This window comes from Marinomonas ostreistagni (assembly GCF_016888445.1).
GTDB lineage: Bacteria > Pseudomonadota > Gammaproteobacteria > Pseudomonadales > Marinomonadaceae > Marinomonas > Marinomonas ostreistagni.
In genome coordinates this window covers 1-57,671 of record NZ_JAFEKF010000007.1, presented here as the reverse complement: position 1 = coordinate 57,671, position 57,671 = coordinate 1, and the positions used below count along the sequence as shown (strand labels likewise).

The window sequence follows — 57,671 nt, the reverse complement described above, 5'->3', positions numbered from 1 at the left end:
GCGGTTGCTGCAGGCAAAGCCGTGCATGTATTGGGCTTACTGTCAGCGGGTGGTGTACACAGTCACCATGAGCAGATCATGGCGATGTGTGAATTGGCCGCCAAGCGTGGCGCTAAAGCAGTCTACGTACATGGTTTTACTGATGGACGTGATACCGCGCCGCGCTCTGCCCATGAGCCCGTTGCACAGCTAGAGTCGAAGCTAAAAGAAATCGGCGTGGGTCGCATTGCGAGCCTAACAGGGCGCTACTTTGCCATGGATCGTGACAATCGTTGGGACCGTGTACAAAAGGCCTACGATGCGATTGTCTCAGGACAAGGGTTATACCAAGCCAGTCGTGCATTTGATGCCATCGACGATGCTTACGATCGTGATGAAAACGATGAGTTTTTATCTGCCACAGTGATCGGTGAAGCGGTCAAAGTTGAAGACGGTGATGCGGTGATTTTCGCTAACTTCCGTCCAGATCGTGCGCGCCAGTTAACGCGAGCCTTTACTGAGGCACAGTTTGATGGCTTTGAGCGCCAAGCGACGCCTGAACTAGCAGGCTTTGTTACTTTTACCGAATACGCGGCAGACATCAAAGCAGCCGTTGCCTTCCCACCAGAAGCCCTAAGCAATACATTGGGTGAAGTACTGGCAAAAACTGGCAAGCAACAATTGCGTATCGCAGAAACTGAGAAGTACGCTCACGTAACGTTCTTTTTCAATGGTGGTGAAGAAGCCGTATTTGAAGGCGAAGAGCGTGAGTTGATCCCGTCACCTGATGTCGCAACCTACGATCTTAAGCCAGAAATGAGTGCCCCTGAGGTAACTGATAAGCTGGTCGAAGTGATCGAAGCAGGTAAGTACGACACCATCATTTGTAACTTTGCCAACGGTGATATGGTCGGACACAGTGGTATCTTTGATGCGGCGGTCAAAGCGGTAGAGGCGGTCGACGAATGTCTTGGTCGCATTATGGCTGCATTGGAAGTCAATGGGGGACAGTGTCTGATTACTGCCGATCATGGTAATGTTGAACAAATGCTCAGCGATGATGGATCACAACCACTGACGTCTCATACATTAGAACCAGTGCCACTGATCATGGTGACACCTAATGCAGACTGGTCAATCCAAGAAGGTGCGTTGTGTGATATCGCGCCAACTTTGTTGGAAATGATGGGCATGGATATCCCTTCAGAAATGACGGGTCATAGCTTGTTGGTCAAAGCTTAAATAAGAAGGAATCCCTATGGGACTAAAAGCCTGTCTGCTGTTGATGATGGCATTGTTGTCCAGCGTAAGCTGGGCGGCAGAGCCACAAACCCCAGAAGAGGCGCGTGCACAAATCGAAGCCCTAAAAGACGACCTTAAAGAACTTAATGGTTGGCTTGAAGACCTGAAGGATGAGCGTTCTAGTGTGGAGCAACAACTAGAAGGTAAAGAGCAGGTCATCCAAGATTTGTCCAAGCGTATTCTTGAACTGCAGCAAAGCCTTAAACAGGGCGCCGCTCAGTTGGAGGATCTGCAAGTACAGCAACGCGATTTGCAGCGTAGCATTCAACAGCAAAATGCACAGATAGCCGCCCAATTACGGGCGGTTTATCGTTCTGGCAGTGAAGAAGGCTTACAGTACCTACTGAATGATCTCCCCGCTGATGAATCGATGCGCTTGATTCATTACAATCGTTATTTTTCTAATGCCCGCCAATCTTTGATTAATGGTTATGCTGCGCAAGCGAGTGAACTGAATTTAGTGGAAAAAAGTATCCGCAGCCAGCGCGCGCAGATGATTCAAGAGCAAGAAGAGTTAACCAAGCAGCAGCGTCGAGTGGAGCAAGAACAGGCGCAGCGTAAAAAATTATTAGCGAAAATTGAAACCGATTTAAGTTCCGGTGATCGAAAAGCTCAGCAGTTGCAAAAAGATCAAGCGCAAATGCAAGCGCTGCTTAAGCAGCTTGAGAAGGCGTTGGCAGATGTACGCATTCCTGACCAAGATACCCCGTTTGCTGCACAAAAAGGTAAGTTAATCCCGCCATTATCAAAGATTAGAGAGCTTTCTACTAATGCTCAGGTGAATCTAGGGGGCGTAACCTTAGCAGCTGATACTGGAGATGCGGTGCGTGCGGTACATCATGGCCGTGTGGTATTTGCTGATTGGATGCGTGGTTTTGGCTTCTTAATCATTCTCGACCACGGTGGTGGTTATATGTCTTTGTACGGCTACAACCAGAGTTTGCTTAAAGATGTCGGTGAATGGGTTAACGCCAACGATACTATTGCAACTGCAGGCAGTTCAGGTGGCCGTGCGATTCCGGCGTTATTCTTCGCGATTCGTCACAATGGTGAACCTATTGCCGCGCTTAGATGGCTAAGTAAAAGCTAGTCAGGCTCTTAATTTAAAAGGAATACAGTATGCTAGGTTTGAAGCGTTATATGGTGTTGGGCCTAGGGGTCGCACTGTCTCATACCGTTTGGGCAGCCCCAGAGCGTGAGCCTGCCACGGTCCCATTAAATGAAATTCAGACGTTTGTTGAGACCTTTGAAACCATTAGTGCAGGTTATGTCAAAGAGCTGGATGATCAAGCGATTTTAAATAAAGCGCTCAAGGGCATGGTGTCAGCACTGGATCCACACTCAGAGTATTTAACTGAGCAGGAAGTACAAGACTTTGATGAGCATACCTCTGGCCAATACGCTGGCATCGGCGTTGAAGTGGAGATGGTGGATAATAAGTTAACCGTGGTCTCCCCCGTCGATGATTCGCCGGCCGCTAAGGCGGGTATCAAAGCCGGTGACGTTATTATTCGCATCGATGATAAAGTGGTGTCGGGCATGAGCTTGCAAGAAGTTGTGACCCTGATGCGCGGTAAAGATGGCTCGAGCGTTAATTTGGATATTGACCGTGATGGCGAGATTAAAACCTTTGCGGTAAAGCGTGCTCAAATCGAAGACAACAGTGTGCGCTCAAAATGGCTTGGTAACGGCATCGCTTATGTACGTATTAGCCAGTTTTTAAGCAACTCCGATGAGCAGTTCCAAGAGCAAATTGATCAGCTTAAACAAGAAGCGGTGGTCAATGGCTTAATTCTAGATCTGCGTAATAACCCAGGTGGCGTGTTACAAAGTGCGGTCGCCATCGTGGATACCTTAGTCAGTGATGGTCTGATTGTGTATACCGACGGTCGTCATGAGTATTCTAAAAGTGAGTTTAGAGCGTCGAGCGAGACCACGTTGCTACCGGATGTTCCGTTGGTGGTGCTCGTCAATGAAGGCTCTGCTTCAGCATCAGAAGTCTTAGCGGGTGCGATTCAAGATCACCAGCGTGGCATGATCTTGGGTACCGAAACCTTTGGTAAAGGCTCAGTGCAGACCGTTGTACCGCTGACCACTGGCGCGGCAGTGAAATTGACCACGGCACTCTACTACACGCCAAATGGGCGCTCTATTCAAGCGCAAGGGATCATGCCAGATATGGTGATTCCGCAAGCGAAAGTGGAAGTTGAAAAGGGCGGTTTCTTTATTAAAGAAGCGGAGCTCAAAGGCCATCTAGGTAATGGCACTGGTGGTAAGGAACGTACCAGTTCCGATGTTAATAACACATTGAATGAACTGGCGGGCAGTGACTTCCAGTTGTTTCAAGCATTGTCTGTTTTACAGAGTATGCAGCAATTTTTGGTTCGATAATGCGACAACGAGCAATACACTCTTTTTGCGCCAGCCTTGTGCTGGCGTCTTTTTTAAGTGGCGCCCAAGCGTCTGACTTGCCTTCTGTGGAGCAAGCGGCAGAGGACTTCCCGTTTCCTGTGTTAGAGTCAGCGTCCCCTGAACAGGCACCACGCTACCCTTATTTATCTCCCGTGACGGACGATAAAATCGATTGGCCACCATTGTTTAAACAGCCAGAGCCAGTGCTCTCTGATGGGCCTAAGCGCGTACCAAGTCATCACGTATCAGAGATGGATCAGCTACCGCCCGTACCAGAAATCGCGATTGTGATTGATGATGTCGGCTACAACCGACGTGGTATGGAAGAAACCTTGGCGTTGCCGCTGCAGGTGGTGTTGGCCATTTTGCCAGAAACGCCGTACGCCAAAAAAGCGGCTCATAAGGCTTACTTGCAGCAGCGCGCAACGATCTTACATGCACCGATGGAGAATCAACGCGCTCTGAAACTAGGGCCCGGTGGTTTGTATCAATCCATGGATGAGCAAGCGTTCAAGCAAGCCCTGCGCACAGATCTTGATAATGTCCCCCATGTGCGTGGCGCTAATAATCATATGGGGAGTTTGCTGACCACGCGTCCAGACCATATGAACTGGGTGATGGACATTATGGCGGAGCGTTCACTGTTTTTTATCGACAGTTTGACCAGTGCTGACAGCGTGGCTTATCAGACAGCAAAAGAGCGTGGTGTTAAAACCCTGACGCGGGATGTGTTTTTAGACAATGTGCGTACTGACGAAGCGATCAATCAACAATTTGAACGCCTGCTAGCAAAGGCGCATAAGTATGGTCACGCGCTGGCGATTGGGCATCCTTACCCAGAAACCACAGCCTATCTAAAGCGTCGTTTGGCTGAGCCGCTGTCGGCGCAATTAGTCGAAGTTGAGCGCTTGTTAGAGTGAGCTTGCTAAGCGCGAAACTGCTTGCCAGTCATTAAGTCGAGTACCTGTGAAGGCTGCTCAGCAGTGCCCAGTGGAGCGTCATAAATAGCGTCTAGCTGGTCACTAAAGTAAGTCATTACTTCTTCTTTAGAGCGTGCTGGCTCAAGCCCTGCAGGGTTGGCAGAGGTTGAAACAAGTACACCGTTGTAGGCCATGCAAAGGGTTTGTACAGGCTCATGCTGGCTCAAACGAATCGCTACGCCTGAGTGCTGGCCGCGTACCCAGTCTGGGGTGATTAGGGTATCGGGTACCACCCAAGAAGTGGGGCGCTCGGTGACTTCGATCAGGCGTGTAAACGCAGGGTATTCTAAAATCTCGCGCCAAGGCTCTAAGTGCTGGGCGGCGCCTGCAACCAAGATAAGCCCTTTTTCTACAGGACGAGACTTGAGCGTTAAGATGCGTTCTACCGCCGCTTTATTAAACGGATCACAACCTAAGCCCCAAACCGCTTCGGTGGGGTAAGCCACTACACCGCCATCACGCAAGATCGCAGCGACTTCGGTCGCATCAGACGTAATCAGCATAAAGTATCTCCAATCAAAAATCGCTGGCAGTGTAGCGAGTTCGCCCAAAGACGGCCATAGGAGATATGGCCGTTTTGGAGGAATTAGGACATTTTTTCGATTTTGTCTTTAATTTCTGCCACTTTTTGCGAAACAACGCGTTCAAGGTGCTCAAGCTCTTGCAATAGCTCTTCTTTACTAGGCTGGCTATCATGCTCTTGGCCGAGTAATTGACTGAGCTCGTCGACGGCGCGCAACACCACCAATGAAGGTTCGCTGATTTCACGGTATTGCTGGGTGCCGCCATCGGCTAAAACCGTGCGGGTGGCACGTCCAAACTTGAATTTTTTGCTTTTCGACAGTAACGAGCCTTTTTCGCGACGGTAGTATATTTTGAGCACGTCAAAGCCACCTTCATAGCGCAAGGTGTATTTTTCGATGTTGTCGTAGCTGGTAATGCCCATGGACTCAAGAGTTAGATACATAGCAAATTCCTTCGATATAAGAGCGAGTTCTCATACCATTAGTAGGGCAAGGGTAGGGCAAAAGCAAGGGCAGAGCAGAAAAAACTCATGGCCGCGGTAACGCTTCGCAGCCATGAGCAGGGCGTCGTATTAATCGTCGTCGCTATCGAGGTTATCAATTCCCAATTCTTTGATCTTACGGGTTAGGGTATTGCGGCCCCAACCAAGTAATAATGAGGCATCACGGCGGCGCCCAGCGGTATGCTTAAGGGCGGTTTCGATCATGATGCGTTCGAACTTAGGTACTGCTTGTTCGAGAATGCCTTTTTGACCACTGGTGAGCGCACTGTCGACCCAGTTTTTTAGGGCGTCTTCCCACGAGCCAAATGGTTGCTCTGATGGCGGTGTGTTAATCAGCTCAGGCGGTAAGTCTTCTACTAATACTTCGCGCCCAGACGCCATGACAATCAGCCAACGACAGGTGTTCTCCAGCTGGCGCACGTTCCCCGGCCAATCCAAACGACTCATGTAATTTTCAGTGTCTTTGGTGAGTGTTTTGGGCTCCACATGCAACTCTTCAGCCGCTCGGCTTAAGAAGTGACGAGCAAGCTTGGGAATGTCTTCGCGGCGCTCGGCCAGTTTCGGTAAGTGGATACGGATGACATTCAAGCGGTGAAATAAGTCTTCTCGGAAGGCTCCCTTGGTAACGAGACCTTCTAGATCTTGGTGCGTGGCCGCAATAATACGCACGTCTACTTTCACGGGTGTGTGCCCTCCGACGCGATAAAATTCGCCATCGGCCAGTACGCGCAGCAAGCGTGTTTGCGTTTCGGCGGGCATGTCACCGATTTCATCAAGAAATAGGGTGCCGCCATTGGCTTGTTCAAAGCGCCCTCGGCGTTGTGTGTTGGCTCCTGTGAAAGCACCTTTTTCATGACCAAATAGCTCTGATTCAATTAGGTCATGTGGAATGGCTGCCATGTTTAACGCAATAAATGGATTGGCTGAGCGTGGGCTATGGCGGTGCAGGGCTTGTGCGACTAGCTCTTTACCAGTACCCGATTCACCATTAATTAATACCGTAATGTTAGAATTTGCTAAGCGGCCAATAGCACGAAAAACTTCCTGCATGGCTGGCGCTTCGCCGATGATTTCGGTCTGTGCCAGCGGCTCATCTAGCTCAACAATCGTCTCAGGCTTGGACTTGTTATGGTGCAAAATCGCCCGCTTAATCAAGCTGACCGCTTCTTCTACATCAAAAGGCTTTGGTAGATATTCGAACGCGCCGCCTTGGTAAGACGCTACCGCACTCTCAAGATCAGAGTGGGCCGTCATAATGATCACTGGGATGTAGGGATGCTCTTGCTGTAATTGACTAAGCAGCGTTAGACCGTCCATGCCAGGCATGCGGATATCGCTGATGATGACGGTCGGTTGCTCTTTACCGATCATGTTGGCTAGGGCTTCGGCCGACTCGAACAAGCGGCAGTTGATGCCTTCTTGCTCTAATGTTTTTTCGAGCACCCAACGGATTGAGCGATCATCGTCGACGATCCAAACAGTTTCTTGTTGTGACATGTGTTCCTCCTAGCCTGCTACCGACTGTTCGATCGGTATTAGGATGTTAAATTCTGTACATTGTGGTTGGCTGTTGCACTCAATGATGCCGTTATGTTGGTGAACGACGGATTGTGCAATGGATAAGCCAAGGCCAGTGCCATCGGCACGGCCGCTAACCATGGGGTAAAACAGTGTTTTTAAAAGGCTTTCTGGTATACCTGGACCGTTGTCGGTGATGCTGACACGGCATACTAAACGATGACGTTTGGCACCGATGGTGAATTGGCGCAAGGTACGTGTAGAGACGGTAATTTGTTTATCGTGATTGTCTTCTTGATTGAGCAATGCCTGCATGGCGTTGCGCATGACGTTTAGCACGGACTGAATCAGCTGATCTTCATCGCCGATTAAATCGGGAATGCTTGGGTCGTAATCACGAACTATTTTGATGTGCTCACCGGACTCAACGCTAATCAGTTGGTTGACCCGCTCGGTGACGCGGTGAATATTCACCGGTTGATATTGAGGTAATTGGCGCGGCCCGAGCAAACGATCCACCAGATCACGCAAGCGGTCGGATTCTTCGATGATGACTTGGGTGTAGTCTTTTAGGCCTTCATCATCAAATACGCGACTGATCAGTTGCGCGGCACCACGAATGCCACCCAATGGGTTTTTGATTTCGTGGGCTAAGCCGCGGACTAGTTCTTTACTGGTTTGGTGATTGGCAATCAGTTCGTCTTCCTGGGAGATGCGCTTCATGCGATCACGCGGGTGTAATTCAATCAGCAAACTATCGGTATTGTTTAAGGCGCCCATGACTGGTGTGACGTTGTAATCACAAAGCACTACCTTACCGGTGGTGAGTGTCACTTCGGCTTCACGTTTGGTAAAGGCATGACCAGATTGAATGGCAGCGACGAGCGCGGCACGGCTTTCATCGTCCTCGCTCAGGGCAGCACTTAAGTCCTGGCCATAAATTCGACGTCGACTGACCTCCAGCATCATCTCTGCAGAAGGGTTAAGGTATTCAATACAGAGCTCACGGTTGAGCTGTAAAACTGCAGTGGATAAATGGTCGATCAGTAAACTGTACACAAGACAGGCCTCTTGGTTCTTAGGTGTGACAGGATGTTTGCCAGAGATTGGCGCAACACTGCACAAACTTCGTTTAGTTGCTTTGCAAAAAGCGAACCAACATTGGGCAATTCGTGAGGCGACAATTTATCTAGGCTTTTCACATAGTTAGTACTTAAGCATGCTCCATTATGGTGCAAAATGGTATTTTTTGTCTTTTTTCGGCGCAAAAAAAAGCCCTAACTTAGGTCAGGACTTTTTTGTCTAAATATCGGCGTTTGCCTAATTAGCAGCTGTAGTAAAGGTCGAACTCAATTGGGTGAGTTGTCATGTTTACTTTTTCAACTTCTGCTTGCTTAAGTTCGATGTAAGCATCGATCATGTCGTCAGAGAATACGCCGCCTTCCGTTAGGAAAGAACGGTTAGCATCTAGGCAAGCAAGTGCTTCTTCAAGGCTGCTAGCAACAGTCGGGATCAATTTACCTTCTTCTGGTGGAAGATCGTAAAGGTCTTTATCTGCAGCATCGCCAGGGTGAATCTTGTTTTTGATACCGTCGATACCAGCCATTAGCATTGCTGCGAATGATAGGTATGGGTTCGCGGTTGGATCAGGGAAACGAGCTTCGATACGCTTACCTTTTGGTGATGAAACGTATGGGATACGGATAGAAGCAGAGCGGTTACGTGCAGAGTAAGCAAGCATAACTGGTGCTTCGAAGCCTGGTACAAGACGCTTGTAAGAGTTAGTTGAAGCGTTGGTGAACGCGTTCAAAGCTTTAGCGTGCTTGATGATACCACCGATGTAGTACAGTGCCATTTCAGATAGACCAGCGTACTGATCACCAGCGAATTGGTTTTCGCCACCTTTCCAGAAAGATTGGTGAACGTGCATGCCAGTACCGTTGTCACCAACGATTGGTTTAGGCATGAATGTAGCTGTTTTGCCGTAAGCGTGTGCAACGTTGTGTACACAGTACTTAAGGATTTGAACTTCGTCGGCTTTCTTAACTAGTGTGTTGAATTTAACACCGATTTCGTTTTGACCAGCAGTCGCAACTTCGTGGTGGTGTACTTCAACAGCAAGACCCATTGCTTCCATTGCGTTACACATAGCTGCACGGATTTCATGGTGAGAGTCAACTGGTGGTACTGGGAAGTAACCGCCTTTAACGCGTGGACGGTGACCAGTGTTGCCGCCTTCGAAAGACTTGTTAGAAGACCAAGCTGCTTCTTCAGAGTTGATTTCAACGCCACAGCCAGACATGTCTGCGTGCCATTTAACGTCGTCGAAGATAAAGAATTCTGGCTCTGGGCCGAAGAACGCAGTGTCACCTAGGCCAGTAGATTTTAGGAACTCTTCAGCGCGTAGTGCTACAGAGCGTGGGTCACGGTCGTAACCTTGCATTGTAGAAGGCTCGATGATGTTACAACGAACGATTACAGTCGCTTCTTCAGTGAAAGGGTCCATTACAGAAGCTTCGTCGTCAGGCAACATGATCATGTCAGACTCGTTGATGCCTTTCCAACCAGAGATAGAAGAACCGTCAAACATTTGACCGTTTTCGAAGAATTCTTCATCTACTTCTGAAGCAGGAATCGTAACGTGCTGCTCTTTACCTTTAAAGTCTGTGAAGCGAAGGTCAACCCAACGTACGTCGTACTCTGCGATCAAACCAAGAGTCTTGTTTGACATATTTGTTCTCCAATGTTGTCTAAACGAAATTTCTTTCGGAATTCAATGTTGCTTCAAGATGAAGCGTATATGCCGGATTACAAAGCATAAGTTGTGCCAGAATTTTGGGCGCTGTTAAAAGTCCTTTTAAATCAGTGTGTTGAGAGTTGGATGTGGCTTGGCGCCGCCAACGCTGCACACTAATGTGTCCATGAGAAATATATTGTGTATCAAAATGGTGCGATTTTCTCGGTATTTGTTTGGTTTTGGTGCAATTATTTGGGGTTGGCTTCAGTGCTGTATGCTTTATACTGTGCGCCCTTTCAAGTCACCTGTACGAAAAATACGCACCCAATGAAATTTATTGTTAAGTTCTTCCCTGAGATTACCATCAAGAGCCGCCCTGTACGCAAAGGCTTCGTTAAACAATTACGCCAAAATATTCGCTTAGTATTACGCGATCATGATGAAAATGTGACCGTCGCGGGTAATTGGGACTTTATCGAAGTCCTATCTGAGCGCGATGATCTGCGGGCGGAGTTTATCGAGTCATTGTCTTGTATTACCGGTATTGCCCATTTCCAATACGTGCGCGAGTTCGCGTTGACGGATTTAGATGGCATTGTGGATGAGGCTGTGAAGTCTTATGGGGATGCTCTTAAGGATGCGATCTTCGCGGTGCGTGTAAAGCGAGTCGGTAATCATGACTTTACCTCGGTTGAAGCAGAGCGCCATATTGGCGGTTCACTTAAAGCCCGTTGTGGTGCCTTAGCGGTGCGCCTGAAAAACCCAGAAGTATTAGTGCCGATCGATATTCGTGACAATCGTGTGTGGATGATTGAGCAACGCATTGAAGGGCTGGGTGGTTACCCATTAGGTTCGCAAGATTCAGTATTGTCTTTGATTTCAGGTGGTTATGACTCTACCGTGAGTTCCTTCTTAACCATGAGTCGTGGTCTGAAAACCCACTACTGCTTCTTTAACTTAGGCGGCGATGCCCATGAAATTGGTGTGAAGCAAGTATCTCATTTCTTATGGGAAAAGTACGGCTCAAAGCTAGGTGTGAAGTTCATTACTATTCCTTTTGAAGAGGTTGTTGGTGAAATTCTTAACAACGTCGATAACTCTGAAATGGGTGTGGTGCTAAAACGAATGATGTTACGTGCGGCCTCGCAAGTGATGGAAGGCGTCAGTGCCAAAGCCTTGGTGACCGGTGAAAGCGTGGCTCAAGTATCGAGCCAGACACTGGTTAACTTAAAAGTCATCGATCAAGTAACGGATGAGTTGGTGTTGCGCCCATTGGTAACAATGAATAAGCAAGAGATTATTGATAAAGCCAAAGAAATCGGCACAGCGCCGTTTGCGGCAAGCATGCCGGAGTTTTGTGGTGTGATCTCGGTGAAGCCAACCACGCGCGCCAAAATGCATCGTGTAGAGCGTGAGGAGTCGCGCTTTGATTTTGATGTATTAGAGCGTGCGGTTAATAGTGCTCAGGTCATGTCGATTCAGGATGTGGTAGCCGATGTAGAAAAGCAATACCAAGGCGAAGTGTCTATCGTGCGTATGCCGGTAGCGGATGAAATCATCATTGATATTCGCCATCCTGATGAAGCGGAGCGTAAGCCGATTAAAGTGGCGGGGCGCCAAGTTATTAATATTCCTTTCTTTACTTTGGGCACCAAATGGCCGGAATTAGATCAGGACGCCCAGTATTTACTGTACTGTGGTAAAGGGGTAATGAGTCGTATCCATGCTTCACATTTGATGTCGAAAGGGTATGCAAATGTAGGCGTTTACTTACCGTAACACTTTTTACAAAAGTTAACGTTTATATTGGTAATGTAATGAAATGTATCTAAAAGCCGTTTTGTAAGATTGGTTGATTATTAGGCAATTGATCTAGGTCAAAAAAGCCTAGTTTGTGCGCGATAGAATCTTGCCCTCACTTTCTCAACTATTGAGGGCAAGGACATGACATATACACAACAAGGAACCGAGCGGTTACTGGATAAGCATTCCAATATCTTATCTCTTACCCAGCTCGACAGTACAATTACCTATGTCAATCAAGAATTTGAAAACATCAGCGGTTATGAGTCAGAAGAGCTGCTTGATCATTACCATAATGTAATCCGCCATCCAGATATGCCGAAACTTGCGTTTCAAGATATGTGGCAGCATCTTGAGTCGGGGCAGTCGTGGATGGGGATTGTTAAAAATAACTGCAAGGATGGCAGTCATTATTGGGTTGATGCTTACGCTAGTCCGATCAAAAAAGACGGTAAAACCGTTGAATACCAATCTGTGCGCCGCGCGCCCGAGCCAGAAGTTAAAGCTCGCGCTCAAGCGCTCTATGACAGTATGCAGTCGAGTTCCAAACCGCACAGCAAACTGCCCCAAGCGCCTCGCTTGTCCTTCCTTCAAAAACAATGTCTTACGACCACGCTTATGGGGTTTCTGTCCGTACTGAGCATAACTGCCTTGCCAGCTTCTATGGCGATGCTCACTAATGGTGCACTGTTTGCCGTGTTGCTGTTATTGACCTGGTTTAACTATCGTCCCCTTAATGAAGCGGTGCGTCGTGCGCGAACCATTTCTGATTCCGCGCTGGCCGCCTATGTTTATACAGGACGTACCGATGAAGCTGGGATTATACGCTTAGCGTTTACGCGCTTGCGTGGTGAGACCGCTGCGGTACTTGGGCGGATCACAAACTTTTCCGAAATGCTGCGTGCGAAACAGAAGCATGTACACGATAGCGTGTTGGCCGGCGAGCAATCGCTGCATGGTTTGTCACAAGATTTTAGCTCCATCGAGCAAGCGACAGATGAAATGGTATCCGCGGTCGAGCAAGTCAGCCAAGCAACCCACGATGGCACCAAGGTTACCAAGCAAGCATCTGATGCGATGCAAGAGGGGCAAGAGGCCATCGCGACGGCACGCTCGAGTATGGACTCGGTACGCAATCACATTAAAGAAGCCAATCAAGAGTTGGCGAAGCTTAAAGAAGACAGTGCCGCAATCAGCTCCGTGGTAGAAGTGATTCAAGAAGTTGCCGAACAAACCAATTTATTGGCGCTTAATGCTGCTATCGAGGCGGCGCGAGCAGGTGAGCAAGGGCGTGGTTTTGCGGTAGTAGCAGACGAGGTACGTAGCTTGGCAACACGTACTTATCAATCGACGGAAGATATTATCAGTGCGATTGAGCGCGTTCAGATCGGTTCGAATAATGCCTATGGCAAGATGGAAATGGCCGTGGCAGCGGTTGAAGACAGCCATCAGCAGTCGATTAACGTCGATCATTCTGTTGCTAAGGTGCGTGAGGGGCTTAATCAAATCCATGAAAATGCCTTACAGACTGCTGCTGCGATGACTCAGCAAAGCGAGTCGGTACAGCAAATTAATAAGCGTATTGCCAGTGCGGTGACGGTCACCTCGACGATCGTCGAAACCTGTCGCGAGAATTCTAAAGCGTGTGATGAGATGAGTGTGCTATCGGAAAAGATGCGTGGATTGGCAACACAGTTTTGGACGCAAGTAACGGCACCGAAAAGCTAATTTCTAAAGCAATTTTTGGACCTGACTGCAGCACTTTTTTTGTATTTTTTGTGGATCTTAATAGGAAGTTCACAAAGATAAAGGTACAATTGCGCGAATTTTACTCCGAATGCAGAGCAAGAAGACTGACAGCATTCTGCTATCCCGCTTTGTCTGGGCGCTCTCATTCCCTGTCGCTAAATGCAGAGAAATATTAATGTCTATTGATATCAGTAAGTTACGTAACGTTGCCATCATCGCGCACGTTGACCATGGTAAAACAACGCTTGTTGACCAGCTACTAAGCCAGTCAGGCACGCTAGATCGTAAAGAGCTAGGCTCTGAGCGTATCATGGACTCAAACGACCAAGAGAAAGAGCGTGGTATTACCATCCTAGCGAAAAACACCGCTATTAAATGGAATGACTACCGCATCAACATCGTGGACACCCCTGGACACGCCGACTTCGGTGGTGAAGTAGAGCGTGTAATGTCGATGGTTGACTCTGTATTGCTATTGGTTGACGCAGTGGACGGCCCAATGCCGCAAACTCGCTTCGTAACGTCTAAAGCATTCGAGCGTGGCCTTAAGCCAATCGTTGTTATCAACAAGATTGATCGTCCTGGCTCACGTCCTGACTGGGTAATGGATCAAGTATTTGACCTGTTTGACTCTCTTGGTGCGACAGAAGAGCAGTTGGACTTCCCTGTGATCTACGCTTCAGCTCTTAACGGCTTATCTGGTAACGATCCAGAAGCGCTAGAAGACAGCATGGAACCACTATACCAAATGATCGTCGACAACGTGCCTGTGCCAGAAGTTGACCCAGAAGCACCGTTCCAAATGCAGGTTTCTGCCTTAGACTACGACAGCTACGTAGGCGTTATCGGTATCGGCCGTATCACGCGTGGTACTTTGTCACCAAACCAGCAAGTTGTGATCAAATCACGTGATGGTAAAGAGCGTAAGGGTCGTATCCTAAACGTTAAGGGCTACCATGGCCTACAACGTGTGGACACAGAGCAAGCGGCAGCGGGTGATATCGTATGTATTACAGGTATCGATGGTCTAGCGATCTCTGACACGCTATGTAACCCTGATTGTGTTGAAGCGCTACCAACGCTAACCGTTGATGAGCCAACAGTAAGCATGACATTCATGGTGAACGACTCACCATTTGCTGGTAAAGAAGGTAAGTTCGTTACTTCTCGTAACATTAAAGACCGTCTAGACCAAGAGCTTATCCACAACGTAGCACTTCGTGTAGTGCAAGGTGATTCTCCTGACAAATTCATCGTATCAGGCCGTGGTGAGCTGCACTTATCGGTATTGATCGAAAACATGCGTCGTGAAGGTTTTGAGCTAGGTGTATCTCGTCCTGAAGTAGTTCAGAAAGAAATTGATGGCGTTATCCAAGAGCCTTACGAGCAAGTGGTTATTGACGTAGAAGAGCAGCACCAAGGTGCGATCATGGAAGAGCTAGGCTTGCGTAAAGCTGAGCTAACTAACATGGAGCCAGACGGTAAAGGTCGTGTACGTCTTGAGTTCATCGTGCCTTCTCGTGGCTTGATCGGTTTCCGTGGTCTATTCCTAACGCTGACGTCTGGTTCAGGTATCATGACTTCTATCTTCGACCACTACGGTCCAGTGAAAGAAGGTGATATGTCTGGTCGTCAAAACGGTGTATTGATCAGTATGGTGAAAGGTAAGACATTGTCTTACGGCCTATTCAACCTTCAAGATCGTGGTCGTCTATTTAAAGGTCACGGCGAAGAAGTATACGAAGGTCAAATCATCGGTCTGCACTCACGTGCTAACGACCTAACGGTTAACCCGACGAAAGCGAAACAGCTGACCAACGTACGTGCTTCTGGTACGGACGAAGCGTTGACACTAACGCCACCTGTTCGCCACACACTTGAGCAAGCGCTTGAGTTTATCGAAGACGATGAGCTGGTAGAAGTAACACCAGAGAGCATCCGTCTACGTAAGAAATTGTTGACTGAAAACGAGCGTAAACGCGCAGGTCGCTAATACGTTATCGAGCAGCAGCAAATAGACCGCAAGGTCTTGAGCGGAATGAAAGCGCCTTCGGGCGCTTTTATTTTGTCTGTGATTTGTGTAGAACAGTCTGCGCATGAAGTAATAGGAGTGAACAGATGAAAGTCTTAGTACAGCGATCATTAGCCGCCAAAGTCGAAGTGGACGGCGAAGTAGTCGGTGCCATTGATCATGGGCAGATGGTGCTAGTGGGCATTGAGCGTGGCGACACGGAAGCGGATACCCAGCGTCTAGCAGACAAGCTACTAAAGTACCGTATGTTCAGTGACGAAGATGGCAAGATGAACCTAAACGTACAGCAAGTAGGCGGCGGTGTTTTGCTGGTGTCTCAGTTCACCTTGGCGGCGGAAACGAAAAAAGGCCTGCGTCCAGGCTTCTCAAGTGCGGCAGTGCCTGCTGAAGGGGAGCGCTTGTTTAATGATTTTGTGGCTAAGGTCAAAGCGCAATATGACAGAGTTGAGACAGGTCGCTTCGGTGCGGATATGCAGATTCAATTTACCAACGACGGCCCTGTGACCTTTATGTTGGACTAATACTCTGGGGGCGGTTTCTGTGGGATATTTCGCTCGGGAACCGAGCTCCTACAGGAGTATCACCTTGTAGGGCTGCGGCTTCCGAGGGAAAAGCCGATTAGGCGTTACTCGCCTCAGTTTCTTCTTCGTCTTCTGCTTCAACCGGCACTGTTCGGGCAGCCAGTAAGCCCACTTCAAACAATAGCCACATTGGAATCGCCAGTAGAGTCTGTGAAAAAATATCGGGTGGTGTGATCAGCATACCCACCACAAAACAGCCTAAGAAAACGTATGGGCGTTTTTTAGAAAGATTGGCCACCGTAGTGACGCCTGCTTTGACCAGCAAATAGGTGGCGACAGGAATCTCGAAGGTTACCCCAAAGGCAAAAAACAACTTCAATACAAAGTTGAGATAATGATTAATATCGGTCATTACCGTGACTTCGCCAGGTCCGACTGACGTGAAGAAGCCAAAGATCAACGGCAACACCACATAGTAGGCAAACGCGACACCGCAATAAAACAAAATCACGCTTGAGATCAGTAAGGGAATGGCGACTTTCTTTTCTTCTTTATAAAGTGCCGGTGCAATAAATGACCAGACTTGGAATAAGATATAAGGCACGGCAATCAAAAAGGCTAACGCAAACGTTAGCTTCAATGGGGCCAGGAATGGCGATGCGACTTCGGTCGCGATCAGTGAGCTGCCTTCAGGAAGTAGCGCTCTTAAGGGCTCAGAGATAAACAGATACAGTTCGTTGGCAAGCGTGTAAAGGCCGCCAAATATCAGCACTACAATCAGTACTGATTTTAATAAGCGATTGCGCAGTTCAACGAGATGCGCCACCAGTGGCGCTTGAGAAGATTCTTCTTGACTCATGTAGACCTATCCGAATACAGATTAAGTGCGAGACTGTGGGTGGTCGTTCGCCGTAGCGGAATCTTGCGTTGAACCACTCGAGTTAGCCTCATTTGACGGATCCGCTTGGGTATTCGTGCTTGAGGTCGCAGAGGTTTGAGTGGCCGCTTCTGCTGCTTGTTCAAACTTTGCGGTTTCACGCATGATGCGCTCATTGGTTTCTTTGATAGAGCGCTGTAGCTCTTCTTGGTCTAGTTGCGCGTTGATCTCACGCTGAACCGACTGAATGCTACGACGGATTTTACGAATCCATAAGCCAGCTGTTTTCGCTGCGGTAGGTAAACGCTCGGGGCCGAGTATTAACAAACCGACCACGAATACAACCAGCAATTCTGCAAAGCCAATGTCGAACACAGATTAGGCGCTCTTATCGTCTTTTTTAGGATCGTTTTCGATGGTCTTAGCTTGTTGCTGACCGTCTTTTTTGTCCTCTTCGTCGTTATTGACGGCTTCTTTAAATCCCTTCACAGCACCACCTAGATCAGAGCCTAGGCTTTTCAGTTTTTTGGTACCGAAGATTAAGATCAAGATCGCTAGGACGATTAATAATTGCCAAGGACTGACACCCATTGTAGTACTCCTACTTTGTACGGTTGGCCTTTTCTTCTAGGCCAGATAAATTAAAGCGACGTGCCAGCTCATCTAGGATGGCTTGAGGCTCAAGGTCTAGGTGAGACAGCATAACTAATGTGTGGAACCAAAGGTCTGCAGTTTCGTAGATAACGTCTTGCTTGTCACCAGAAATGACAGCATCTTTTGCGGCAATGATCGTCTCTACGCTTTCTTCACCGACTTTTTCAAGAATTTTGTTGAGGCCTTTTGCATGCAGGCTAGCAACGTATGAAGTATCGGCTGGCGCAGATTTGCGTTCTTCTAACGTAGTGGCAAGTTCTGCCAACACATCAATTTTCATTATAGTCTCTCTACTGTTACGGTTTTAATACTAGCAGGTAAATGCCGGCCAGAAATAGGACCAAGCTCAATATATCTGCTTTTGCCAAATGTTCTAGCGCAATAGAATCCGTGGTCAACCAAGCGCTGGCTAGGGCAAGTACCCCAAGCAGCTTGAAAGGCTGATTACGACGCGAACGGCGTAACTCTTTGCGCAATGATTCCAAGGCTTGGTTTTGCTCGCGCATGCGCTCTTCCTGATGTGACAGGTGCGTCATAGTGGAGAATACGAGATTTGGAATCTGCGGCAGTTGTCCAGCCCAATCTGGTGCTTGTTTTTTCACTTCTTCTAACAAGCGGCGCGGGCCGACTTGTTCGCTCATCCAGCGCTCAAGGAAGGGCTTGGCAGTCACCCAAAGATCTAAGTCTGGGTACAGCTGACGCCCTAGACCTTCGATGTTAAGCAGCGTTTTCTCAAGTAGCACTAACTGTGGTTGTACTTCCATATTGAAGCGGCGTGCCGTTTGGAACAGGCCAAGTAGGACTTGTCCAAACGAGATTTCTTTCAGCGGCTTGGCAAACATCGGCTCACAGACACTGCGAATCGCTGATTCAAACGCGTGCACGGGAGTGCCTTTTGGAACCCAGCCACTTTCCACATGCAGCTCAGCAACTTGACGGTAATCGCGTTTAAAAAACGCCAGTAGATTACGTGCCAAGTAGTTTTTATCGGCATCGTCTAGGCTACCCATGATGGCACAGTCGATGGCAATGTATTTGGGGCGCTCTGGGTCAGAAGGGTCGACAAAAATATTGCCAGGGTGCATATCCGCATGGAAAAAGCTGTGTGAAAAGACTTGGGTGAAGAAGATTTCCACTCCGCGTTCGGCCAACACTTTCATGTTTACACCCGCAGCATTCAAGGCGCTGATGTCGGCCACTGGAATGCCAGAAATACGCTCCATTACCATGACATGGCGACGGCTGTAGTCCCAGTAGATTTGCGGTACATATAGTAAATCTGAATCGGTGAAATTGCGCTGTAATAAGCCAGTATTGGCGGCTTCTTTAGCAAGATCGAGCTCATCTAGAATGGTGTATTCGTAATCTTTAACAACTTCCACAGGGCGCAGTCGGCGGCCATCGGCGCTGGTTTTAGCGACTAAGTGCGCTAGCATGTATAGCAAGCTGATGTCTTGGCGGATGGTTTTTTCGATATTCGGACGAATGACCTTTACTACGACAGCTTCACCGGTTTTTAGGGTAGCCGTATGAACTTGTGCGATCGATGCAGAGGCCAATGGCGTGCGGTCAAACTCGTCAAAAATATCGTCAACGCTTGCACCAAGGTCGCTTTCAATGATTTTGGTAGCGACCTCACCAGAGAAGGGCGGGACTTTGTCTTGTAGGCGCGCTAACTCATCAGCGATGTCGTCAGGTAATAAATCGCGGCGGGTAGACAGAATTTGTCCGAATTTAACGAATATTGGCCCGAGGGATTCTAAGGCTAAGCGCAGACGCTCACCGCGGTTGTGCATCGCACCTTTGCGGCCTAGCGATAACAGAATCCCGACAGTGTATTTGAGATACCAAGGCAATAGGTGGATGGGAATAAACACATCCAAGCGGTAGCGCAGCACAGTGGCTGCGATACGCAGAGAGCGGGTAGCGTTTTTCCACATGGTTAAAATTTGAATCCCTTATGTAGCGCGACGATGCCGCCAGTCATATTTTGGTAAGTAACGCGTTCAAAGCCTACCTCTTCCATCATGCCCTTCAGAGTTTCTTGATCTGGGTGCATGCGGATCGACTCTGCTAGGTAACGGTAGCTTTCGGCATCGTTGGCAATGACTTTGCCCATGAAGGGTAGTAAGCGGAACGAGTACTGGTCGTAAATTTGGCTAAGGCATTCGGTTTCTGGCTTAGAAAACTCTAGCACCAGCAAGCGGCCACCTGGTTTTAATACACGATTCATTGACGCTAGGGCCTTCGACTTGTCAGTGACGTTGCGTAGACCAAAAGCGATTGTAATGCAGTCAAAGGTATTGTCTGGAAAAGGCAGCTCTTCGGCATTGGCTTGAACATACTGCACATTGCCAACGATGCCATTATTGGCCAGCTTGTCGCGGCCCACTTTAAGCATAGAGTCATTGATGTCTGCTAACACTACTTGGCCTGAGGCACCAACAAGACGAGAGAACTTCATCGTTAAATCGCCAGTACCGCCAGCAATGTCGAGCACTTTTTGGCCCGCACGTACGCCAGATTGGCTAATGGTGTGGCGTTTCCATAGTCGGTGAATACCGCCCGACATTAGGTCATTCATAATGTCGTATTTGGCAGCGACTGAGTGGAAAACTTCTGCCACCGCTTCCACTTTTTTGTCAGCGGGAATTTCTTTAAATCCGAAATGTGTGGTGTTTTGATCGTCTTGCATAATCTCTTTCCTAATACACCTTTAGGTAGGCGATTGACTGGGATTCATTAGTTGCTCTTATTGTAACCGTGACTGTGCTCTGGTTGCACGATAAAGCCGACTAATTGTCACGAATAACCTGATTCCGGCCTTGTCCTTTGGCTTGGTAAAGATGCTTATCGGCTCGGCTAAATAGGTCGTCGTGAGATTCCACGTAATTAAATTGGGCGACACCAATGGATATTGACACAGAAATTGGCTCGCCATGAACGTTAAATGGTGTCTTTTCGACTGCTTGACGCACTCGCTCACAAATTGCATAAGCCTTTTCTAGATCGGTCATCGGGAAGACGATGACAAACTCTTCGCCGCCATAGCGGAACATGACATGTTCTTTTTTAAGCTCCGCCTGTATTTGGCGTGGAATCAGGCGCAGCACTTTGTCTCCCGCCAAGTGTCCCCAAGTGTCATTGATGTTTTTAAAGTGGTCGATATCGCACACGGCCACACACAAAGGTAATTGATTTTGTGCTGCCGAGGTCAGCAGTGGAAAGATGGTCTCTTGATAAGCGGCGCGGTTCGGTAGCCCTGTGAGTGAGTCGGCTAGAGCTTGAGCGGCTTTTTGTTGCATGTGTGTGCGCAGTGTAGCCGCATCGTGCTCCATTTTAGAGACTTTGTTTTTTAGGTGATGAATTGACTGCGCGGCTTGCTTTTCTTGCGCCAGCATTTTGCTCTGGTATTGCTTCATGGCTTCGGTGATGGTGTGCATGCGCTCATCAATTAAGCCTTTAAGTGAGTCCAGATTAGTAGCGTTACGTACGTCTGTGTGCGTATTGGTCACGTGGTCTTGCAGTGTTTCATTGAAGTCCTTGCGTGTACTGCTCATGCCGCGTTGCGCTTTGTAGTTGGTCACAATCGAGGCATTGATGCTGGCCAGCTGGTCATTCAATTGGTTTAGGTAGCTAGTGAGGTCGGCTTGGGTTTTACCCACTGCGACCATAATCAAGTTGATGACCTCATCGAGCAAAGCGGGTAAGTGATGTAAGTTGCTGTTGCCGGTTAGGGCTTGCTTAATATCCAGTATTTGCTCTTCGTAGGTATCCGGTAAGGCAATGTCCGAGAGCAATCCAGCCAGGGTGTGGCTGACATGAGCCATGATGTCGTTGTCAGAGGTGAGTGCGGGGCGCTCAGTTTTTTTGCCAAACAAACGTCCTAAAAACGAGGGTTTAGTGGAATTTGTGTCTTGGCTTAGGGTGCTATTAAGAAGTTCGACTGTTTGACCTAAAAGCGTGGGCCATTGGGAGATAGACTGCCAGTGACTACGGATATCGGCCTGTACTAACTTCTTGCGTTGCAGTGGTACTTGTTTGCCTGGAATTTGATCGAGAGAATCAAGTAGGTCAAACAGTTGATTACGAAACGCCTGCGCGTGGGCTAGGCGTTCGTCATCAAACTTTAGGACATAGGGTTCAATCGCTTGCAGGTCGCGCTGCAGCACTTGTGGGTCTTGAGTGCGTGCGACATTAGCACGCAGGCTTTGTAGCAAAGCATCCAGCTCAGGGTTATTACCTTCGGCCAAAATGCTGGTTCGCGAAATGGCTTTAAGTAGGGCTTGTATTAGCTGATCCTGAGCTGAGTCCATACTATATCCTGTTTATGTTTAGCTATTGATTTTGACGCTCTTGCTCAATCAGGTAATCAACAACGTCGTAGATACGATTATTGCCGCCAGCGGTTGAGGCTGTCACCAAGTATTTTCCGTTAACAATCAAACCTGGTACACCGCGTGCGCCATAAGCTCTAATTTTAGCATCTGCTTGAGACAAGCGGCTATTTACCGCAAAAGAGTTAAATTGTTTTTTAAACTCGTCTTCTGACACGCCGTAGTTACTAAAGAATTCGGCCAAGTCATCTTCATTATTTAAACGGCGACCTTCTTGATGAATCGCATGGAACAGATCGCTGTGTAATTGCTCTTCAACGCCTAGAATGTCCGCGACGTGAAACGCTTTAGCGTGCGCCAGCCAACCACGGCCAAATACGGCTGGCATGTATTTGAAGTCGACATCGTCAGCAAGGTCTTGCTTCCACGCTTGGGTCAAAGGCTCAAGCGCATTACAGTGTGGGCAGCCATACCAAAAGATCTCAACCACTTCGATTTTATCTGGATCGGCGGTGCGCACTGGATTTTTAATCGTGGTGTAACCATTGCCGTCACTGTACTCCTGCGCCCATGCAGAGGTGAGCGGTAGTAGTAAGGCAACGACAAACGCCGTAAGCAATTTCTTCATGTAATGCTCCTAGAATTAACGTTGTTAAATGCATCCAATTGCTGTGGATAGAGCTAGGATGCTGATACTTACGAAAAGTTCGTTTATTCCAGCAAGTTTACATCGCTCTGACAACCAAAAATCCCCCAGAAAGGGGGACTTGATCACAGAATGTGAGGTTTTTGCTTAGTGCAGACCTTGGATGTAGCTTGAAACCGCTTGGATTTCTTGGTCATTCATCTTAAAGGCAATGTTTTGCATAATTTTGGCGGTGTCGTTGCTGCGCTCGCCCGACTGGAACATTTTTAGTTGTGAAGCGGTGTAGTCTGCATGTTGTCCGCTTAAGCTTGGAAACGCCGCAGAGTTAAGGCCTTTACCCGCAGGGCCATGGCACGCAGTACAGGCAGGAACGCCCGTGGCTGGATTGCCGTCACGGTATAGGGCTTCACCTTGAGCCACAAGCTCAGGCGCAGCTTGACCAATGGCGGTGTTTTGGCTGGCAAAGTAAGCGGCAATGTCCGCTAGGTTTTGCTCAGATAGACCGTCGAGCATGCCAGTCATTTGCGCCACCGGGCGCACCCCAGCTTTGATTTCTGTCATCTGCTTAAGTAGGTAGGCTTCATTTTGCCCGGCAAGCTTAGGGAAGGTCGGCGCAAGGCTATTGCCATCTGCGCTATGACAAGCACTGCACACTGCGGTGAGTGGCTTACCTGCGTCTGGGTTTCCTTCAGCGTAGGCAACGGATGTTGCTCCGACTGTGACTAACAAACCGATAAGAACTTTTTTCATTCGCTGCCTCTGATGTGCTTGACCGAAGATAGTGAACTTCTTTTTTCTGGCATAAAAGATGTTCGTTTTCTGTTATGCTTACGGCTATGAAAAGAGGGCACAGCCAAATGTAGCCAGTAAGCTAGATGGCTCGCATTATATACAACTGTGCAAAAAACTATAACGCGATACAATTTCCCATTGACTGATATCAATCTATGACGCCATTCGACTCTATTTTCCAATCAGCTTACTTTATCAAAAGTGCTGAAAAGCTCTCTCAATGTCCTCTAGACCAAGGTTTGGAAGTGGCGTTCGCGGGGCGTTCCAATGCCGGCAAATCAACTGCGTTGAACACACTGGCAAACCAACGCAAGCTGGCGCGCACGTCTAAAACGCCAGGTCGCACGCAGCTGATCAACTGTTTCGGTCTAAACATTGAAGATCGTCGTCTTGTGGATTTGCCAGGTTACGGTTTTGCTAAAGTGCCTGTGGCCATGAAGCAAAACTGGCAAGCGCACATGCAAGATTACTTAATGAACCGTCGCTCATTGGCTGGTGTGGTGTTGGTGATGGATATTCGCCACCCGTTGAAAGAGTTCGATGAGATGATGCTGGAATGGGCGGCAAGCAATGGCGTTAAAGTCCACGCTTTGTTGACTAAGTCCGACAAGCTAAAGCGTGGTCCAGCTAAGTCCACCATGCTTAAAGTTAAACAGGAAATGGCCAAGCGCGGCGTAGAAGGTTCGGCGCAGACTTTTTCTGGCTTAAATAACGATGGAGTGGATGCTTTGCGCCTGCAATTAGCCGCTTGGCTTGAGCTTGATAATCCGGATGAGATTCCAGTGAATCTTTAGGTTGGCGATAGCATAAAAAAAGGGCTTCTTGTGAAGCCCTTTTTAGTTTAAAGATCGATTTATTGCGGTTGCATGTACTGCGCTAAAAACTCGTCAAACGGCACGGTTTCATTAGCTTCGATCACTTCTTGTTGCGCCAGTGATTCGGTCGCCCAACGCGCAAAGGCTTCTTGAGCAGGTGCCGGTAACTCTTGCCCAAGCCACATGTCTTGCTGACGCTTCGCTTGTTCAAGCATGGCGGCTTGGTAGCTTCCTGCTGACTCGCATTGCTCGATCAGCTTCGCCGCAGGTAGGCTCGCTGGATTGTTCAGCTTTTCTTGCTGGGCTTTTAGGCTGTCGATATAAGCTGGGTTATCTGTGCGATTCGATAAGAACTGCGCGATCTCCTGCATTTGTGCCAGCAAATCAGTGCCTTTTTCGCGTAAGGTGACCGGGCCAAAGCCAAAATCAAATTGCGTGTCTAGGTCACGGCCGTGGGTGGCGATTTCTTGCTGGGTTTTGCGCAGCTGTTGGCATTCTTCTACGCTTAGCTGTTCATCACCATGCAGCATACAACACATTAAGAAGGTATCTAGGAAGTACAAGGTCTCAGGCTGCATGCCAATCGGCGAGCTTGGGTCCAAATCCATGATGCGCACTTCAATGTATTCCACGCCGCGTTTTTGTAGTGCAGCGCTTGGGTGTTCGCCGGACTCAGTAACACGCTTAGGGCGAATATCGCTGTAATACTCGTTTTCGATTTGCAAAATGTTGTGGCTTAGCTGTTTGTAGTTGCCATCCACTTTAACACCTAGTGCTTGGTAAGCAGGGTAAGGTGTGCTCAAGGCGCCTTTGATGGTATCGATGTAAGTTTTGACGTCGTTGTAACAAACTTTAAGCCCATCTTGGGCTTTGTTTTGGTAGCCAATATCACTCATGCGCAGTGATGTCGCACTGTCACCCGCCCAAGTACGCTCACCAAGCTCTTTAAGCTTTTCTGGTTTGCTGGGTAAGAAGCTAATATCGATCGCTGAAGAAGCACCAAACAGTAACGACAGTAACCAAGATTTACGGCGGAAGTTTCGAATCAGGGCAAAGTATTGCTCTGATTTAAACGCTTGACGCGCCTCGGCACTGTCTAACGTAACGCCACGCAGTTCGGCTAGGTAATCCCAAAAGGCTTCGCTAAACGAGAAGTTGTAATGCATGCCAGCGATACACTGCATGATGCGACCATAGCGATTCGACAAGCCTTCGCGATAAATGCGCTTTAGTTTGCCGGAGTTGGATTCTCCGTAGTAGGCAATCGGTACTTCATCATTGCTGTCTAGTTGGCAGGGCATACTGCCAGGCCACAAGCATTCGCCCATCGGCGCCAATACTTGGTTGCTGTATAAATGGATGTCGTTGAGTTCACTGATCACACCTTCTACTGAGTCATGTACACCGGTAATGAACTCTAGTAGTGCTTCAGAGTAATCTGTGGTGATAGAGGGATGCGTCAGTGCGGAGCCAAGCGCCTTCGGGTGAGGCTCTTGAGAGATTCTGCCATTGGCACGCGAAACGCGCAGCGCTTCCCGCTCTACGCCACGATGAAAGGTAATGGCGGACTGATCGCCACTTTTAATCATGCACTGATCGAGCTTCGTCAGAGCGTCATGTATATTGCGCAACAAGGAGAGTCATCCTAATTCAGGAAAGAAATAATCCTTTGATTGTACAAGGCAATTCTAAAGTTCGGCAAGAAAAGCTCAGGGCAGTTGCGCAAAGATTACAGAATTTCAGTCGCTAACGCGTACTTTACGCTAAAAACCGCGGAACTTATTTTCTATCTTATGCTCCATTCAGTACACTAAGCACACTGTTATGAGCCTTAAACGCTCAAGCTTAGTTCTAACCACGCAATTCCTTAGGGTATCCCGATGAAGCTAAAACCTATTTTTATACTCGCCATGGTGGTCATTCTGGCCGTCGTAGGCACATTGCTATTTATGCAGAAAAGCAACGATTCAGGGGCTCAATCGGGTAAAATTGGCGGTGATTTCACGTTATCAAGTGCACAAGGTCCGGTGACTCTAAGTGATTACGACAACCAAGTGAAATTGCTGTTTTTTGGCTACGCTCACTGCCCAGATGTGTGTCCACTAACGATGGCCAATATCAAGGTGGCGCTTAAGCAGTTAACTGAAAACGAACGTCAACAAGTGCAAACCTTGTTTGTCAGCGTTGATCCAGAGCGCGATACGCTGGCGCACCTAGAGCAGTATGTAAATTTCTTTGATCCAAGCTTTGTCGGCTTAACCGGTAGCAAGGCTGAAATTGATCGAGTTGTGCGTCAATACGGCGCTTTTTACCGTCTTGATAAAGCCTCAGAAGAGGATGAAAACTACACTGTGAGCCACAGTGCACGTCTTTACGTGATTGGCAAAGATAACGAGATCGAGCAGTACCTGTACCATGACTCGTCTTCAGAAGAGATTGCCGAGGCGCTGAAAACGCTGCTACAAACACAATAAAAAAATGGCCGCATGATGCGGCCATTTTTTATGCAAACAGAAAAGCTCTATCGCTTATAGGCGCATTTCGATGCCAGCAGCCTGCATAGTTTCTTTCGCTTCTTGGATTGAGTATTCCGCGAAGTGGAAGATGCTAGCAGCCAAGACTGCGTCCGCTTTGCCTTCTATTACGCCATCTACCAAGTGCTGTAGATTACCCACACCACCTGAAGCGATCACAGGCACATGCACAGCTTCACTGATGGCGCGTGTGACGCCAAGATCGAAGCCATTTTTAGTGCCGTCACGGTCCATACTTGTCAGTAGGATTTCACCCGCGCCCAGTTCAACCATTTTCTTCGACCATTCTACCGCATCGATGCCCGTTGGCTTACGACCACCGTGAGTGAAGATTTCCCACTTGTCTGGTTCGCCTTCAGCGCTCACTTTTTTAGCGTCGATGGCAACTACGATACATTGTGAGCCGAAGCGTTCTGCGGCTTCGCGCACAAATTCAGGATTGAAGATCGCAGCGGTGTTGATGCTGACTTTGTCTGCGCCTGCGTTCAACATGCGACGAATGTCTTCGCAAGTACGAATGCCGCCGCCTACGGTAAGCGGGATGAACACTTCAGCGGCAATGGCTTCGACCATGTGCACTGTAGTCTCACGGTCGTCAGAGCTTGCCGTGATGTCCAAGAAGGTAATCTCGTCAGCACCTTGCTCGTTGTAGCGTTTAGCGACTTCTACTGGGTCACCGGCATCACGAATGTCGACGAATTGAACACCCTTAACAACGCGGCCATTGTCCACGTCTAGGCACGGAATAATACGTTTAGCTAATCCCATTGTTATTTCCTATCTAGTGGACTAAGGCTTGCCATCCCAATGGATGAAGTTTTTGTACAGTTGCAAACCGTCTTTATGGCTCTTTTCTGGGTGGAATTGCACGGCAAACACGTTATCGCGTGCCAGCGCCACACAGAAGTCATGGCCATAGTTGCAGGTGCCAGCTACTTCGCTTTGGTTTTCAGCCAAGATGTAGAAACTGTGGACGAAATAAAAACGCGCGCCATCCTCGATCCCCTGCCAAAGCGGGTGATCCATGGTGTGCTTAACTTGGTTCCAGCCCATGTGTGGCACTTTAAGCTGCGTACCGTCTACATCGCGGTGGTCATTACCAAAATAGTAGGCGTTGCCTTGGAAGTGGTTCAAGCAGTCAACACCGCCGTTTTCTTCACTGTGTGCCATCAAGGATTGAATGCCGACACAAATGGCCAAAAAAGGCTTCTCAGCCATGGCTTTTTGAATCGTCGGGATTAGGCCTTGCTTGCGCATTTCCCCGATGCAATCACGGATTGCGCCAACGCCAGGTAAAAGCACTCGATCTGCGGCATCGATCACCTTTGGATCGCTGGTGACCACAATCTCAGTGTTAGCGTCGGCCACGTGCTCAAGGGATTTGGCAACCGAGTGTAGATTACCCATGCCATAGTCGATCACTGCAACGATCGATTTGTTCTCTGTACTCATGTGTAGGGGTGTCCTATTACAAGCAACCTTTAGTCGATGGCATTTGACCTGCCATACGCTCGTCTACTTCTAGTGCCATACGTAGCGCACGGCCAAACGCTTTAAAGATAGTTTCGGCTTGGTGGTGCGTGTTTTTGCCACGTAGGTTATCTAGGTGTAGCGTTACTTTTGCATGGTTGATGAAACCGTGGAAAAACTCTGAAAATAAATCCACATCAAAACCGCCTACAGAGCCGCGTGTGAAGGGTACGTGCATCTCTAGACCAGGGCGACCAGAGAAGTCGATCACAACACGTGATAGAGCTTCATCAAGTGGTACATAAGCGTGCCCGTAACGGCGGATGCCTTTCTTATCACCAACCGCTTGATCGAACGCTTGACCCAGAGTAATCCCCAAGTCTTCTACCGTGTGGTGCGCGTCGATGTGAAGGTCGCCAACCGCATGAATATCAAGGTCTATAAGGCCATGGCGAGCAACTTGATCAAGCATATGATCAAGGAAAGGAACGCCTGTTTCGCAGTTAAATTTACCTGTGCCATCAAGGTTCACAGTGACTTTAATTTGCGTCTCGAGCGTATTACGTTCGACGGTTGCAATCCGGTTGGACATGTAAGGGGCTCTCCGCTTTTTTTGATCAGTTTTCTACTCAGTAAATGAGTTTTGAGTACTATTATAAAACGATGCATGCTTCGCATCTATTCTTTTCACGCCTATTAGCGTGATCGAAAAAAACAATTAAGATGCTATGATCTTAGAATTGATCAAATACTCGTATGGCCAGAGGTGGATGAAGATGGTTTGGGTAAAGCGTTTAGGAATTCTTGTTGCTGCTGTATTCGCGCTTTTGGTAGCGGCGATCATATATGTTGTGGTGTTTGTCGATCCTAATCAGTTCAAGGGAGAGTTGCAGCAAGTCGCCAAAGATAAAGCCAATGTTAATTTGCGTTTGGATGGTGACATTAGCTGGTCATTCTTCCCGCGTATCGGTTTAAGCCTGGAAGATATTGGTGTGGCGTTGGCCGATGATCCAGAAATCTTAAGCTTCTCCAAAGCCGAGTTTGGTGTTGCTCTCATGCCGCTATTTGAGCGTCGCATCGAAGTGACGACCGTGCGTTTAGAAGATTTGGTGGCGGATCTTAAGGTGGATGAAAACGGGCAGCCGAATTGGCAACTACAAACAGCCTCGACTTCAGAGAATGAAAACACGCCAGAACCTACGGACGACAATAGTTCAAGCGATACAGCAGATGCGCCATTTACCATGCCGGATATTGCTTTAGATGAACTGGCGATTGTGAACGCTCAGATTAACTATGAAGACGCGACGGCAGATATGCGTGCCAGCGTTAACTCGGACATTACGTTTACCGATGTCCGTCTTGACCAAGCATGGCCGATGCAAATGGATGCGACCATTGTGCAATCCAATATGCAGGGTGAGAACCCACTGACCGCCGAGATCGACTTTGATGCCAATTTCACCCTGTTTGCTGAGCGCCAAAGCTTCTCCCTAGAAGATGTAGCGCTGAATACTTCACTAACAGGAAATGCATTGCCGACTTCACCACTGGATGCCAATGTCAGCATTGCTCAGCTGGATTTTGATATGCCACAAGAGAATGCCACGCTGGAAGGGTTGGTGATCGAGACGCTGGGCATGAATATCAGTGGTCAGCTGCAAGCGTATCAAGTGATGAGTTCACCTGAATTCACTACCGTGATGGACATCGCAGAATTTTCACCTAAAGAAGTGCTCAACCAATTAAACATTGAACTACCAGAAATGGCCGATGACAGTGTGTTGGAATCTGCGACCTTAAGTCTGGCAGCAGAGGGTTCCGCTGAAACCATCAAGGCTCAGCCAATCTCAATGACCTTGGACGATACCACCCTTGAAGCCAATGCGCTTGTGCACTTATCGCCATTAAACTGGGATATCAGTATTGCTGGCGCTAATCTAGATCTGGACCGATACCTGCCACCTGAAAGCGACGCCGAGCCTGCTGCCAGCGAAAACGCTAGCAATACTGGCGTTGCCTCGGATTCAGCAAGCGCTGCCAGCGAAGAGTTGTTCCCAGTAGAGTTGATTCGTACGCTCAACGGCCACGTGGGCATAGTGTTTGAAAACGTCAAAGTGAAAAATCTACAGCTTGATAAACTGGAGCTGGATTCGACTCAGACCAATGGCAAAGTGATGATCGCGCCAGCGCAGGTCGTGTTGTACGATGGCACCGCTGAAGTGCAAGCACAGCTTGATGTCACAGGTAATACGCCTGAGCTAAATGTGATGCCAAGTATCGACAGTGTACAAATCTTGCCATTCCTTAAAGACTTTATGGATCTTGAGAAAGTCCAAGGTGCGACCAACTTGACTGGTGAGATTACCACTCGTGGTAATCAAGTGGATGCGCTGATGAGAAACCTAAACGGTGACTTGTTGGTCAACATCAATGATGGCGCTTTAATTGGTACTAACTACACCAAAATGGTTTGTAAAGGGATCGCTTTTGTACGCTCAGAAGACCTGAACGAAAGTGCCTTTGAGCCTAATACACCTTTTGAAATCATGCGTATCCCAGCGAAAATCGTCAATGGTGAAATCTCCACGCCAGGTCTGACGTTAACTTCACTAACGCTTGGTGTGACCGGTGATGGTAAAATCTCACTGCCAAATAACCATCTTGATTATGAAACCCGCGTATCCCTAGTGGGTAGTGGTCTTGATCAGAGCTGTATTGTTGATGAGGACGTTGCCAACATTGAGTTCCCGATTATGTGTGAAGGGAATTTCACCGATGATGCAGCAAGCCTATGTCGCCCAGACTTTAAAGGTTTTGTATCGGCCTTCGCCGACCAGAAACTGTCTAAGGCAAAAGCAGCGGCCCAAGCAAAACTAGACGCTGAAAAAGCCCGCGCTAAAGAAAAGCTGGACGCTGAAAAAGCGCGCGCGCAAGAGAAATTAGCAGAAGAAAAAGCCCGTTTGGATGAGAAAAAGGAAGAGGCGAAACAAGAGCTTGAAGACAAGCTTAAAAGTAAACTTAACGGTCTGTTTTAAAGCAGTTAGCAGAATTAATGATCCCAAAAAACAACTTTGCGCCCCGCGTGCTGGATTGGTTTGACCAGCACGGGCGCAAGCACCTTCCTTGGCAACAAAACAAAACCCCTTACCGAGTCTGGATTTCTGAGATCATGTTGCAGCAAACGCAAGTGACCACAGTGATCCCGTATTACGAGCGTTTTATGAGCTCGTTTCCGGATGTCTACGCCTTAGCCAGTGCGCCACAAGACGATGTGTTAGCACACTGGAGTGGCTTAGGTTATTACGCGCGTGCCCGTAACATGCATAAAGCCGCGCAAAAGCTGGTCGACGATTGGGATGGCGAATTCCCTGCGACACAAGAGGGCGTGTGTGAGTTGCCTGGTATCGGGCGCTCCACCGCCGCGGCCATTCTGTCGATTTCCCGCAATGAACCGCTGGCTATCTTGGATGGCAATGTAAAACGCGTACTGGCGCGTTTTCACGCGATCCCTGTATGGCCTGGGGAGCGCAAAACCGAAGCGGCGATGTGGGAGCTTGCCGAAGCCTATGGTCCCAAGGAGCGTTGCGGTGATTACACGCAAGCGATGATGGATCTAGGGGCGACTTTGTGTACTCGCTCTAAGCCACGTTGTGATGAATGTCCGCTGCAGTCAGATTGCGAAGCGTATGCCACAGGTACGCCGACGAATTTTCCTAAGTCCAAACCGAAAAAGCCCGCTAAGCCAGTGCGTACTACGCAGATGCTGGTGCTGCGTCACGATGATCAAGTGCTGCTTGAGAAACGTCCCGCCACAGGTATTTGGGGGGGCTTATGGAGTTTGCCTGAGGTGGATGTGTCAGAAGATGCAGTGCAAATGGCAGAGCAGCGCTTAGCGGTCAGTGTTGCCGCTGTCACAAGTTTGTCACCTTTTCGTCATACCTTTAGCCATTACCATTTAGACATTGTTCCGGCTGAATTAACGGTGACGCCGACCGTCGAGGTGCAAGAGTCAGGTAAATATCAATGGTTTAGTTTGGCAACGGCGCTGACGCTTGGTTTGCCGGCACCAGTACGGACCTTACTCGAAACTCACCCGCACATGCGTCAACTTATCTAGCCGCTGATTACTACAAGAGGCCACTGGACATCATGGTATGGAGTATTTTTTGCAAGTTCTTGTTGCTTGGGTGCACTAGCTTTGGTGGCCCAGCAGCGCACTTAGGGTATTTTCGCCGAGAGTTTGTCGAACGCCTAGGCTGGGCAAGCGAAGCAGATTACGCTCAGTGGATAGCATTAAGTCAGATTATGCCGGGGCCAGGCTCAAGCCAAGTAGGGTTTGCCATCGGCTATCATCGCGCGGGGTTAGCTGGGGCGTTGGCCGCCTTTGTCGGCTTTACTTTGCCTTCTGTGGTGTTGATGTGCGCGTTTGTCATGCTTGGCATGCAGTTCGCCAATCATGAGGTGTTCTTAGGCGTGGTTGCCGCGCTGAAGCTGATGGCGATCGTCGTGGTGCTGGATGCGATTTACGCTATGGCGGGAAGCTTTTGTCAGAGCTTGGCAACTCGTATGGTGGCCTTGGCCGGTGCGCTGTTTGTGCTGCTTTGGCCATGGGGCTTTAGTAGCTTGCTGTTAGTGGTGTTGGCTGGTCTGGCCGGGGCTTATTACTTTAAAGACAGTAAACCGATGGCGCTGACTAGCCAAATTTCTAAGCCAGTGGCTTATGGGGCGTTGGTGATTTTTATAACGCTGTTTGTCTTGACCAGCTTGATTCATGGTAGCGGTTGGTTGGCTCTGTTTAGCGAGCTTTATCAAGCGGGCAGTTTAGTGTTTGGTGGTGGTCATGTGGTGCTACCACTGATGTCTGAGCAGCTGGCGCACATGATTTCGACTGATCACTTGTTGACCGGCTACGCAGCGGCGCAGGCTGTTCCAGGGCCGATGTTTACCTTAGCGACCTATCTTGGTGCCGTGCTTGCGCCAGAGAAGGGGCTGATTGTCTGGGCGTTGATTGCGACCTTGGCGATTTTTTTGCCAGGTTTGTTATTGATGTTAGTAGGGCAAAGGTATTGGCAAAGTGTCGCGCATATGCCGCGTGTACAAGGTGCGGTTACGGCGATCAATGCCGCAGTTGTGGGCTTGCTGCTGGCCACTTTGCTCGATCCGATTATTCCTAGTGCGATTCATAACGTCTGGCAAGCGTTGGTGGTATTGCTGGCATTTGTTTGGTTGCGTCTAAAAAGACCGCCCATATGGCAATTGGTGGGAGTGTTTGTACTAGGTGGTGTTGCAATAGCGTTGTTCTAAGCGCTTGAAACCTGTAACGTGAGCGCCTATATAGTTAGCAAATGAACAATTGAGAGGCCAGCATGGCAAATACCGTATTCTGTAAAAAATACCAGAAAGAAATGGAAGGCTTGGAGCGCGCGCCTTTGCCGGGTGCAAAGGGCCAAGAAGTGCTTGAAAACGTTTCTAAGCAAGCATGGCTAGAATGGCAAGCACTGCAGACCATGATCATCAACGAAAAGCACTTGAATTTGATGCAGCCTGATACGCGTAAATATTTGCTAGAGCAAATGGATAAGTTCTTTAATAACGAAGAAACGGACCGTTTGCAGGGCTATGTTGACCCAGGCGATATTCAAGAGTTGTAAGCAAAAAAATTGAGCAGCATAAAAAAGGCCTTCATCTGAAGGCCTTTTTTGTGTCTTTGGTATTAACCGTGCGCTTGTTTAAACGCCGCAATCAATGCCTGGGTTGAAGCATCTAATTGGCTGTTGTCACTGTCAGTGACTAAGCGATTATAGATATCTGTTCCCAAGACTTTGCCTAGCTCAACGCCCCACTGATCGAAGGAGTTGATGCCCCAAATAGTGCCTTGAACAAAGGTACGGTGTTCGTACAAAGCAATCAAAGAGCCAGTGGTGAAAGGCGTTAGTTGTTCGGTCAATAGCGTGTTGCTCGGGCGGTTGCCTGGGATGACTTTATGCGGAGCGATGTCTGCAACTTGTGCTTCGCTCGCGCCAGCGTCACGCAGCTCTTGCTCTGCTTGAGCCAAGGATTTACCGACCATCAGTGCTTGTGACTGGCTTAGGCAATTGGCAAACAGCTGCGCGTGATGATCAGCGACCGGATTGTGGCTTTTCAGCGGTGCAATAAAGTCCACCGGGATCAGGCGTGTGCCTTGGTGTAGCAATTGGTGATAAGCGTGTTGACCATTGGTGCCAGCGCCGCCCCAGATGACTGGGCCTGTGTCGGTTGCTACGCCTGAGCCATCGACCAAGTTGCTCTTACCGTTACTTTCCATGTCTAGCTGCTGAATATGAGCAGGCATAGCACGTAGGTAGTGATCGTAAGGGATCAGTGCATGGGTTTGCGCATTATGGAAGTTGCTGTACCACACTCCTAGGGCGCCCATGATCACTGGCAAGTTTTGCTCATAAGGAGCGCTCTTAAAGTGCTCGTCCATGGCGCGTGCGCCATCTAGTAGCTCGTAGAAGTTATCCATGCCGACGGCAACCGCAATCGGTAAGCCAATCGCTGACCACAGTGAGTAGCGACCACCGACCCAATCCCACATAGGGAAGATGTTTTCTTCGGCGATGCCAAAGTTCACCGCTTTATCAACATTAGAGCTCACAGCCGCAAAGTGTTTATGCACATCTTGCTCTGGGCCACCATTGTCGATAAACCAAGCACGTGCCGCGTTGGCATTGTATAGGGTTTCAAGGGTGCCAAACGATTTGGACGAGACGATAAAGACGGTTGTTTCAGGATTTAGTTGCTTCAATTTGCCGGTAATATCTGAGCCATCAATATTGGCAACAAAATGCACCTTGATCGTGTCTTTTTGGTAAGGTGTCAGCGCTTCTGTGACGACCTTAGGACCAAGGTAAGAGCCACCGATACCGATCGAGACGACGTCTGTGATGGCTTTATCAGAGTAGCCACGCCAAGTGCCGTCATGTAGTTCGGCCACAAACTTTTCCATCTGTGCCAAGGTAGCGCGGACTTCGTCTAGTACATTAACGCCGTCAACCATTAGTGTCTGTTGAGCTTTGCTGGCGCGCAGCGCCACATGCAATACCGAACGATCTTCGGTGTTGTTGATGTGTTCGCCGCTAAACATACCGTCAATCGCCGCTGACATGCCGGCTTGCTCAGTCAGTTGTTGCAGTAGTGACAGGGTGTGTTTGGAGGCACGGTTTTTCGAGTAATCCAATGACCATCCAGCCGCACTGGCTTGGAAAGATTCTGCACGCTGTGCATCGTCGGCAAACAGCTCTGACATGTGTACGTCAGCCATCTCTTGCTGATGTTGTGCCAATGCTTGCCACGCGGGTAGTTGCGTTGGTGAGCTCATGACAATCTCCCTTGGTTGAGGTTAAGAGTTAGGATAAATCAACGGTGATGTTGTCGATCAATCGTGCTTTGCCCAAATAGGCGGCAGCTAAGATAACCAGCTGCGTCTCTTTCTCTGATGGTGTTAATAAATTATGTTGCGCGCGAATTTCGAAATAATCGCGGCTAAAACCAGCGGCTTCAAGCTTCTGTTGAGCTTGTTCGCAGATGGTCTCGTAAGAGCTATTGCCCGCTTCAATCTGCTGTTTCGCCCATTGCAGGGTCTGATAAATAGTCGGCGCGATAGCGAGTTCTTCAGGGCTTAGATAGCCATTACGTGAGCTCATCGCCAGACCTGACTCGGCACGGGCAATATCGACGCCAATAATTTCGACGTTAGAGCTTAGATCACGTGCCATGTCTTCGATGACTTTCAATTGTTGATAATCTTTGTTACCAAAAATCGCGCAGTCTGGCATGACAATATTAAAAAGTTTGGTGACTACGGTGGCCACGCCGACGAAATGACCAGGGCGCGAAGCGCCACACAAGATGTCGGATAAGCCTGTTACTTCGATTTGTGTTTGGCTGCGCTTACCGTCAGGGTACATTTCCAGCGCTGAGGGCGCAAACAGGTAGTCACAGGTGTTGGCTGCTAGCAGGGCTTGGTCTTCGGCTAGGGTACGCGGGTAGCGCTCAAGGTCTTCGTTGGCGGAAAACTGCATTGGGTTGACAAAAATAGACGCGACCACCACATCGCCAGCTTGGCGAGCGCGGCGTACCAGCTCCATGTGTCCATCATGTAGATTGCCCATGGTAGGGACGAAGGCGATACGTTTGTCTTGTAGGCGCTCGCTTTTTAGTGCTGTGCGAAGCTCAGCAATGGTATGGAATGTTTTCATGCGTCAAAAGTATGTTCAGGTGCAGGAAAGGAGCCGTCTTTTACGGCGGCCACGTAAGCCGCGAAGGCTTGTTCAATAGTACGGCCGTCCGTTAAGAAGTTTTTCACAAAGCGGGCAGGGCGGCCAATGTTTACGCCCAGCATATCATGCATCACTAAAACTTGGCCGTCGGTCGCGGCCCCAGCGCCAATGCCGATCACAGGGACAGGCATGGCCTCAGTCAGGGTTTTACCTAATGCACTGGGAATGCATTCGTACAATAAAATATCAGCGCCTGCTTCGACCAATGCCAGTGACTCTTGGTGAATCAGCTCTGCTTGGGTTTGATCCTGGCCTTGTACTTTATAGCCACCTAGCTTATGTACGGCTTGTGGCGTCAGACCCAAATGCGCGCAGACTGGAATGCCGCGTTCAGATAATAATTTTACCGTGTCGGCCAGCCATGCGCCGCCTTCTAGCTTGACCATATGCGCGCCAGCTTGCATCAACTTAGCCGCGTTTTCTAGGGCTTGGTTGGGTGTGCTGTAGCTCATAAAGGGCATGTCGGCGAGAATAAAAGCGTGACCATTACCACGTTTTACCGCGGCCGTGTGATAACACATATCATCAATCGTAACCGGTAGCGTACTGTCTTGGCCTTGTACCACCATGCCTAAGGAGTCACCGACCAAAATGGTCTCAACGCCTGCCTGGTTCATGGCGTAGGTAAAGGTGGCATCGTAGCAAGTCAGGCAGGTGAATTTTTCCCCTGCTTGTTTCATCTTGCGCAGCTTGGATAAGGTGATAGGGCGACGCGGCTGGTTCACGGATGTATCTGTGTACATAGTTTAGGCTTCTTTGATCGCAACCAGGTCACTGGTATCAAGTTGATTGACATGCTCGGCAACGGTTTTGCCATTGTGCAAGCGTAGCTGTGGCGCTAAATCTAATAGCGGGCGAATGACAAAGCCACGCTCTAGCATAAACGGATGTGGCACATTCAGTCGAGGCTCATCAATCAGCTCTTGATTAAACAATAAGATATCAAGATCAAGGGTGCGTGGGCCCCAATGGCGCTCGCGTACACGGCGCTGGGCTTGTTCGATACTTTGTAGCAGGTCGAGTGTGGCGATGGCGCTAAGCTCGGTGTCAAAGCGTGCCACAGCGTTGATGAAGTCAGGTTGGTCTTGTGGGCCAACAGGCTTGCTACGGTAGATCTCAGACACCGTAAAATGGGCGATGTCTGGGTGCTGTTGTAATGTGCTGATGGCGCTTTTAAGTTGCGCCAGCGGGTCTTCTAGATTACTTCCTAGGCCAATATAGACCGTATTCATAGTCATGCCTCACTATTCTTGTGAGCGTTTGGAGTTGCTCTTGCGACGACGTGGACGGCGGCGTTTAGGTTTGCTGGTATCGCTGTCGCCTTGGCGTGCGTCGGCTTTATTGATTAATGCGCGCTGCTGATTTTCAGGCGCCTTTTGGAATTCTGACCACCATTGGCCCAAGCCACCCAGCTCAGTGCCACTTAGCTCACGAATCAATAGGAAATCATAAGCGGCGCGAAAACGTGGATGTTGCAGTAGCGTGAAAGCACGTTTGCCATAACGTTTAGGTAAACGGAACTGCAGATCCCAAATTTCACGCATCGGCGTTGAGAAACGACGCGGAATTGCCGTAGAGGCCACTTGGTTGTCTAGCACCATGCTGGCTGCTTGGTGCAGCGCTGGCAGGGCAGGTAAGCCTTGCTGTTCGAACTCTTCATGACGCAAGGTCACACTTGGCCAAAGCAGGATTGCATATAAGAAATAGGGCGCCGTGCTTTTGCCTTCGCGGATGCGAGCGTCGGTGTTTTCTAAGCCCTGAATAACAAACGCGTCGGGCTGGATGTCTTTGCGCTGCCAGCCGCTGTCCAGCAGTGCATCTAAATCAGGGAACAGATATTTGAATAGACCGTATTCACGTAACAGTTTAAAGGTAGTGACGCCATTGCCGCTGCCTAAAAGCTTCAGCACTTCTTCAAACAAGCGTGCTGGTGGGATGTGATCCAGTAGGTGCGCCATTTCTTTAATGGGCGCTGCGGTAACGGCTTCAATTTCAAAATCCAACTTGGCCGCAAAGCGTATGGCACGCAACATGCGCACAGGGTCTTCTTGGTAGCGCTGGCGCGGATCACCGATGATGCGGATCTGGCGCTGTTCGATATCGGCTAAGCCACCACAGTAATCGTGTAGGGAGAAGTCGGCAATGTTGTAGTACAGCGCATTAAACGTAAAGTCACGGCGCTCTGCGTCTTCTTCAATGCTGCCGTAGACGTTGTCACGTAATAAAATACCGTGCGTCGAGCGAGCGGTATCTTTGCCTTTTAGCGAAGTGTTGGCTTTGGCTGGTGCCTCGCTCTGCTGTGCGGCGCTGTTGGCACGGAAGGTAGAAACTTCGATGATCTCACGGCCATAGGTGACGTGAACTAGCTTAAAACGACGGCCGATCAGGCGTGAGTTGGAAAATAAGTCGTGCGCTTCTTCAGGCGTGGCATTAGTAACGACATCGAAATCTTTCGGCTCAATACCAATCAAATGGTCACGAATACAGCCACCTACGAGATAGGCATCAAACCCTGCTTCATGCAGGCGATAGAGCACTTTCAGCGCATTCGGGCTGACGTTTTTCCGCGAAAAAGTGTGTTCATCTCGGGGAATCTCAAGAGGGAGCTGTGAAGACTCGTCTGAGCCAAAGAGTGAAGTCGCTTTACGAACCAAAGACCTAAAACCTGCAAGCATTATTAATATAATTTCGACAATTAACGGTGTGGATATTCTACACGGGCAACGTAGAAGTTACACGATAAAGAAAGAAGTAATAGTAAAGAATTAAGGAGAAGGGTGTATAGCTAAGAAGGGCGAAAATAAAATAATCGCTTTGGATACATCGAAGATACTAGTTCCGAAAACAAAGTTGGTGCTGCTTCTGCAGTTCTACTCAAGTTTTATTTTTATTTTTGCAATGTTTTCATCGCCTAACGGCTGGCATATCTAAAAAAATCAATTATCCAAAGCGATTTTTCCATCCACAGCCTCAAATTTTTATTTTTATTTGAAGAGGCTGCGGTGTTCCTAATGTTTTATTTTTATTTGTAGGAACGTTCACATGATCAACTTATTTTTATTATCGTCAATCTTGTTATCGTTGTGCTCTATATAAGGCATTTGTTGTGCCAATTCTTTCAATAGCTTGAAAAATAAGACAATTTTAGAAAACCTGTGCACTTTTTTTACAATTTGCAAGGCTTTGAATGATTCGTTTAGTAACATTTGTTACTTTTGTTCCGTTACTTTTCTGGGCACGCCAAGCTTTTGACGTCTTTCCCAAAGGCTTTTTCGAGAGATGCCCAGTGATTGTGCGAGTTGTGTTTCGGTCATTTTATGTTGGTGCGTCAACACAAAATGTTTGAAGTAGTCGTCCATGGTGGTGCCATTGATGGCAAATGACGGTTCGAGCGGAGCGGCATTAGTATCGTCGCTTTGTATTGCAGTTGTATGACGACGTTTGCTTTTGAGTTTAAGGTTGCTGGCTTCCAGCTTACCTTCAGGGCTTAGGATGATGGCACGCTCTAGCGCGTTCTCAAGCTCACGTACGTTGCCTGGCCAGTCATGCTCACGGATCGCTTGATCAAATGCCTTAGTGTATTTAGGGACGCTCTTATCGTGCTTGTGGCAGGCTTTTTCTAATAAGGTCTTAGCGATCAGTGCAATGTCATCGCCACGCTCGCGCAGCGGTGGCACCTCAAGCTCCATGACATACAAGCGGTAGTATAAGTCTTCACGGAACATGCCGGTTTCTACCATGTGTAATAAGTCGCGGTGGGTGGCCGTTACTAGGCGAATATCCACGGTGGTTGAGCTAACAGCGCCGACGCGACGAATCTCACCTTCTTGCAGCACACGTAATAGTCGCGCCTGAGCTTCGAGTGGTAGCTCGCCGATCTCATCCAAAAATAGCGTGCCGTGGTCGGCAGCAACGATCAAGCCATCACGGGCCGATACCGCGCCAGTAAAGGCGCCTTTTTCATGACCAAAGAGTTCGGATTCGATCAGGTTTTCTGGGATAGCGGCGCAGTTGACGCTGATGAGCGGGTGATCTTTGCGCTTGGATAAATTGTGAATCGACTTAGCGACCAGCTCCTTACCAGTACCGGATTCTCCGTGAATCAGGACGGTGGCATCGGTTTTGGCGACTTTTACCAACTCATCAAACAACACATGCATGGCTGGGCTATTGCCGATGATGCCACTCTCGGGGGTGCCAAGTGTCATTTCTGCAGGCGTGGGTTGATCTTCTCCGGCGAACAAACTGATGTGATTGCTTGCTGTGGCCGTTTGAGTTGGCGTCTGTTGGCGCTTTTCTAAGGCGTCGATGACTTGCGCCAAAACCGTTTCAGGGTCGGTGGGCAGCGGAATAAAGTAGCTCGCGCCCTTGGCCATGTATTCGATGGCAGCATTGAGGCTGGGGCGTTGGTCAAAGATGATAAAGGCTTGCTCGCTGATGTAGCTGAGGGCGTCATCAGAGGCAGCATCGGCATCAATTAGTAAGAGCTCGAAATCACTCAGTTCATAGTACTTGAGCGCTTGGTCGATAGATTGGCTGATGTTGACGTGAAAGCCATTGCGACTAAGCCAGCGATCGACTTCTTTTAACGGCGACTGATCGCCGCAAATGACCATAATATGATACATGCTGTCACCCCTTGTAACTGGTTGTAACGATTATACTCACTTTAGCTGGGCGAGTAATAGGTGTTAGCCAATTAGGTCGAGGTCTTTTTCTGCGAGGGATAAGTTCTGCTGTGTCAGGTGTTGGCGCTGCCAGTGTGTGCTGGCCCAATCAAGTAGCTGTGACAGGCTGTAATCGTGGGGGATGTCGCGTAAACCAAGGTAGTGCAAGACGCTTTTTAAAGTGCGGCAGCAGCCGTTTTCGATGGCTTTGGCATGATTTTGTTTACTGATTTTGTCGCCGCGCTCATTCACGATCAATGGCAGGTGACATAGCTTGGGGGCTTGCCAGTCAAATTGCTGATACAACCAGAGCTGTTGGCCCGTGGTGTCGAGTAGATCAGCTCCACGAACGATGTCACTGATGGCTTGTAAGTGATCGTCCACAACGACAGCAAGCTGGTAAGAAAAGTAGCCATCTTTGCGTTTGAGGACAGGGTGGTTGGGTTGTTCTGCTAGATCGAAGCGCTGCTGTTGTTGAATGGGATCAAAGAACTCAAACTGCCCTTGATCGCAATGCGCTCGCCACGAGTGTGGCTGGTCTGTGTGGCTATCGCAACGGTGCGGATGCAATCCTTGGTAGCAAGCCAATGCAGCACGGGTGCAGTTGCATGGGTAAGCCAGGTCTTGCTCGATCAATTGCTGTAGATAGGCTTGATAAAGCTCATGGCGCTCGGATTGCACCAGTACTGGCTCATCAGAAATCAGGCCATAGCTGGTTAAGGTATCAAGAATACTGGTTTGGAAACGAGGCGAGCAACGAGTGCCGTCCACATCTTCGATGCGAATTAGCCAAGTGCCATGCTGCTGACGAGCATCTAAGTAGCTGGCGACTGCACTGAGTAGTGAGCCAAAGTGAAGTGGGCCGGTTGGCGAGGGCGCAAACCGGCCGCGATAAGCATCGGCCATAGATTAGCTGCCGATTTGCTTCTCTTTAATTTCGGCAAGGGTCTTACAATCGATACACATGGTCGCTGTCGGGCGAGCTTCTAGACGGCGGATGCCGATTTCGATACCACACTCATCACAGAAACCGTAGTCATCTTCGTTGATGCGCTCGATCGTCTGATTGATTTTTTTCACCAGTTTACGCTCACGGTCGCGAGCACGCAGTTCCAGGCTGAACTCTTCTTCTTGGCTAGCTCGGTCGTTCGGATCCGCGTAGTTAACCGCCTCTTCTTGCAGGTGGTGAACGGTGCGATCAACCTCTTCCATTAGGTTTTGCTTCCAATTGAGAAGGATGCTTTTAAAGTGCGCCAACTGTTGTTCGTTCATGTACTCTTCCCCTTCCGCCGCAACGTAAGGAGTAAAGTCTTTCATCAATGATTCAGGGTTTGTATTTGGCATAGCGTTGCCTCACTTCCCAGGTGTTCCTTGTGGTAACCTGTTTACATTAAGTTAATGTGGTTTAAATTTTCGGGCGGAAAGTTATCAGATAATTTCCAGCATAACCACAATTTTTGCGCAAAAATATTATTTCTTTTTCCAGCATAGCAAGGACTTCTTTGATTATGACCCAGAGTTTAGCCAAGCGGGTGGAGCAGATTGCTCCGTTTCAAGTCATGGCGGTGATGGCGCGTGCCAAACAGTTACAAGCGCAAGGTGAAGACGTTATTCACCTCGAAGTGGGCGAGCCCGACTTTGTCGCGCCTAAGGCCGTCAATGACGCTGGACAAGCAGCTATCGCTAATGCACAAACTGGTTACACCGCCGCCACTGGCTTGCCTGAGTTGCGTCAAGCGATCAGCGACTTTTACCAAACGCGCTATCAAGTGGACGTTGCGCCGGAGCGCATTATCGTCACACCAGGTGCATCGGGGGCGTTGATTTTGCTGAGCTCATTAATGGCGGACGTGGGCTCTGAGGTGTTGATGCCGGACCCTTGTTATCCCTGTAATCGTAATTTTTTGACTCAGGTAGGCGCGCAGGCGCGTATGTTAGATTGTTCGGCTAATCCTGACTTTGCAATTGATCTAGATACCTTGGCACAGCAGTGGCAAGCGCATACCACGGGGTTGTGGTTAGCTTCGCCCGCGAACCCGACAGGTTCTGTGTTGAGTAAAGAGTACGTGGCCAAGGCCTGGCAAATCGTGCAGCAGCAGGGCGGTCATTTGTTGGTCGATGAAATCTATCAAGGCTTGGTGTTTGAAGGTGAAGACTTTACTGCGTTAAGTGTCAGTGAAGATATTTTTGTCGTGAATAGCTTCTCCAAATACTTTGCTATGACAGGCTGGCGCTTGGGTTGGATTGTGGTGCCGGAGTGGGCGGTAGAGGGCGCCACTAAATTGGCGCAAAACTTATTTATTTCGGCGCCCTCGATCGCGCAATACGCGGCGTTGAAAGCCTTTGATCAAGATGTGTTGGCTGAATGTGAAGCGCGACGCCAGACGCTCGCTTCGCGTCGTGCGACCTTGATAGCGGGCATCGAGCGTCTAGGCTTGCCGGTCGCGGCGTCACCGCAAGGGGCCTTTTATATTTATGTTGATGTCTCTTCGCTGACCGATGACGCTATGCAGTGGTCGCTTGATCTTTTGGAGCAAGAATTTGTGGCGTTAACGCCAGGCGCGGATTTTGGCCAACGCGATGCTCATAAGTACGTGCGCTTCGCCTATACCTGTGATGATGCGCGCATCGAAGAAGCGCTGCAGCGGATTGAGCGTTTTATCGCTGCCTAGTTGGCTTTTATTGATCTCTATCGGGTTTGCTGGCGGTTTTTACACGGTTGCCTTTAAAAGCAACCTATTACTCTGCATTATGGCTTTTTGTGTTGAGATCTAAGGCGATAAAACTGATGCAGCAAAAGGTTCAGCTTTGGCGTCGCTTGGCGGCGGCGTTTTATGATTCGTTATTGTTAATTGCTCTGTATTTTGTGGTGGGCTGGATTGCCGTGATGGCCAACGATGGCGAAGCCGTTGAAGCGGGCTGGTTGTTTTGGCTGTTGTTGCTGATCGCATGGGGGTTTTTTGTCAAATTCTGGCGTTATCCAGGGCAGACGTTAGGGATGCAGGTGTGGAAATTTCGCCTCGTGCAAACGGATGGTACGCAGGTCACGTTGCGCCAAGCGACGGCGCGTTATCTGTTAGCGTTGGTGTCTTGGGCATGCGCCGGGCTAGGTTTTTGGTGGGCCTTGCTGGACAAAGACGGCGCGACCTGGCACGACAAGCTCACCGACACTCGACTCGAGTTTATCGATCATAAAAAACGCGATCCTTAGATCGCGTTTTTTATGTCTGAAATAGACGTTAATGGCGGCGCTTGAGTAAGTAGAGGCCGATACCAAAACACACCAAAATAGGCACTAGGATGCCGACCAGTGGCGGCAAACTGCTGACCAAGCTAAAGCGTCCTGTCATGTACAAAGTATTTTGGAAAGTCAGACCAATCAAAACCCCAGAGAAAATACGCGCACCCATGGTAGACGAGCGTAGTGGGCCAAAAATGGTGGAAATAGCAACAATGACCAGCGCCAAAGAGGATAAAGGGCGTAACGCTTTATTCCAGAAGGACAATTCATAATTGTCGGCATTCAGGCCTTGGCTGTTTAAAAAGGATTGATACTGATAAAGCTGAGTCAGCGATAAGCTATCTGGTTCTTGCGTGGATAAGTAAAGGTAGTCCGAGCGCAAAGAAGAGCGCCACTCGACGGTGTCGGCTTGCTCAACAATCACTTGGTCAGGGGTAAACGTAGTCGTTTCGATGTCGTGAAGCTGCCAGCGGTTATCGGCGATTTGCGTCGCTCGTTGCGCAGTAATGATGGCATGCAGCTGATCGCCTTCACGATCATAGATGGTCATACGGTAAAGGTTGCCATCGGTATCCGCTGCATCAATGTAGACATAATCGCCATTGGTCTTGAGCCAGCTGCCGCCGCTGATGGCAAAGCTCTGGCCGCTGCCATGTTGAATTTTATCTACTAAATTGGCTTTTTGCTCGGCGATAGGTGAGACAAACTCGGCCACGATCAGGCCGACTAAGGCTAATAGAAGAATAGGCTTACAAGCTGCATAGCCAAGACGCCATAGCGGAATACCCGCGGCACGCATGACGGTAATTTCGGAGGTAGAAGCCAATGCCCCCAAGCCGATTAGGGTGCCGATCAAAGAGGCGACAGGCAGGTATTCGGCTAGCTTGCCGGGTATCTTTAAAGCCAAGACTTGCATCAAAACGCCAGCGGTGTACTGCTCATTGATGCGTTTTACTTCTTCAATAAAGGTGATGGCAAAATCCAGCCCCAGCAAGACAAAAGTCACTAAGCACACGGCCAGCAATACTGATGTGCCGACATAACGATCAAGCTTACGCATTGGACGCTCCTGTTGTTGAAGGCAATTTGGCCGCTTTTCGAGAAAACGTCTGATTAAAGACTAAAAATAGGTAGCCACCGATAAGAGCGAATAAAGCGTGAATCCACCATAGGCCCAAGTTAATCGGGATTTGTTGCTTCTCAAGTGCTGTTTTGCCCCAAATTAAAAGCCCGAGATAGCCAATTAATAGAGCAATAGCGGGGAGCATTTTAAAGAAGCGGCCTTGGCGCGGATTCACCTGACTGAGCGATAAGCCGATAATGGCTAGGATCGGCACCATCACCACGAGGCTAATACGCCAATGTAATTCGGCAATGTAAGTTGGATTATTCGAGCGCAGTAAGGTTGTGGTTGGCTGTGCTTCTTGAGCGGTAATGGTTTGTGCCGGCGTTTCTTCCATACGTAGCGCATACGTATCAAACGTCGTCACACGGTAATCAGCTGAGCCAGGCGTACCTTCATAACGGATACCATCTTTTAGTACCAAGTATTGCAGGCCTTCGTGCTCTTCAAAACGCACCAATTCACCGTATTGGGCGAGCGTCTGAGTGGGGGTCGAAAGGCCATTTTTCACCACCACATCGGAGACAAATAGATTCTCCATCCAGCCTTCTTCCTCAGTAAGGCGCTCAACATACATAGACATTTGTCCTGAGCCTTCGAAGGTGCCGGGCTGTAGAAGATCAAATACCGTTAGGCGGCTTTGCTCTTGTGACATCTCCTTGGCTTGATATTCAAACGATGGGGCGACCCAAAAGTTGATGAGAGCGGATAAAAGCGTGATAAAAAGCGCGATGCCAAGAGTGTAAACGCCCAATTTGACCTTGCTGACGCCGCTGGCAAAGAGAATCGACATCTCATTTTCGATGTATAGGCGTCCGTAGGCTAATAGCAGCGAGAGGAAAAACGCGAGCGGTAAAATCACCTGTATAAAGCTTGGGATGTGCAAGCCTAGGATGACGAATAAAAAATCAAAACTCATTTTACCTTCGGCGACACGGCCGAGGTAATTGACGATGCGTCCACTTAAAATGACAAGAAGTAAGACGAGGGTCACCGCTGCGGTTGACACCAACACTTCTTTAGCCAAGTATCTGAATAGTTTCAAAGGAACCTCTTCTGGAGTTCTAGCGTGACTTCAGGCAGCCGCTACCTTAAAAATTTGGCCAATATTATCTCGTTAGTTGGCGAAGGTAGCCAGTATATTTTAGAAAGATTATTGAATTGGATGGGAATTATGAAGACAGAATTGTTCAACAACGTTGCGACGGTCGACGCTGACCTGCTAGTGCTGTTTGTGCCAAGCGAAGGTGAGCTGCCTGCTGCGACTGCGCAATGGGATGAAAAACTCAACGGTCAAATTTTGGCGCTGCGTGAACAAGCCGTTTTCAAAGCCAGTGTGGCACAAACGCTATTATTGCCAAGTACTGATGCTGCGCAACCAGCAGTGCTGTTAGTCGGCACCGGCAAAGACGCCTTGTCTGATATGAAACTGAAAAAAGTAGTAGGCGCGATCGGTAGCCAAATCAAAGGCCTACCGTATGCCAACGTGGCGCTGGCCGCATCAGGTCTGGCAGTCAACGAGCGTGGCAGTGATAACGTGAATACCTTGCTGGCGCAGTGGTTAAACGAAAGCTTCTATGAGTTTAAAGGCTTTAAGCAAGACGATGCTGAAAAGACGACCAAAGTAGAAACTTTGCTGATCGAAGGTGATAACGAGGCGGCGGTTAAAGTCGGTGCTGCCACGGCCGCCGGCTCTGCGTTTACTCGTCAGCTAGGCAATCTGCCAGGCAACGTATGTACGCCATCTTACTTGGCATCACAGGCGCAGCAACTAGGCGAAGAATACGGCATCGAGATTGAACTGCTTGATGAGACCAAAATGGACGAGCTAGGTATGCACTGTCTGCTATCTGTCGGTCGCGGCAGTGATCAGCCAAGCTACTTAATTGTGATGCATTACCGTGGTGGTAAAGAAGACGAAGCGCCGCATGTATTATTAGGTAAAGGTATTACCTTTGATACCGGTGGTATTTCCTTGAAACCAGGCGCAAAAATGGATGAAATGAAATACGACATGTGTGGCTCAGCGAGCGTATTTGGCACCATGAAAGCCATTTGTGAGTTGAAACCTGCCCTGAACTTCACCGCTGTGATTGCAGCAGCGGAAAACATGCCAAGTGGTCGTGCCACTAAGCCTGGTGACATCGTGAAAACCATGTCGGGTAAAACCGTAGAAGTCTTGAACACTGATGCGGAAGGTCGTCTAGTGTTGTGTGATGCGTTGACCTACATTGAGCGCTTTAAGCCGCAGTCTGTGGTTGATATCGCAACCTTGACCGGTGCGTGTATTGTGGCTCTGGGTAGTGTGAATTCTGGTATGTATGCCAATAAGCAAGACGTCGCAGACGCACTAAAAGCAGCCAGCAAAGAAGCGGCTGACAAATTGTGGCAGATGCCGCTGGATGAAGAGTACCAGCAGCAACTAGACAGCAACTTCGCTGATATTGCCAACATCGGTGGCCCTGAAGCAGGCTCAGTGACAGCGGCGTGTTTCTTATCGCGCTTCACCGAAAGTTACCCATGGGCACATTTGGATATCGCCGGTACCGCTTGGGCTGGTGGTGCAACCAAAGGTGCTAGTGGCCGCCCTGTAGGGTTGTTAACACAATACCTGTTAGCTAAGGCGAACTAAGCTTCTAGTAAGCAATATTGTCAAATATTCAAGCCCAGCTAGCGCCTGCTAGTTGGGCTTTTTTTATGGCGTGTAAAGTGGCTTTACGGCGGCTAGGGTGGACTTTTGTGGGCGGCAGTGCGAAAGTTGTACAATTATCTGGTTCGATGGCCAAGCGAGCACACCCTGTTTCGGCAGTAGGTGGTATCTATTAATAGTATAAGTTGTGGTGTTTATGTCTGACGTGCTTTCTGATGTAAATATGTATTTATCCGAGCCGGATGAAACCGTATTAACGGCGGCCTTGCGTAACAAAGACGATATTCCCATTCTGATGGATATTGTTGGCGACGATACGCCTTTAGTCAGTCAAGAAGAGCATCTGCAAAGCTCAGTAACGATTGATCCTGAAGTGCGCCCAGTGACGGCTAAAGCTGTCTCCGCCAAAAAAGACACGATGCTTAAGCGTCCTGTTGTGCCGACGACAACTGCTACTCCTACTATCTCGACCGAACAAGCCGCTTTTCATGCAGCCAAACGCGCACTAGAGCAACCACAAACGGCTGCAGACAGTACCGATCAAGCAGCGCCGACTGAAGCTCATTCTGAGTCAGCTGCTCAAGCTTCGCCAAGCTCGAATCTGCTCAGTGAAGTGATCCAAACCGTACTTGAACGCAAACTTCCAGAAATTGTCGAGGAAGTGATGCTAGAAATCGCCAAACGAGAGCAAAGGTAACGCTGTGCGACTTTCTCGGTCGCCCGCTAAGCGTTATAATTCCAGCAACTTAATTTTGCCATCCAAGAGCTTTAAGACACCATAATGGAAAAGACTTACCAACCCCAAAGCATTGAACAGCCTATCTACGCACGCTGGGAAGAAAATAACTATTTCGCACCAAGCGGAGACGGTTCACCATTTTCGATCATGATTCCGCCGCCAAACGTCACCGGTAGCCTGCACATGGGGCACGCGTTCCAGCACAGCTTGATGGATGCCATGATTCGCCGTGCGCGTATGCAAGGTCAGCGTACCTTGTGGCAGCCAGGCAGTGACCACGCCGGTATCGCAACACAAATGGTAGTAGAGCGTCAGTTGGCAGCACAAAACCAAACGCGTACCGAGCTTGGCCGCGAAAAATTCCTAGAAAAGGTTTGGGAATGGAAAAGCCAATCGGGCGGCACCATTTCCGATCAAATGCGTGTTTTAGGTGACTCAGTAGATTGGAGTCGCGAGCGTTTCACCATGGACCCTGGTATGTCTGCGGCGGTACAAGAAGTATTTGTGCGCCTATTTGATGAAGGCATCATTTACCGCGGTCAGCGCCTAGTCAACTGGGATCCTAAGCTACATACCGCCATCTCTGACTTAGAGGTTCTGTCAGAAGAAGAAAATGGCTTCATGTGGCACTTCCGTTATCCACTAGCGGATGGCGCGACGACAGCTGAAGGTAACAACTACATCGTTATTGCCACTACGCGCCCAGAAACCATGTTAGGTGATTCGGCGGTTGCTGTGGCGCCAGATGATGAGCGCTACGCGGATTTAGTGGGCAAAGAAATCGAGTTGCCTCTAGTGGGTCGTCGTATTCCGATCATTGCTGACGAATACGTGGATAAAGAATTCGGTACTGGCTGTGTGAAGATTACGCCAGCGCACGATTTTAACGACTACGAAGTCGGTAAGCGTCACGACTTGCCAATGATCAACATCTTTACCGATGATGCAGCGATCAATGATGTCGCGCCAGAAAAATACCAAGGTATGGATCGTTTTGACGCGCGTAAAGCGATCGTGGCTGACTTTGAAGAGTTGGGCTTACTTGAGAAAATTGCGGACCACAAACTGAAAGTACCGCGCAGCGAGCGCGGTAACACAGTGGTTGAGCCTTACCTAACCAAGCAATGGTACGTAGCGGTAGAAACACTAGCGAAGCCAGCCATTGAAGCGGTAGAAAACGGCTCGATCGAGTTTGTGCCAAAACAGTGGGAAAACACCTACTTCGCGTGGATGCGTGACCTACAAGACTGGTGTATCTCGCGTCAGCTGTGGTGGGGCCATCAAATTCCTGCTTGGTACGATGCCGAAGGCAATGTTTACGTAGGTAACGATGAAGCGTCAGTACGTGAAAAATACAGCCTTGCAGGTGATGTCGAACTGACTCGTGATGAAGACGTGCTAGACACTTGGTTCTCATCGGCGCTATGGACTTTTGCGACGCAAGGTTGGCCAGAAGAAACAGAAGACTTTGAGCTATTTGCTGAGTCTGATGTACTAGTGACCGGCTTTGATATCATTTTCTTCTGGGTCGCTCGTATGATCATGATGACCTTGAAGTTCACCAATAAAGTGCCGTTTAAGAAGGTTTACATCACTGGTCTAATTCGTGATGAGCGCGGCGATAAGATGTCGAAATCTAAAGGTAACGTGATCGATCCATTGGATTTGATCAATGGTATCGATATCGAATCACTGGTTGCGAAACGTACTTACGGCATGATGCAGCCACACTTGGCGCAAAAAGTTGAGAAGAATACACGCGAAACTTACCCAGAAGGGATGCCAGCGTACGGTACTGACGCGCTACGCTTTACCTTGTGCTCATTGGCATCGGGTGGTCGTGATATCAAGTTCGACCTTAACCGCTTAGAAGGTTACCGCAACTTCTGTAACAAGATCTGGAACGCAGCGCGCTACGTGTTGATGAACACAGAAGGTCAAGACTGTGCGCAAAACGGCACTGAGGTTGAGCTATCGCTAGCGGATAAGTGGATCATTTCACGTCTGCAGCATACTGAAGATGCGGTAAATAAAGCTTACGACACTCATCGTTTCGACTTGGCGGCACAAGCCATTTACGAATTCATGTGGCACGAATACTGTGACTGGTACCTAGAGCTTTCTAAACCAGTTCTTTGGGATGAAAACTCCACTCCAGCACAGCTAGCGGGCACGCGCCGTACTTTGGTACGAGTACTAGAAGCCTTCTTGCGTTTAGCGCACCCAATGATGCCATTCATCACTGAAGAGATTTGGCAACGTGTTGCGCCACTTGCGGGTCAAGCGGGCGATACGGTCATGATGCAAGCTTACCCTGCTGCTGAAGAAACGAAGAAAAACGCTGAAGCGGAAGCAGATGTTGAGTGGCTAAAAGGTGTCATCGAAGGGGTACGTAATATCCGTGGTGAGATGAACATTGCGCCATCTAAACCACTTGAGGTGTTCTTCCGCAGTGGTTCAGCACAAGACCAAGCACGTATGGAAGCGAACTTAACCTTCTTGCAGAAATTGGCCAAGATCGAATCCATTACTTGGTTGGCATCAGGTGAAGAGGCGCCAATGTCAGCGACAGCACTAGTAGGTGAAATGGAAGTCTTGGTGCCTATGGCAGGCCTAATCGACAAAGAAGCTGAGCTTGCGCGTCTGCAAAAAGAAATCGACAAAGCGAGTAAAGATCTACAGCGTATTGAAGGCAAACTAGGCAATGAATCATTTGTTGCTAAAGCGCCAGCCGCCGTAGTCGAGAAAGAAAAGGCGAAATGCGAGGACTTGAGGTCAGTTGTTGCTCGTTTAGAAGAGCAAAAAGCAAGTATCGCGTCGTTGTAACAAACAGTGCCCCGTACCTAGTGACGGGGCGTATTGTTTGCCAACAATAATAAGAGGCATGCATGACAGAACGGTTATTTGGCAAAGTGCGCTGGTTTAACGATACCAAAGGGGTGGGGTTCATCAAACGAGATGACGCAGATGATGTGTTTGTGCATTATCGTGCGATTTTAGCAGACGGGCACAAGACTCTTAAAAAGGGACAGTCCGTCAGCTTTACCATCACTGAAACCGACTTTGGCACCCAAGCCGCAGAGGTCAAACTGGAAAAAAAGCCGATCTAATTAATGCCTAAAAAAACCAGCCTAGTGCTGGTTTTTTTGTGTCTGCAATTACTGCTCAAGCATGTCGTAGGCGAGTTTGACAAAATCCACCGGGCTTAAAATGCCGATTAGTTTGCCATCTTCGACCACAGGTAAGCTACCGTACTTATTCTCGATGAAGAACTCTGCTGCCATTTTCAGAGACTGTGATGGCGAGACCGTCAAAATATCTTTGTTCATGGCGTTGCGTACAGGCGTTTGCTCTTCTTTTTTGGTCAGTTGCTGAGTGCCGAATTGACTGACTAAATAAAAGGCGTGTTTTAGGTATTCACGTTGGGTCAGCATGCCGAGGCAGTTGCCTTCTTCATCGACCACTGGCAGGTTGCGAATATTTTTCTGTGCCATCAGCGTTTTGGCTTTCGCCAGCGAATCGCTCTCTTTTAACGTGATTAAGTCCGTGATCATTAGGTCTGCTACAGTTTGCACACTCAAAACTCCTTGTATAATGGTTAACCTGAGTTTAGGAGATTTGAAATGCCCAGTGCAATAGACCCGCATCATATAGATGCACAAACCGCAGCACGTGATGAATATTGGATGCGTAAAGCGCTAGAACTGGCGCAAGCGGCCGCCGCACAGAGCGAAATTCCTGTGGGTGCACTGATTGTCCAAGATGAGCAGATTATTGGCCAAGGCTTTAACTCGCCCATCCATACTTGTGATCCAACGGCTCATGCCGAAATCCGAGCAATCCGCGATGCCTGTCAAAAAGCCAATAACTACCGGCTGCCTGGCGCGACGCTATACGTCACGTTAGAGCCTTGTTCTATGTGTGCGGGAGCGATCGTTCACAGTCGAGTGGCGCGGGTGGTTTATGGTGCGACAGAACCTAAAAGCGGTGTGGTGGAAAGCCAGCAGCGCTTTTTTGAGCATGACTTCTTAAATCATCGGGTCGAAGTGACCGGTGGGGTCTTAGCAGAGCAGGCGAGCACCCAGCTTTCAAACTTTTTTCAGTACCGTCGCGAGCAAAAAAAGCGGTTAAAACAACAAGCTAAAGGCATAAGTTCGACATCCGAGTGACGAAAGTGACGAATATATGCAGTCTATACTGGCTTCAAAACACCCCAATGATTTAAAATGTGCGCAAATTTTTCCCCAAACCACCATATGAGGCAAAACTCGACATGCTGACTCTGCATGGTTCCGCAGCGCTTTCCGCGTTTCGCAAAGCTAAGCTTTTAGCCGGTCTACAAGACCTGTACCCATCCATCACAGATATCGATGCCCAGTTTCTACATTTTGTTGAGCTAAAGTCAGATCAGGCACTGACTGCAGAACAACAGGGTGTGCTAGAACAGGCTCTGACTTACGGGGCTAAGTCTGCGCCGATTCAAGTATCTGACAACTACGTGTTAGTAGTGCCACGTCTAGGTACCATCTCGCCATGGTCTTCTAAAGCGACGGACATTCTGCATAACTGTGGCCTTGAGTTGGTCGAGCGTGTTGAACGTGGTGTGCAATACTTTATTCACGCAAGCGAAACTTTCTCAGATGCTCAGCGCAGTGAGATCGCAGCGCTACTTCATGACCGCATGACAGAAAGCGTGTTGCTAGATGTTGCCGCAGCAGAGTCTATGTTTAGTCACGCAACACCAACTCCGATGACAAGCGTGGATATTCTTGGCGGTGGTCGTGAGGCGTTAGTCGAGGCGAACCAAAAACTTGGTTTGGCGTTGGCGGAAGACGAAATTGATTACTTAGTCGAAGCGTTTAAAGAATTGGGTCGTAACCCAAATGACGTAGAGCTAATGATGTTTGCTCAAGCAAACTCTGAGCACTGTCGTCACAAGATCTTTAATGCTTCTTGGACTATCGATGGCGAAGAGCAAGAGCGTTCTTTGTTCAAGATGATCAAGAACACACACGAACATAACCCAGATGGCACGTTGTCAGCATACAAAGACAACGCCGCGGTTATGGAAGGTCACAAAGCAGGTCGTTTCTTCCCGAACTCTGAAACACGTGAATACGATTTCTCGCAAGAGAACATCGATATTCTGATGAAGGTTGAAACCCACAACCACCCAACCGCGATTGCCCCATTTGCTGGCGCAGCGACAGGTTCTGGTGGTGAGATCCGTGACGAAGGCGCGACCGGTATCGGCGCTAAGCCTAAAGCGGGTCTAACAGGCTACACGGTTTCTGACCTTAAACTTCCTGGTTTTGAACAACCATGGGAAAGCCAATACGGCAAACCAAGCCGCATCGTGACACCACTGGACATCATGATCGAAGGTCCTATCGGTGGCGCAGCATTTAACAACGAATTTGGTCGTCCAAACCTACTAGGTTACTTCCGTACTTTCGAGCAGAAAGTAGAAGGCCCAACGGGTGACGAAGTTCGCGGTTACCACAAGCCAATCATGCTTGCAGGCGGTATCGGTAACATCCGTCGTGAGCACGTTGAAAAAGACGAGATCCAAGTAGGTTCTAAACTAGTAGTACTAGGTGGTCCTGCGATGTTGATCGGTCTTGGCGGTGGCGCAGCCTCTTCTATGGCCTCTGCAGACGGCAACGAAGATTTAGACTTCGCTTCTGTACAACGTGGCAACCCTGAAATGGAGCGTCGTTGTCAGGAAGTTATCGACCGTTGTTGGCAGCTTGGTGACAAGAACCCAATCAGCTTCATCCACGATGTGGGTGCGGGCGGTCTTTCTAACGCTTTGCCAGAGCTTGTAAAAGACGGCGAGCGTGGCGGTAAGTTCGATCTACGTAAAGTATTGAACGACGAGCCAGGCATGTCACCGCTAGAAATCTGGTGTAACGAATCTCAAGAACGCTACGTAATGGCGATCCCTGCTGACCGCATTGACGAGTTCGCAGCGATCTGTGAGCGTGAGCGTTGTCCATTTGCTGTGGTTGGTGAAGCGAAAGAAGAACTGCACCTAGAAGTGGAAGATCCACACTTCGACAACAGCCCAGTTGACCTACCAATGTCTGTGTTATTTGGCAAGCCACCTAAGATGCACCGTGAAGCGACTAAAGCCGATGTAAAAGGCGATGACTTTGACGGTTCTGAAGTTGAATTGGCAGAAGCAGCAAAACGCGTGCTGAGCCTACCAACGGTTGCGTCTAAGAGCTTCTTGATCACCATCGGTGACCGTACTATCACAGGTATGGTGGCGCGTGACCAAATGGTCGGTCCATGGCAGGTACCTGTAGCAGATGTAGCGGTAACGACTTCGTCACTAGATAGCTACACTGGTGAAGCAATGACTATGGGTGAGCGTACGCCAGCAGCGCTATTGAATGCACCAGCATCTGGTCGCATGGCAGTAGGTGAGGCGCTAACGAACCTTGCGGCAGCGAAAATCACCAAACGTAACCACATTAAGCTATCAGCAAACTGGATGGCGGCTGCGGGTCATGCTGGTGAAGACGAGAAGCTATACCAAACGGTTAAAGCAGTCGGTATGGAACTATGTCCTGCACTGGATATCGCGATTCCTGTTGGTAAAGACTCTATGTCGATGAAGACAGTATGGAAAGAAGACGGCGAAGAAAAAGCGGTTACTTCACCATTGTCTCTAGTGATTTCAGCGTTTGCGCCAGTGGAAGATGTTCGTAAGACTCTTACTCCTGAGCTTAAGAAAGCTGACAGCCAATTGATCCTGTTGGATCTTGGTGCGGGTCAAAACCGTCTAGGTGGTTCGGTACTTGCGCAAGTATTTAACAAAGTAAGTAACGCAACTCCTGACGTTGACAGTGCAGCAGTACTGGCTGGTTTCTTCGATACGACTCAAGCCTTGAATGCTGAAGGTAAGCTACTGTCTTACCATGACCGTTCCGACGGTGGTCTATTCGCAACACTGACAGAAATGTCTTTTGCGAGCCACATCGGTTTAGATGTTGACCTAACAAACGTAGCGAAAGACAAAGCGTCTCTAGCGGCGGCATTGTTCAACGAAGAGCTAGGTGCAGTGATTCAAGTCGCGAACAGCGAAGTGGACGCAGTACTAGCGGCTTACCAAATGGCAGGCGTCTCTGCGACAGCGATTGCAACTCTAAACGATAGCGATACCTTGAACTTCGCTTTCCAAGGTGAGCAAGTGCTTTCTCAAGACCGTGTGACTTGGCAACGTACTTGGTCTGAAACAAGCTACCGTATCCAAGCGCTACGTGATAACCCAGAATCAGCGCAGCAAGAATTCGATAACTTGCTAGATGCAAAAGATCCTGGTCTATCTGCCAAGCTAAGCTTCGATATCAATGCAGATGTTGCAGCCCCTTACATCAATACTGGCGCGAAACCTCGCATGGCGGTATTGCGTGAGCAGGGTGTTAACGGTCAAGTGGAAATGGCAGCAGCCTTCCATAAAGCTGGCTTCAACCCTGTTGACGTACACATGAGTGATATCCTGTCTGGTCGCATTTCACTAGAAGAGTTCCACGGGCTAGTCGCTTGTGGCGGTTTCTCTTACGGTGACGTACTAGGTGCCGGTGAAGGTTGGGCGAAGTCTATCCTGTTTAACTCACGTGCACGCGAGCAGTTCGAAGCCTTCTTCAACCGCAAAGAAACCTTCTCTCTAGGTGTATGTAATGGTTGTCAGATGCTATCTAACTTGCATGACCTGATTCCTGGTGCGCAAAACTGGCCGAAGTTTGTACGTAACCAATCAGCACAGTTCGAAGCACGTCTAGTGCAAGTAGAAGTGAAAGAGTCTAACTCTGTTCTACTAGCAGACATGGCTGGCTCGATCATGCCGATCGCAGTTGCTCATGGTGAAGGTCACACGGAATACCGTGATGATGCACACAAAGCAATCCTTCAGGCGAATGGCCAAGTAGCCCTTCAGTATGTTGACCACTACGGTCAGGCAACTGAACGTTACCCATACAACCCGAATGGTTCTGCTGAAGGTATCACAGGTTTAACATCTGAAGATGGTCGTGTGACTATCATGATGCCTCACCCAGAGCGTGTTTACCGTGCGGTACAACACAGCTGGAAGCCAGAAGATTGGCAAGAGCAAGGTCCTTGGTTGCGTCTATTCCAAAATGCACGCAAGTTCCTAGGCTAATCGCTTAGCTTAAAAGCATTTAAAAGCCCGCTGCTTATCCAAGCAGCGGGCTTTTTCGTTTTTAGGCTGACAGAGTGGCGTTGCGTCACCCACCCAACTAATTTTCTGCTCCACGCGCAGGCGCGAATAGTCGCTTGAAAATTGTTGGGAGGGTGACTTGCGCCAGAAAACTCATAGAGATGATTAAATAATAAACGACAAAAGCTTGTTTTTGATTAATAAATAATCAGTTTGGTGGGTTGAGTAGCTTTAATGGCGTTTTTTTTAAATTAATTCAAAAAGTGCTTGCGTCAAAAATTCTGATGCGTATTATACGCACCCACTGACACGGACAACGCTTCACAACAACGAAGCGGACAACGAGTCAGACGCTCTTTAAAATAGATAATCAGATAATTTGTGTGGGCGCTTGCTGGAGACTTCTCAAAAACTTTGAAGTCTTAAACAAGTGACCATGTCAATTCGCTTTACGTTCTTTAATCTTCGGATTGAAGAATATAGTTAAAGTCAGACGTGATTCACGAGTTTGAGCAAACTTTTTAAACTGAAGAGTTTGATCATGGCTCAGATTG

Annotated in this window: 51 protein-coding genes (1 of these 51 running past the window's edge); 22 read left to right on the top strand and 29 right to left on the bottom strand. The window is 48.8% G+C overall.

What is annotated here, in order from left to right; translation table 11 throughout:
• The 4 genes in view from gpmI to JQX58_RS14450 are tightly spaced (at most 29 nt apart) and all read left to right on the top strand, a layout consistent with a single transcriptional unit that may run on beyond the window.
• On the top strand, positions 1-1,221 hold the 3' portion of the coding sequence (gene gpmI, locus JQX58_RS14465) for a 2,3-bisphosphoglycerate-independent phosphoglycerate mutase (protein WP_204147564.1). It extends 309 nt beyond the left edge of the window; the window shows 1,221 of its 1,530 coding nt (coding positions 310-1,530); its start codon lies beyond the left edge, outside the window; the stop codon is at positions 1,219-1,221.
• Positions 1,222-1,237: 16 nt separating this feature from the next.
• On the top strand, positions 1,238-2,371 hold the full coding sequence (locus JQX58_RS14460; RefSeq protein ID WP_204147563.1) for a murein hydrolase activator EnvC family protein: 1,134 nt from the start codon (positions 1,238-1,240) through the stop codon (positions 2,369-2,371).
• Positions 2,372-2,400: 29 nt separating this feature from the next.
• A complete protein-coding gene (locus JQX58_RS14455; RefSeq protein ID WP_204147562.1) occupies positions 2,401-3,672 on the top strand; it encodes a S41 family peptidase in 1,272 nt (423 codons plus the stop codon).
• Positions 3,672-4,613, top strand: coding sequence for a divergent polysaccharide deacetylase family protein (locus JQX58_RS14450; RefSeq protein ID WP_204147561.1), 942 nt, complete (start codon positions 3,672-3,674; stop codon positions 4,611-4,613). Before JQX58_RS14455 ends, JQX58_RS14450 begins: the two co-directional genes overlap by 1 nt.
• Before the next feature lie 5 nt (positions 4,614-4,618).
• Here the strand turns inward: JQX58_RS14450 and tsaC are convergent, their stop codons facing one another.
• The 5 genes from tsaC to glnA all read right to left on the bottom strand — a co-directional run bounded on the left by tsaC (position 4,619) and on the right by glnA (position 9,949).
• Complete coding sequence (gene tsaC / locus JQX58_RS14445) at positions 4,619-5,176, bottom strand: L-threonylcarbamoyladenylate synthase type 1 TsaC (protein ID WP_204147560.1); 558 nt, start codon at positions 5,174-5,176, stop codon at positions 4,619-4,621.
• Between the two features lie 83 nt (positions 5,177-5,259).
• Positions 5,260-5,640, bottom strand: coding sequence for a DUF3461 family protein (locus JQX58_RS14440; RefSeq protein WP_204147559.1), 381 nt, complete (start codon positions 5,638-5,640; stop codon positions 5,260-5,262).
• Positions 5,641-5,769: 129 nt separating this feature from the next.
• On the bottom strand, positions 5,770-7,197 hold the full coding sequence (gene ntrC, locus JQX58_RS14435) for a nitrogen regulation protein NR(I) (protein ID WP_204147558.1): 1,428 nt from the start codon (positions 7,195-7,197) through the stop codon (positions 5,770-5,772).
• A 9-nt stretch (positions 7,198-7,206) separates the two neighbouring features.
• Positions 7,207-8,277, bottom strand: a complete 1,071-nt coding sequence (glnL, locus tag JQX58_RS14430; protein WP_204147557.1) for a nitrogen regulation protein NR(II) — start codon at positions 8,275-8,277, stop codon at positions 7,207-7,209.
• A 265-nt stretch (positions 8,278-8,542) separates the two neighbouring features.
• Positions 8,543-9,949, bottom strand: a complete 1,407-nt coding sequence (gene glnA, locus JQX58_RS14425) for a glutamate--ammonia ligase (RefSeq protein WP_204147556.1) — start codon at positions 9,947-9,949, stop codon at positions 8,543-8,545.
• Positions 9,950-10,282: 333 nt separating this feature from the next.
• Here glnA and thiI point away from each other — a divergent pair, with 333 nt between their 5' ends.
• From thiI to dtd, 4 genes are all read left to right on the top strand, one after another.
• The gene (gene thiI / locus JQX58_RS14420; RefSeq protein WP_204147555.1) at positions 10,283-11,734 is read left to right on the top strand and encodes a tRNA uracil 4-sulfurtransferase ThiI; all 1,452 of its coding nucleotides are present in this window, start codon (positions 10,283-10,285) and stop codon (positions 11,732-11,734) included.
• Positions 11,735-11,899: 165 nt separating this feature from the next.
• Complete coding sequence (locus JQX58_RS14415; RefSeq protein WP_204147554.1) at positions 11,900-13,486, top strand: methyl-accepting chemotaxis protein; 1,587 nt, start codon at positions 11,900-11,902, stop codon at positions 13,484-13,486.
• A gap of 196 nt (positions 13,487-13,682) precedes the next feature.
• Entirely contained in the window at positions 13,683-15,500 is a 1,818-nt protein-coding gene (typA, locus tag JQX58_RS14410; protein ID WP_204147553.1) for a translational GTPase TypA, read from the top strand.
• 125 nt (positions 15,501-15,625) lie between these two features.
• Positions 15,626-16,060: a D-aminoacyl-tRNA deacylase gene (gene dtd / locus JQX58_RS14405; protein WP_204147552.1), complete on the top strand. Its 435-nt coding sequence runs from the start codon at positions 15,626-15,628 to the stop codon at positions 16,058-16,060.
• A gap of 97 nt (positions 16,061-16,157) precedes the next feature.
• Here dtd and tatC read toward each other — a convergent pair whose 3' ends face one another.
• From tatC to JQX58_RS14360, 9 genes are all read right to left on the bottom strand, one after another.
• Positions 16,158-16,919 (bottom strand): twin-arginine translocase subunit TatC, encoded by a 762-nt coding sequence (tatC, locus tag JQX58_RS14400; protein ID WP_204147551.1) that lies wholly within the window; start codon positions 16,917-16,919, stop codon positions 16,158-16,160.
• A gap of 21 nt (positions 16,920-16,940) precedes the next feature.
• A complete protein-coding gene (gene tatB, locus JQX58_RS14395) occupies positions 16,941-17,312 on the bottom strand; it encodes a Sec-independent protein translocase protein TatB (protein WP_204147550.1) in 372 nt (123 codons plus the stop codon).
• Between the two features lie 3 nt (positions 17,313-17,315).
• A complete protein-coding gene (gene tatA / locus JQX58_RS14390; RefSeq protein ID WP_204147549.1) occupies positions 17,316-17,528 on the bottom strand; it encodes a twin-arginine translocase TatA/TatE family subunit in 213 nt (70 codons plus the stop codon).
• A gap of 10 nt (positions 17,529-17,538) precedes the next feature.
• The gene (locus tag JQX58_RS14385) at positions 17,539-17,871 is read right to left on the bottom strand and encodes a phosphoribosyl-ATP diphosphatase (RefSeq protein WP_204147548.1); all 333 of its coding nucleotides are present in this window, start codon (positions 17,869-17,871) and stop codon (positions 17,539-17,541) included.
• Positions 17,872-17,887: 16 nt separating this feature from the next.
• Positions 17,888-19,531 (bottom strand): ubiquinone biosynthesis regulatory protein kinase UbiB, encoded by a 1,644-nt coding sequence (gene ubiB, locus JQX58_RS14380; RefSeq protein WP_204147547.1) that lies wholly within the window; start codon positions 19,529-19,531, stop codon positions 17,888-17,890.
• A 2-nt stretch (positions 19,532-19,533) separates the two neighbouring features.
• Positions 19,534-20,286: a bifunctional demethylmenaquinone methyltransferase/2-methoxy-6-polyprenyl-1,4-benzoquinol methylase UbiE gene (ubiE, locus tag JQX58_RS14375; protein WP_239090372.1), complete on the bottom strand. Its 753-nt coding sequence runs from the start codon at positions 20,284-20,286 to the stop codon at positions 19,534-19,536.
• 100 nt (positions 20,287-20,386) lie between these two features.
• Positions 20,387-21,907: a GGDEF domain-containing protein gene (locus tag JQX58_RS14370; RefSeq protein ID WP_204147546.1), complete on the bottom strand. Its 1,521-nt coding sequence runs from the start codon at positions 21,905-21,907 to the stop codon at positions 20,387-20,389.
• A gap of 22 nt (positions 21,908-21,929) precedes the next feature.
• Complete coding sequence (locus JQX58_RS14365; RefSeq protein WP_204147545.1) at positions 21,930-22,556, bottom strand: thiol:disulfide interchange protein DsbA/DsbL; 627 nt, start codon at positions 22,554-22,556, stop codon at positions 21,930-21,932.
• 165 nt (positions 22,557-22,721) lie between these two features.
• Positions 22,722-23,324, bottom strand: a complete 603-nt coding sequence (locus tag JQX58_RS14360) for a c-type cytochrome (RefSeq protein ID WP_204147544.1) — start codon at positions 23,322-23,324, stop codon at positions 22,722-22,724.
• A gap of 197 nt (positions 23,325-23,521) precedes the next feature.
• On the opposite strand from JQX58_RS14360, the gene yihA reads away from it, so the two are divergent.
• Positions 23,522-24,160, top strand: a complete 639-nt coding sequence (gene yihA / locus JQX58_RS14355; protein ID WP_204147543.1) for a ribosome biogenesis GTP-binding protein YihA/YsxC — start codon at positions 23,522-23,524, stop codon at positions 24,158-24,160.
• Between the two features lie 59 nt (positions 24,161-24,219).
• Here the strand turns inward: yihA and gshA are convergent, their stop codons facing one another.
• On the bottom strand, positions 24,220-25,770 hold the full coding sequence (gene gshA, locus JQX58_RS14350) for a glutamate--cysteine ligase (RefSeq protein ID WP_204147542.1): 1,551 nt from the start codon (positions 25,768-25,770) through the stop codon (positions 24,220-24,222).
• A gap of 291 nt (positions 25,771-26,061) precedes the next feature.
• Here gshA and JQX58_RS14345 point away from each other — a divergent pair, with 291 nt between their 5' ends.
• The gene (locus tag JQX58_RS14345; protein WP_239090371.1) at positions 26,062-26,655 is read left to right on the top strand and encodes an SCO family protein; all 594 of its coding nucleotides are present in this window, start codon (positions 26,062-26,064) and stop codon (positions 26,653-26,655) included.
• Between the two features lie 54 nt (positions 26,656-26,709).
• On the opposite strand, the gene hisF is transcribed toward JQX58_RS14345, so the two are convergent.
• The 3 genes from hisF to hisB are packed head-to-tail and all read right to left on the bottom strand — an operon-like array spanning position 26,710 to position 28,777.
• Positions 26,710-27,483: an imidazole glycerol phosphate synthase subunit HisF gene (gene hisF / locus JQX58_RS14340; protein WP_204147541.1), complete on the bottom strand. Its 774-nt coding sequence runs from the start codon at positions 27,481-27,483 to the stop codon at positions 26,710-26,712.
• Between the two features lie 21 nt (positions 27,484-27,504).
• Complete coding sequence (hisH, locus tag JQX58_RS14335; protein ID WP_204147540.1) at positions 27,505-28,167, bottom strand: imidazole glycerol phosphate synthase subunit HisH; 663 nt, start codon at positions 28,165-28,167, stop codon at positions 27,505-27,507.
• Between the two features lie 16 nt (positions 28,168-28,183).
• Positions 28,184-28,777 carry an imidazoleglycerol-phosphate dehydratase HisB gene (gene hisB / locus JQX58_RS14330; protein ID WP_067038498.1) on the bottom strand — a complete coding sequence of 198 codons (594 nt, stop codon included), beginning with the start codon at positions 28,775-28,777 and terminating at the stop codon, positions 28,184-28,186.
• Positions 28,778-28,961: 184 nt separating this feature from the next.
• Here hisB and JQX58_RS14325 point away from each other — a divergent pair, with 184 nt between their 5' ends.
• The 4 genes from JQX58_RS14325 to JQX58_RS14310 all read left to right on the top strand — a co-directional run bounded on the left by JQX58_RS14325 (position 28,962) and on the right by JQX58_RS14310 (position 33,839).
• Positions 28,962-31,223 carry an AsmA family protein gene (locus JQX58_RS14325; RefSeq protein WP_204147539.1) on the top strand — a complete coding sequence of 754 codons (2,262 nt, stop codon included), beginning with the start codon at positions 28,962-28,964 and terminating at the stop codon, positions 31,221-31,223.
• 17 nt (positions 31,224-31,240) lie between these two features.
• Positions 31,241-32,305 (top strand): A/G-specific adenine glycosylase, encoded by a 1,065-nt coding sequence (gene mutY / locus JQX58_RS14320; protein WP_204147538.1) that lies wholly within the window; start codon positions 31,241-31,243, stop codon positions 32,303-32,305.
• Between the two features lie 32 nt (positions 32,306-32,337).
• The gene (chrA, locus tag JQX58_RS14315; RefSeq protein ID WP_204147537.1) at positions 32,338-33,492 is read left to right on the top strand and encodes a chromate efflux transporter; all 1,155 of its coding nucleotides are present in this window, start codon (positions 32,338-32,340) and stop codon (positions 33,490-33,492) included.
• A 62-nt stretch (positions 33,493-33,554) separates the two neighbouring features.
• Positions 33,555-33,839 (top strand): oxidative damage protection protein, encoded by a 285-nt coding sequence (locus JQX58_RS14310; protein WP_204147536.1) that lies wholly within the window; start codon positions 33,555-33,557, stop codon positions 33,837-33,839.
• A 62-nt stretch (positions 33,840-33,901) separates the two neighbouring features.
• On the opposite strand, the gene pgi is transcribed toward JQX58_RS14310, so the two are convergent.
• The 8 genes from pgi to dksA all read right to left on the bottom strand — a co-directional run bounded on the left by pgi (position 33,902) and on the right by dksA (position 42,520).
• Positions 33,902-35,548 (bottom strand): glucose-6-phosphate isomerase, encoded by a 1,647-nt coding sequence (gene pgi, locus JQX58_RS14305; protein WP_204147535.1) that lies wholly within the window; start codon positions 35,546-35,548, stop codon positions 33,902-33,904.
• Positions 35,549-35,576: 28 nt separating this feature from the next.
• On the bottom strand, positions 35,577-36,428 hold the full coding sequence (panC, locus tag JQX58_RS14300; RefSeq protein ID WP_204147534.1) for a pantoate--beta-alanine ligase: 852 nt from the start codon (positions 36,426-36,428) through the stop codon (positions 35,577-35,579).
• On the bottom strand, positions 36,425-37,252 hold the full coding sequence (gene panB, locus JQX58_RS14295) for a 3-methyl-2-oxobutanoate hydroxymethyltransferase (protein ID WP_204147533.1): 828 nt from the start codon (positions 37,250-37,252) through the stop codon (positions 36,425-36,427). The genes panC and panB overlap by 4 nt, the downstream gene beginning before the upstream one ends.
• A 3-nt stretch (positions 37,253-37,255) precedes the next feature.
• Positions 37,256-37,741: a 2-amino-4-hydroxy-6-hydroxymethyldihydropteridine diphosphokinase gene (gene folK, locus JQX58_RS14290; protein ID WP_420827042.1), complete on the bottom strand. Its 486-nt coding sequence runs from the start codon at positions 37,739-37,741 to the stop codon at positions 37,256-37,258.
• Between the two features lie 12 nt (positions 37,742-37,753).
• Positions 37,754-39,184, bottom strand: coding sequence for a polynucleotide adenylyltransferase PcnB (pcnB, locus tag JQX58_RS14285; protein WP_204147531.1), 1,431 nt, complete (start codon positions 39,182-39,184; stop codon positions 37,754-37,756).
• A 534-nt stretch (positions 39,185-39,718) separates the two neighbouring features.
• Entirely contained in the window at positions 39,719-41,137 is a 1,419-nt protein-coding gene (locus JQX58_RS14280; RefSeq protein WP_204147530.1) for a sigma-54 dependent transcriptional regulator, read from the bottom strand.
• A gap of 63 nt (positions 41,138-41,200) precedes the next feature.
• Positions 41,201-42,082 (bottom strand): tRNA glutamyl-Q(34) synthetase GluQRS, encoded by an 882-nt coding sequence (gene gluQRS, locus JQX58_RS14275; RefSeq protein WP_204147529.1) that lies wholly within the window; start codon positions 42,080-42,082, stop codon positions 41,201-41,203.
• Between the two features lie 3 nt (positions 42,083-42,085).
• Positions 42,086-42,520, bottom strand: a complete 435-nt coding sequence (dksA, locus tag JQX58_RS14270; RefSeq protein ID WP_204147528.1) for an RNA polymerase-binding protein DksA — start codon at positions 42,518-42,520, stop codon at positions 42,086-42,088.
• 164 nt (positions 42,521-42,684) lie between these two features.
• Between dksA and JQX58_RS14265 the strand changes: the two genes are divergently transcribed.
• Positions 42,685-43,848: an aminotransferase class I/II-fold pyridoxal phosphate-dependent enzyme gene (locus JQX58_RS14265; RefSeq protein ID WP_204147527.1), complete on the top strand. Its 1,164-nt coding sequence runs from the start codon at positions 42,685-42,687 to the stop codon at positions 43,846-43,848.
• Between the two features lie 116 nt (positions 43,849-43,964).
• Positions 43,965-44,387 carry an RDD family protein gene (locus JQX58_RS14260; RefSeq protein WP_204147526.1) on the top strand — a complete coding sequence of 141 codons (423 nt, stop codon included), beginning with the start codon at positions 43,965-43,967 and terminating at the stop codon, positions 44,385-44,387.
• A gap of 28 nt (positions 44,388-44,415) precedes the next feature.
• On the opposite strand, the gene lptG is transcribed toward JQX58_RS14260, so the two are convergent.
• Complete coding sequence (gene lptG / locus JQX58_RS14255) at positions 44,416-45,477, bottom strand: LPS export ABC transporter permease LptG (RefSeq protein WP_204147525.1); 1,062 nt, start codon at positions 45,475-45,477, stop codon at positions 44,416-44,418.
• Positions 45,470-46,585: an LPS export ABC transporter permease LptF gene (lptF, locus tag JQX58_RS14250; protein WP_204147524.1), complete on the bottom strand. Its 1,116-nt coding sequence runs from the start codon at positions 46,583-46,585 to the stop codon at positions 45,470-45,472. The genes lptG and lptF overlap by 8 nt, the downstream gene beginning before the upstream one ends.
• 129 nt (positions 46,586-46,714) lie before the next feature.
• Here lptF and JQX58_RS14245 point away from each other — a divergent pair, with 129 nt between their 5' ends.
• From JQX58_RS14245 to JQX58_RS14230, 4 genes are all read left to right on the top strand, one after another.
• Complete coding sequence (locus JQX58_RS14245) at positions 46,715-48,172, top strand: leucyl aminopeptidase (protein WP_204147523.1); 1,458 nt, start codon at positions 46,715-46,717, stop codon at positions 48,170-48,172.
• A 214-nt stretch (positions 48,173-48,386) separates the two neighbouring features.
• Entirely contained in the window at positions 48,387-48,887 is a 501-nt protein-coding gene (locus JQX58_RS14240) for a hypothetical protein (RefSeq protein ID WP_204147522.1), read from the top strand.
• 84 nt (positions 48,888-48,971) lie between these two features.
• A complete protein-coding gene (locus JQX58_RS14235) occupies positions 48,972-51,755 on the top strand; it encodes a valine--tRNA ligase (RefSeq protein WP_204147521.1) in 2,784 nt (927 codons plus the stop codon).
• A gap of 62 nt (positions 51,756-51,817) precedes the next feature.
• Positions 51,818-52,039: a cold-shock protein gene (locus JQX58_RS14230; RefSeq protein WP_204147520.1), complete on the top strand. Its 222-nt coding sequence runs from the start codon at positions 51,818-51,820 to the stop codon at positions 52,037-52,039.
• A gap of 48 nt (positions 52,040-52,087) precedes the next feature.
• On the opposite strand, the gene JQX58_RS14225 is transcribed toward JQX58_RS14230, so the two are convergent.
• Complete coding sequence (locus JQX58_RS14225) at positions 52,088-52,504, bottom strand: CBS domain-containing protein (protein ID WP_204147519.1); 417 nt, start codon at positions 52,502-52,504, stop codon at positions 52,088-52,090.
• 48 nt (positions 52,505-52,552) lie between these two features.
• Between JQX58_RS14225 and tadA the strand changes: the two genes are divergently transcribed.
• Positions 52,553-53,098 (top strand): tRNA adenosine(34) deaminase TadA, encoded by a 546-nt coding sequence (tadA, locus tag JQX58_RS14220; protein WP_204147518.1) that lies wholly within the window; start codon positions 52,553-52,555, stop codon positions 53,096-53,098.
• A 104-nt stretch (positions 53,099-53,202) separates the two neighbouring features.
• Positions 53,203-57,099 carry a phosphoribosylformylglycinamidine synthase gene (purL, locus tag JQX58_RS14215; protein WP_204147517.1) on the top strand — a complete coding sequence of 1,299 codons (3,897 nt, stop codon included), beginning with the start codon at positions 53,203-53,205 and terminating at the stop codon, positions 57,097-57,099.
• The last annotated feature ends 572 nt before the right edge of the window (positions 57,100-57,671 follow it).

Excerpts from the sequence above, each read along its gene's own strand:
- JQX58_RS14460 (WP_204147563.1), top strand. The coding sequence starts at position 1,238 with ATGGGACTAAAAGCCTGTCTGCTGTTGATGATGGCATTGTTGTCCAGC.
- JQX58_RS14455 (WP_204147562.1), top strand. The coding sequence starts at position 2,401 with ATGCTAGGTTTGAAGCGTTATATGGTGTTGGGCCTAGGGGTCGCACTG.
- JQX58_RS14450 (WP_204147561.1), top strand. The coding sequence starts at position 3,672 with ATGCGACAACGAGCAATACACTCTTTTTGCGCCAGCCTTGTGCTGGCG.
- tsaC (WP_204147560.1), bottom strand. The coding sequence starts at position 5,176 with ATGCTGATTACGTCTGATGCGACCGAAGTCGCTGCGATCTTGCGTGAT.
- JQX58_RS14440 (WP_204147559.1), bottom strand. The coding sequence starts at position 5,640 with ATGTATCTAACTCTTGAGTCCATGGGCATTACCAGCTACGACAACATC.
- ntrC (WP_204147558.1), bottom strand. The coding sequence starts at position 7,197 with ATGTCACAACAAGAAACTGTTTGGATCGTCGACGATGATCGCTCAATC.
- glnA (WP_204147556.1), bottom strand. The coding sequence starts at position 9,949 with ATGTCAAACAAGACTCTTGGTTTGATCGCAGAGTACGACGTACGTTGG.
- thiI (WP_204147555.1), top strand. The coding sequence starts at position 10,283 with ATGAAATTTATTGTTAAGTTCTTCCCTGAGATTACCATCAAGAGCCGC.
- JQX58_RS14415 (WP_204147554.1), top strand. The coding sequence starts at position 11,900 with ATGACATATACACAACAAGGAACCGAGCGGTTACTGGATAAGCATTCC.
- typA (WP_204147553.1), top strand. The coding sequence starts at position 13,683 with ATGTCTATTGATATCAGTAAGTTACGTAACGTTGCCATCATCGCGCAC.
- dtd (WP_204147552.1), top strand. The coding sequence starts at position 15,626 with ATGAAAGTCTTAGTACAGCGATCATTAGCCGCCAAAGTCGAAGTGGAC.
- tatC (WP_204147551.1), bottom strand. The coding sequence starts at position 16,919 with ATGAGTCAAGAAGAATCTTCTCAAGCGCCACTGGTGGCGCATCTCGTT.
- tatA (WP_204147549.1), bottom strand. The coding sequence starts at position 17,528 with ATGGGTGTCAGTCCTTGGCAATTATTAATCGTCCTAGCGATCTTGATC.
- JQX58_RS14385 (WP_204147548.1), bottom strand. The coding sequence starts at position 17,871 with ATGAAAATTGATGTGTTGGCAGAACTTGCCACTACGTTAGAAGAACGC.
- ubiB (WP_204147547.1), bottom strand. The coding sequence starts at position 19,531 with ATGTGGAAAAACGCTACCCGCTCTCTGCGTATCGCAGCCACTGTGCTG.
- ubiE (WP_239090372.1), bottom strand. The coding sequence starts at position 20,286 with ATGCAAGACGATCAAAACACCACACATTTCGGATTTAAAGAAATTCCC.
- JQX58_RS14370 (WP_204147546.1), bottom strand. The coding sequence starts at position 21,907 with ATGGACTCAGCTCAGGATCAGCTAATACAAGCCCTACTTAAAGCCATT.
- JQX58_RS14365 (WP_204147545.1), bottom strand. The coding sequence starts at position 22,556 with ATGAAGAAATTGCTTACGGCGTTTGTCGTTGCCTTACTACTACCGCTC.
- JQX58_RS14360 (WP_204147544.1), bottom strand. The coding sequence starts at position 23,324 with ATGAAAAAAGTTCTTATCGGTTTGTTAGTCACAGTCGGAGCAACATCC.
- yihA (WP_204147543.1), top strand. The coding sequence starts at position 23,522 with ATGACGCCATTCGACTCTATTTTCCAATCAGCTTACTTTATCAAAAGT.
- gshA (WP_204147542.1), bottom strand. The coding sequence starts at position 25,770 with ATGATTAAAAGTGGCGATCAGTCCGCCATTACCTTTCATCGTGGCGTA.
- JQX58_RS14345 (WP_239090371.1), top strand. The coding sequence starts at position 26,062 with ATGAAGCTAAAACCTATTTTTATACTCGCCATGGTGGTCATTCTGGCC.
- hisF (WP_204147541.1), bottom strand. The coding sequence starts at position 27,483 with ATGGGATTAGCTAAACGTATTATTCCGTGCCTAGACGTGGACAATGGC.
- hisH (WP_204147540.1), bottom strand. The coding sequence starts at position 28,167 with ATGAGTACAGAGAACAAATCGATCGTTGCAGTGATCGACTATGGCATG.
- hisB (WP_067038498.1), bottom strand. The coding sequence starts at position 28,777 with ATGTCCAACCGGATTGCAACCGTCGAACGTAATACGCTCGAGACGCAA.
- JQX58_RS14325 (WP_204147539.1), top strand. The coding sequence starts at position 28,962 with ATGGTTTGGGTAAAGCGTTTAGGAATTCTTGTTGCTGCTGTATTCGCG.
- mutY (WP_204147538.1), top strand. The coding sequence starts at position 31,241 with ATGATCCCAAAAAACAACTTTGCGCCCCGCGTGCTGGATTGGTTTGAC.
- chrA (WP_204147537.1), top strand. The coding sequence starts at position 32,338 with ATGGTATGGAGTATTTTTTGCAAGTTCTTGTTGCTTGGGTGCACTAGC.
- JQX58_RS14310 (WP_204147536.1), top strand. The coding sequence starts at position 33,555 with ATGGCAAATACCGTATTCTGTAAAAAATACCAGAAAGAAATGGAAGGC.
- pgi (WP_204147535.1), bottom strand. The coding sequence starts at position 35,548 with ATGAGCTCACCAACGCAACTACCCGCGTGGCAAGCATTGGCACAACAT.
- panC (WP_204147534.1), bottom strand. The coding sequence starts at position 36,428 with ATGAAAACATTCCATACCATTGCTGAGCTTCGCACAGCACTAAAAAGC.
- panB (WP_204147533.1), bottom strand. The coding sequence starts at position 37,252 with ATGTACACAGATACATCCGTGAACCAGCCGCGTCGCCCTATCACCTTA.
- folK (WP_420827042.1), bottom strand. The coding sequence starts at position 37,741 with ATGAATACGGTCTATATTGGCCTAGGAAGTAATCTAGAAGACCCGCTG.
- pcnB (WP_204147531.1), bottom strand. The coding sequence starts at position 39,184 with ATGCTTGCAGGTTTTAGGTCTTTGGTTCGTAAAGCGACTTCACTCTTT.
- JQX58_RS14280 (WP_204147530.1), bottom strand. The coding sequence starts at position 41,137 with ATGTATCATATTATGGTCATTTGCGGCGATCAGTCGCCGTTAAAAGAA.
- gluQRS (WP_204147529.1), bottom strand. The coding sequence starts at position 42,082 with ATGGCCGATGCTTATCGCGGCCGGTTTGCGCCCTCGCCAACCGGCCCA.
- dksA (WP_204147528.1), bottom strand. The coding sequence starts at position 42,520 with ATGCCAAATACAAACCCTGAATCATTGATGAAAGACTTTACTCCTTAC.
- JQX58_RS14265 (WP_204147527.1), top strand. The coding sequence starts at position 42,685 with ATGACCCAGAGTTTAGCCAAGCGGGTGGAGCAGATTGCTCCGTTTCAA.
- JQX58_RS14260 (WP_204147526.1), top strand. The coding sequence starts at position 43,965 with ATGCAGCAAAAGGTTCAGCTTTGGCGTCGCTTGGCGGCGGCGTTTTAT.
- lptG (WP_204147525.1), bottom strand. The coding sequence starts at position 45,477 with ATGCGTAAGCTTGATCGTTATGTCGGCACATCAGTATTGCTGGCCGTG.
- JQX58_RS14245 (WP_204147523.1), top strand. The coding sequence starts at position 46,715 with ATGAAGACAGAATTGTTCAACAACGTTGCGACGGTCGACGCTGACCTG.
- JQX58_RS14240 (WP_204147522.1), top strand. The coding sequence starts at position 48,387 with ATGTCTGACGTGCTTTCTGATGTAAATATGTATTTATCCGAGCCGGAT.
- JQX58_RS14235 (WP_204147521.1), top strand. The coding sequence starts at position 48,972 with ATGGAAAAGACTTACCAACCCCAAAGCATTGAACAGCCTATCTACGCA.
- JQX58_RS14230 (WP_204147520.1), top strand. The coding sequence starts at position 51,818 with ATGACAGAACGGTTATTTGGCAAAGTGCGCTGGTTTAACGATACCAAA.
- tadA (WP_204147518.1), top strand. The coding sequence starts at position 52,553 with ATGCCCAGTGCAATAGACCCGCATCATATAGATGCACAAACCGCAGCA.
- purL (WP_204147517.1), top strand. The coding sequence starts at position 53,203 with ATGCTGACTCTGCATGGTTCCGCAGCGCTTTCCGCGTTTCGCAAAGCT.